Source organism: Microvirga vignae, assembly GCF_001017175.1.
Lineage (GTDB): Bacteria > Pseudomonadota > Alphaproteobacteria > Rhizobiales > Beijerinckiaceae > Microvirga > Microvirga vignae.
Map to the genome: position 1 here is coordinate 57,672 of NZ_LCYG01000045.1, position 46,953 is coordinate 104,624.

Consider the following 46,953-nt stretch of genomic DNA (forward strand, 5'->3'; position numbering starts at 1 on the left):
CGAACGAGCTTCGCTGTGCAATGTTCCCGAGTCTCGAAAAATTACAGCTAAGGTTGCGGGAGACATCTCCACAATGTGAAATGCTCAACGAGCATAGGTTCCACAAACCCTGCGACAAAATCGACACGCTCGGAGTAGCTAAAAATAATCAAAATTTTCGTGGAACTATTTTGCAGGAAGAGCGTTAGAACCGCGACCTGCTTTGGGCGCGAGGGGTCACCGGGGAGCGCGCCCTCGTGATAACATGTTGGAAATAATTCAACCGGAAGCTGGTGCGGCTTCCGCGACGATGGCACATGCTGAGCTGCATCATGATCGTCCGCCTTCGATTTCTGTAACGCGTAGACAATCCATTCTTTTCGTCACGTCCGAGATAGCCGACTACGTAAAGGCGGGTGGTCTCGGGGAAGTGTCAGCCGCTTTGCCACGGGCGCTGCGGCACCACTACGATGTCCGCATTCTGATACCAGGATACCGTCAGGTTCTCTCGCAAATCGGTTCGGTCGAGGAGATTGCGCGGCTGCCAGCCTCTTTCGGTATTCCGGCATGTGGCCTTGGCCGTGGGATGACGAAGGACGGGTTGACCGTCTATGTCCTCCTGTGCCCCGAATTGTATGAACGTGACGGTTCTCCCTATGTCGATCCTTTCGGTGTGGACTGGAGCGACAACGATATCCGGTTTGCGCGTCTTGGCCTGGCAGCTGCCGATATCGCTTGCGGCAACGGCGATCCTCTATGGCGCGCAGACCTTCTGCATCTCAACGATTGGCCATCTGGCTTAGGAGCTGCATACCTCGCTTGGCGCGGAGAGCATATCCCGACCATTCTCACTATTCACAATCTTGCCTATCAGGGTATCTTCGAGCGCGATCGGCTATCGAGCCTCGGCATTCCGGATGCCGCTTTTCACATTAATGGTGTGGAGTTTTATGGAAAACTGTCTTTCCTGAAGGCTGGAATTTTCTATGCGTCTCATATTACGACCGTGAGCTCGACCTACGCCCAGGAGATTACCCGACCTGAGTTCGGCTGCGGCCTCGATGGCCTCTTAAGAACGCGCGCGAGACAAGGTCGCCTTGATGGCATTATCAATGGTATCGATCCGAGCTGGGATCCCGCCAAGGATCCTTATCTGGTGAGTCGCTTCTCGGCAGAGAATTTCCGGGGCAAGCGCGCTAATGCCAACAATGTGCGCAGGAGCTTCGGGCTTGATCTCTCCAATGGCCCGCTTTTCGCTGTTGTCTCCCGTCTCGTTCATCAGAAGGGTGTGGATCTCGCGATTTCTGCGGCCGAAACCATCGTCTCACAAGGCGGTCAGATTGCCGTCATCGGTCAGGGCGAGCCCCGTTTCGAAGCAGAGCTCCACGCTCTCGCTCAACGCCATCCGGGCTCGGTGGGCGTGAAGATCGGTTATGACGAGGGTGATGCGCGCCGCATGTATGCAGGCAGCGATTTCCTTCTCATGCCGTCGCGGTTCGAGCCTTGCGGATTGAGCCAGATGTATGCTCAGCGTTTCGGATCGTTGCCGATTGCCCATAAAACGGGCGGCTTGGCTGACACCATTGAAGATGGCGTGAATGGGTTTCTTTTCGGAGCGCCCTGTGTCCATCGGTTCACGGATGCGATCAGGCGAGGACTTGAAACCTTCCGTTCACGGCAGCGCCTCTCAGCGATGCGTCGCGCTGCGATGAACAGACCTCATGGCTGGGACCGCTCCGCCTCTAAATATAGGCAAGTCTACGAGCGGGCCTGTCAAACGGCAGCATACGTCTAAGACCACTCCACAACGGACGACAAGGCGGGTGAATGGTTGCCGCTCACCCACTTTTTCCGCGCAGGCGAGCTGAAAGACAGTTGCAGCCTCATTGCTCGAACCTCTGCCGCTTTTTCAATCAGCGTGCTCAATCCTCGTCCTAGGGAAGGGGGCCTCGAACCCTTGAAAGGCCAGGCCCGCCTTAAAGCTCATATTGGCATGGTTATTGCCTGTGATCCCGTGCTGCACCTCAAACAGGGCAGGCGAGGGAGAGGACCATGTCGATGTTGAAGATGACACGTAGATGCCTGATCGCGCTGGCTTCGGCCGCATTGGTTTCAGGCGCGATGGCGGGGGCCGCACAGGCACAGGAAACGATCAAGGTTGGCATTCTTCATTCCTTGTCGGGCACCATGGCGATCAGCGAGACCACGCTGAAGGATGTCATGCTGATGCTCGTCGAAGAGCAGAACAAGAAAGGTGGCCTGTTGGGCAAGAAGCTCGAAGCCGTGGTGGTCGACCCTGCTTCCGACTGGCCCCTTTTCGCCGAGAAAGCCCGTCAGTTGATCAGCCAGGACAAGGTTGCCGCCGTTTTCGGCTGCTGGACTTCCGTGTCGCGCAAGTCCGTTCTGCCGGTCTTCAAGGAACTCAACAGCATTCTGTTCTATCCCGTTCAATATGAAGGCGAGGAGAGCGAACGCAACGTGTTCTACACTGGCGCTGCCCCGAACCAGCAGGCCATCCCGGCCGTTGATTACCTCGCCAAGGAAGAGAAGGTGGAGCGGTGGGTGCTCGCCGGTACCGACTATGTCTATCCACGAACCACGAATAAGATCCTTGAGGCTTATCTGAAGTCCAAAGGCGTCAAGTCTGAGGATATCCTGATCAACTACACGCCGTTCGGTCACTCCGACTGGCAGACGATCGTCGCGGACATCAAGAAGTTCGGCTCGGCAGGTAAGAAGACGGCCGTGGTTTCCACTATCAACGGCGATGCCAACGTGCCCTTCTATAAGGAACTCGCCAACCAGGGCATCAAGGCCACGGATATCCCCGTAGTTGCTTTCTCAGTCGGTGAGGAAGAGCTCGCCGGCATCGACGCGAAACCTCTCGTCGGCCACTTGGCCGCGTGGAATTACTTCCAGTCGGTCGATACGCCTGAGAACAAGGCCTTCATCGAGAAGTGGAGGGCCTTCACCAAGAACGAGAAGCGCGTCAGCAACGATCCCATGGAAGCTCATGTGATCGGCTTCAACATGTGGGTGAAGGCCGTTGAGAAGGCTGGCACGACCGATCCGGACAAGGTGATCGATGCTATCGTGGGCGTGCAGGTTCCGAACCTGACTGGCGGCGTATCCGAGATGCTGCCGAACCACCACGTCACGAAACCGGTTCTCATCGGCGAGATCAAGGAAGACGGACAGTTTGAAACCGTATCGCAGACGGATTCACTTGTGCCTGGAGAAGCTTGGTCGAAGTATCTCGAAGGATCGAGGGACCTGATCGCCGATTGGAAGACTCTCAAGTGCGGCAACTACAACACCGTCACCAAGAAGTGCGGCGCCTAACTACGTGAGCAGAGAGCGGCTGTATGGCCGCTCTCATTCCCTTCTCATTTTCAAAGTTCGCTTCATGCCCAGCTTGCGCATTGTTTTGCAGGTCTTTGTTCTGCTGATCGGTATGACTGCTAGTACCAAGGCTGGCCCCTATGAGGAGGCATTACCGAAATTTGCCGCTGATAGCTATGCGGATACGGAGACTGCCCTTTCAGCAATCGCAAACAGTGGCCACGCTCGGGCTCTAACCGTTGTCGAGGCGCTGCGGGATGGGCGTCTCCTGCTCGGGGCTGGGCAGGTCTACCTTAAAGAGGTTTCGGGCACCCTTATTGATGTGGCGACAGGACAGGCGGCAAATCCGACAGGAAACCTCAAGCCGATTCGGGTGAACAACCGCGTTCGGCGTGCCACCGAGGCGGCGTTGGGCAGCCTTACGCTGCTCAGCGCGGATCCGGCAACCCGTCTCAATGCAGCCCGCGCCGTCTTCCGCTCTCGTGATGTCGCCGCGTTATCGGCGCTTGAACGTGCCATCGCTCAGGAGAGCGATGTCCATGTGCGAGATGCGTTGGAGGGTGCACGCGCTGCGATCATCTTAAGCAAGCCCGATGCCTTGATTTCAGACAAGAAAGCAGCCATCGAGATCCTGGAGGCGCGCGGCGACCAGCAGGCGCTTGCTCTCCTCACCACCTTGCCCTCCGATGCACCGCCAGAACTGGTCAAAGCTGCAGGCGATGCGGCCGAGGGTATTCAGACGCGCTTGGCATTCTGGAATGCACTTCAGAATGTCTGGTACGGGATTTCTCTCGGATCAGTCCTGCTTCTGGCTGCCATCGGGCTTGCCATCACCTTCGGAACCATGGGCGTGATCAACATGGCCCATGGTGAAATGGTCATGATAGGGGCCTACACGACTTTCGTGGTGCAAGAAACTATCCGTGGCTATGCACCGGGCCTCTTCGATGCCTCGCTTTTCATCGCATTGCCGCTCGCCTTCCTGGCGGCCGGGACCGTGGGCATCATGATTGAGCGGGGGGTCATCCGATTTCTATATGGACGTCCACTCGAAACCCTGCTCGCGACATGGGGTTTATCGCTCATTCTGCAGCAGGGAGTGCGCACCATTTTCGGTCCGACCAACCGTGAAGTCGGTACGCCAGCCTGGATGAGCGGGGCCTTGGAGGTTAGTGGTTTGAGCCTAACCTACAACCGCATCGCTATCGTGATCTTCGCCTTCTCGGTCTTTGCCGTTCTTCTCCTCGTCATGCGCTATACATCGCTCGGCCTTTATGTCCGGGCCGTCACGCAGAACCGGCGCATGGCGGCATCCATGGGGATCCGAACCAACCGCATCGATGCGTTGGCCTTTGGGCTTGGCTCGGGCGTGGCCGGTATCGCCGGTGTTGCCCTGTCGCAGATCGACAATGTCAGCCCCAATCTGGGACAAGGATACATCATCGACAGCTTCATGGTTGTCGTGTTCGGCGGCGTCGGAAATCTCTGGGGCACTCTGGTCGGCGCGATGACTCTTGGTGCCGCGAACAAGATGCTAGAGCCTTATGCAGGCGCTGTCCTCGGCAAGATCGTGATCCTCATCGCAATCATCCTTTTCATCCAGAGACGACCGCGCGGATTGTTTGCGCTGAAGGGCAGGGCGGTGGAAGCATGACGACTCAATCCGTGCTCGATAAGCAGTCGATCGTCGTCTTGTCTCTCCTGGCTGCGGTGGCTGTTCTGGTGCCGGTCCTGAACGGATTGGCTGTCCCCGGGTCGGCTCTGCATCTCTCCGATCACCTTGTTCCCCTACTTGGAAAATATATCTGCTTTGCCCTTCTGGCGCTTTCTGTTGACCTGATCTGGGGCTATTGCGGTATACTTTCACTGGGGCACGGCGCCTTCTTCGCGCTCGGCGGATATGCCATGGGCATGTACCTCATGCGCCAGATCGGACCTCGCGGCGTTTATGCTCATCCTGTCCTGCCAGATTTCATGGTTTTCCTGAACTGGAAGGACCTTCCCTGGTTCTGGTACGGCTTTGACGTCTTTCCGTTCGCGATGCTCATGGTATTGCTGGTTCCTGGCATTCTCGCCTTCATCTTTGGCTGGCTCGCCTTCCGCTCTCGCGTAACAGGCGTCTATCTCTCCATCATCACGCAAGCAATGACCTATGCGCTGATGCTAGCCTTCTTCCGCAATAACATGGGTTTCGGCGGGAACAACGGCCTAACCGACTTCAAGGATATTCTGGGCTTCCCTCTGCAATCCGCCTCGACCCGTCGTGTCCTGTTTGTGCTGTCCGTCGCTGCACTTGGGGCAGGCTATCTGCTGTGCCGATGGCTCGTCGGCTCCAAATTCGGCAAGGTACTCGTGGCAGTCCGAGATGCTGAGAGCCGAACACGGTTCTTGGGCTACAGGGTTGAGCATTATAAGCTGGCCGTCTTCACGATCTCCGCGATGCTCGCGGGGGTAGCTGGCGCGCTCTACGTGCCACAAGTCGGCATCATCAACCCAAGCGAATTCGCTCCTGCGAACTCCATCGAACTCGTCATCTGGGTGGCGGTTGGCGGGCGTGGAACGCTAGCTGGCGCTATTCTGGGTGCACTGGTTGTGAACGCCGGCAAAACCTGGTTCACGGGGGCACTTCCAGAATTCTGGCTATTCGCTCTGGGCGGTCTCTTCATCTTCGTCACGCTGTTCACGCCTCGCGGCATTCTTGGTGCAGGGCAGGGATTGTGGGAGAGAGCAAAGCAGATGCTTGGATCAAAGCCTTCCCGAAGCAGTTTCTCAGGCGGCGGAGTAGTACCATGAGCGCCCCTGTTACGCCGACGCTTCTATATCTCGATGACATTACAGTCTCCTTCGATGGCTTTCGGGCGTTGAATTCACTTTCGCTCGCCATCGACCATGCTGAGATGCGCGCCATCATCGGCCCCAATGGGGCGGGCAAGACGACGATGATGGATGTGATTACGGGAAAGACCAGGCCCGACCAAGGAACCGCACTCTTCGAAGGGTCTCATGATCTGACGGTTCTGGATGAAGCGGCCATCGCTGAACTCGGCATTGGTCGTAAATTCCAGACGCCAACCGTGTTCGAGATGCATTCTGTCGAGGACAATCTTCTTCTCGCGATCAAAGACAAGCGCGGGCCTTTCTTGACCCTATTCTCACGACGCACCACGCTGGAGCGCGAGAGAATTGAGGTGCTCCTCGAACGCATTCGCCTGACCGCTCACCGTTATCGCAAGGCAGGCGAACTGTCCCACGGTCAGAAGCAGTGGCTTGAGATTGGGATGCTGCTGGCGCAGGAGCCTAAACTCCTGCTGATCGACGAGCCTGCCGCCGGCATGACCGATCAGGAGACCGCCGATACAGCCGAACTCTTGCGTGACATTGCCAAAACAAAAGCGGTCGTTGTGGTGGAACATGACATGACCTTCGTGCGCGATCTTAATGTAAAGGTCACATGTCTTCACGATGGCTCCGTGCTCGCAGAAGGTTCGCTCGATGCAGTCAGCGCAAATGAGCGCGTGGTTGAGGTGTACCTGGGCCGATGACGATGCTTTCAGTTGAAAATCTGTCCTTGTATTACGGTGCTGCTCAGGCCTTGCGCGGGGTGTCCGTTGACGCTGCTTTGGGTGAGGTCACCTGCATTCTTGGTCGTAACGGCGTAGGAAAGACATCTCTTCTGCGGGCCATCGCTGGTCATCGGCCGATTTCGGATGGGACGATCCGCTTCGATGGCAAGGATATCTCCCGTCTGCAGCCGTTCGAGCGCGCAGCCTTAGGCATTGCCTATGTTCCACAGGGGCGAGAGATTTTCCCACTGCTGACAGTTCGAGAGAACCTGGAAACAGGTTTTGCGCCACTGACGCGCCCGGAACGTCGGATCCCTGACGAGGTGTTTGAGCTCTTCCCCGTTCTCAGGTCGATGTTGCATCGGCGGGGCGGAGATCTCTCCGGTGGCCAGCAGCAGCAGCTTGCCATTGGCAGAGCGCTCGTGACACGGCCTCGGCTTCTCGTGCTTGATGAGCCGACAGAGGGAATTCAACCTTCCATCATCAAGGACATCGGGCGGGCGATTATCTATCTGCGCGGGCGGAAGGACATGGCCATTCTGCTGGTCGAGCAATATTTTGATTTTGCTCGCGACTTGGCTGACCGCTTTGTGGTCATGGAACGTGGTGAGATCGCCCAGGAGGGTGATCGTGATGCACTTGAGGGCGACGATGTACGTCAACGCTTGGCCATTTGACGGCGCATCGCGGTCGACTACTCCTCAGCGTCAGCGTGCCATCGGGTGCGTCGCATTCAGTGCGGCAGGTCTGAATGGATCCACGCGCCCGATGCGTATTGAGGAAAGCGGTTCCATGCGCATTAGGATACCAAAGGGTGAGGGAACTGGTCTCGATGCCATACTCGTGAACACCGCAGGTGGCATCGCATGCGGCGATCGCTTCACCGTTAGCATTGAGGCGCGTACGGGAGCGGCAATCACGATAGCGACCCCCGCAGCGGAGAAGGTCTACCGTTCTGATGGGCCTGTTGCAGAGCTGGCCGTATCGCTGAATGTGCATTCTGGAGCGCGCCTCGACTGGCTCCCGCAGGAGACCCTTCTGTTCGATGAAGCACGCTTAGCCCGCCGACTCGATGCGACAATCGAGGAGGATGCGCGCCTGACCGTATTTGAGGCGGTTGTGTTCGGGCGTGAAGCGCGTGCCGAGCATATGGCCAATGGTCTGTTCGAAGATCGCTGGCGTATCCGCCGCGGACGGCACCTGGTTTACGCCGATACGTTACGATTGGATGGACCCATCGCGGATCTGCTGAAAAGGCCGAGTGTCGGTAACGGCGCTCGTGCTTTCGCTACCTTGATTCATGTCTCGCCCGAGGCCGAGGCACGTCTCGAGTTCGCCCGCGAGAACCTTTCTTCTGGAAGTGGCTGTGATGCTGCCGCCAGCGCCTGGAATGGTCTGCTGGCTGTGCGATTCTGCGCCATGAGCATCGAAGTGCTTCGGGCAGCAGTCATCCCATTTCTCCTCGTATTCCGCGGCGAGCCCCTGCCTCGTGTCTGGCTCAGCTAGGGTAACCTCATGCAACTTACACCCCGTGAAAAAGACAAGCTCCTCATCGCCATGGCCGCCATGGTTGCGCGCCGACGCCTTGAGCGTGGCGTCAAGCTCAACCATCCGGAAGCCATCGCTCTCATTACCGACACGGTAGTAGAGGGGGCCCGTGATGGAAGATCCGTTGCGGAGCTGATGGAAGCAGGCGCCCATGTCATCACCGCCGATCAGGTCATGGAAGGTGTCGCTGAGATGATTCATGACGTGCAGGTCGAAGCCACATTCCCGGATGGAACGAAGCTCGTCACCGTCCATCATCCCATACGCGGTGCCGCTTCAGCGGATATACCGGGTGAGGTGAAGGCTCAAACCGGTGAGATCATGTTCAATGAAGGTGCCGAACGCATTGCATTGACAATCGCGAATACGGGTGATCGGCCCATTCAGGTTGGGAGCCACTATCATTTCTATGAAACGAACCCGGCTTTATCGTTTGACCGTGAGAAAGCACGCGGCATGCGCCTTGATATCGCACCAGGAACCGCAGTGCGCTTCGAGCCTGGAGCAACACGGGAGGTGGTGTTGGTGCCGCTTTCGGGCAAGCGGGAGGTCTATGGCTTCCGCCAAAGCGTAATGGGGGCACTCTGATGTCGAATGCGAGAAAGCCTCCCTCTCTCCCGCGTGCAGCCTATGCCGATATGTTCGGTCCAACCAGGGGCGACCGGATCCGTCTTGCCGATACCTCCCTCATGATCGAAGTGGAAAAGGATTTCACCATCTACGGCGAAGAGGTGAAATTCGGCGGCGGCAAAGTCATCCGCGACGGAATGGGCCAAGCGCAGACGACACGGGCTGCGGGAGCCGTCGATACGGTCATCACCAATGCAGTGATCCTTGATCACTGGGGCGTGGTGAAGGCCGATATCGGAATCAAAGATGGGCGCATTGCGGCGATCGGCAAGGCGGGCAATCCGGATGTGCAGCCCAATGTCGGTATCATTATCGGTCCTGGCACGGAGATTATTGCCGGCGAAGGCAAGATCATCACCGCAGGTGGCTTCGATTCCCACATTCACTTCATCTGCCCGCAGCAGATCGAAGAGGCCCTCATGTCGGGCATCACCACGATGCTCGGCGGCGGCACGGGGCCTGCGACAGGTACCTTCGCCACCACCTGTACGCCCGGTCCATGGCATATCGCACGCATGATCGAGGCGGCGGATGCCTTCCCCATGAACCTGGCTTTCACCGGCAAGGGCAATGCCTCGCGGCCTGGCGCTTTGGAGGAAATGATCCAGGCAGGTGCCTGCGCTCTCAAGCTGCACGAGGACTGGGGTACCACGCCCGCCGCCATCGATTGCTGTCTGTCGGTAGCCGATGCCTATGACGTGCAGGTGATGATCCACACGGATACCCTGAACGAGTCGGGGTTTGTCGAGGATACGATCGCGGCTTTCAAGGGACGCACGATCCATGCCTTTCACACGGAAGGTGCAGGCGGTGGACACGCGCCGGACATCATCAAGGTGGCAGGATTGCCCAATGTGCTGCCGTCCTCCACCAACCCGACGCGGCCCTATACGGTGAACACCATCGATGAGCATCTCGACATGCTCATGGTCTGCCATCACCTTTCACCCTCGATTCCGGAGGATTTGTCCTTTGCCGAGAGCCGCATCCGTAAGGAGACCATTGCGGCGGAGGATATTCTCCACGACATTGGTGCCCTCTCCATGATGTCATCCGACAGCCAGGCCATGGGCCGCGTCGGAGAAGTCATCATCCGCACGTGGCAAACGGCCCATAAGATGAAAGTGCAGCGCGGTGCACTACCGGGTGAGACGGGGAACAACGATAATTTTCGCGCGCGTCGCTACATCGCGAAATATACGATTAACCCGGCCATTGCGCATGGCGTCTCCAAGCACATTGGCTCAGTCGAAGTCGGTAAGCTCGCCGATCTCGTGATCTGGACACCCGCCTTTTTCGGCGTGAAGCCGGATCTCGTAGTAAAAGGCGGAGTGATTGCGGCTGCGCTCATGGGAGATCCCAATGCTTCTATCCCGACCCCGCAGCCCGTGCATTACCGGCCCATGTTCGGAGCCTATGGCCGGGCGCTCGCCACAACCTCTCTGACCTTCGTATCGAAAGCGGCCGTAGAGAATGGGCTGGCGTCTAAGCTCGGCGTTCAAAAGCAGCTTGTGGCGGTCGAGAACGTTCGCAGCGGCATTGGCAAGAAGGACATGGTGCTCAATGACGCCACACCCATGATCGAGGTCGATCCCGAAACCTACGACGTCCGTGCCGATGGCGATTTGCTGGTCTGCGAGCCCGCAACGATCCTTCCCATGGCCCAACGCTATTTCCTGTTCTAACATGATCCGCGCCACATCCATCATTCGCCACGTAAATGTTGACACCGACTGCATTGTCGATGTGATCACTCTCGACCATGGGGATCGCCACCGCCGACGCATCGTACTGAATGCCGATGGCGGCACCAGGTTTCTACTCGATCTCGACAAGGCAGACGTGCTGGAGGACGGCGATGCCATCTGCCTGGAAACGGGATGGCTCGTTGAGGTAAAAGCGGCTTGCGAGCGCCTCGTCGAGATCAAGACCGACGACCCTCTCGAACTCCTGACGCTGGCCTGGCACATCGGAAACCGGCACGTTCCTGCGGAGATCACACGGGACGCGATCTATATCGGCTATGATCATGTGCTGGTCGATATGCTGCGCGGCCTACGGGCTCAGGTCGATATCGTCGAGCGTCCCTTCCGCCCAGTGCGTGGGGCTTATCACCACCATGGCATTCATTCGGAGCACCATCATCACCATGGACATACCCATGGATGATTGCATGCCGCTTCAGATGATTGATCGTGACCCAATGGCGATCCTGCCGCTCTTTGTCTGGCTGTCGCCCTCCTATCCCGTTGGCTGCTATGCCTATTCCCATACCTTGGAATGGGCAGTGGAAGCAGGAGATGTCACGAGCGAGGAAACGCTCGTTGCCTGGCTTACCGATCTGTTGACTTTGGGGCTAGGGTGCAATGACGCCATTCTGCTCTGTCATGCCTATCGGGCGGTGAGGGCAGGCGATGCTGTTGCTCTCGAAGAGGTCAACGAACTCGCGCTTGCTCTCTCACCCTCGGCCGAGCTCTATCTCGAGACGAGCCAGCAGGGAAGGAGCTTTCTGGATGCGACGCTTGCAGCGTGGCCTTCTCCTCTGTTGATGTCGCTGGAAGGCGATGTCGCTTTTCCTGTCGCCATCGGTATGGCCGCGGCAGCCCATGAAGTCCCTTTAGCCACTACCGCAGCAGCTTATCTCTTTGGACTCGTTCAAACACTCATTTCCGCTGCCATCAGGCTTGCGCCGATTGGTCAGACCGCGGGCATTCGTGTGTGCGCGTCCCTGTCTGTCACCGTTCAGAATGTGTCGCGTCAAGCTCTAGATTTATCGCTCGATGATATTGGCGGCGCAACCTTCCGCGCTGATCTCGGCTCCTTCCATCATGAAAATCAATATACGAGGCTTTTCCGCTCATGAACTCTCAAACGGGACCCCTTCGCGTCGGCATCGGCGGGCCTGTCGGTTCCGGCAAGACGGCACTGATGGAAGCGCTCTGCAAGACTTTCCGCGAGCGCTACGATATTTGCGCCATCACCAATGACATCTACACCAAAGAGGATGCACGGCTTCTGACAGTCGCAGGTGCTCTTCCGGTCGAGCGCATCATGGGTGTCGAGACAGGCGGCTGCCCGCACACGGCTATCCGGGAGGATGCATCCATCAACTTGGCGGCCATCGCCACGATGCGAAAGCGCTTTCCGGCTCTCGATATCGTGCTGGTGGAGTCCGGGGGCGACAATCTCGCGGCGACCTTCTCACCTGAGCTCGCTGATCTCACGATCTATGTCATTGATGTGGCGGGTGGAGAGAAGATCCCGCGCAAAGGCGGTCCCGGCATTACCCGCTCGGATCTGCTCGTCGTCAACAAGATCGATCTGGCACCCCATGTCGGCGCAGATCTCACCATCATGGAGGAGGACACAAAGCGCATGCGCGGCCGGCGTCCTTATGTGTTCAGCAATATCCGTGAAGGCGTCGGGGTTGATGCCATCGCGAAGTTTATCGAGCAAGCCGGCGGCTTGGCTGCGGTTGCGTGAGAAGAGGGGGGATCTCGATGAGACTAATGCGTTCAATTCTTGCAATCAGTGTGGTGGCTAGCGCCACTCCGGCCTTGGCCCATAGGGGGCAGCACCTCATCTCCGGTTTCGCAGCCGGATTCGGACATCCGTTCACAGGTCCGGATCACGTGCTTGCTATGGTCAGCGTTGGCCTGTTCGCGGCCTTTCTCGGACGTAGAGCGACCTGGACTTTACCTGCAGGCTTCATTGCCATGATGCTCGTCGGCGGAGCGCTGGGCATGACGGGGATTGGCATTCCCGCTGTAGAGGCTGGCATTGCTGCCTCTATTATTATTCTTGGAATACTTATTGCATGGGGGCGCTCTTGGCATCCGGCAGCAGCGATGGCGCTTGCGAGTTCGTTTGCTCTCTTCCACGGCTATGCGCATGGCATGGAGATCCCCGAAGGAAGTGGCGTTCTCGCTTATAGCGTTGGCTTTGCTCTTGCGAGCCTTGCCCTGCACCTTTTTGGCCTCGCTACAGGGACTGGCCTAACGAAGCAGAGCCAGGCGTTGCACATTTCAGGCGTGGTCGTCACTTTGGCAGGCTTGTGGGTTGCATTTGGATGACCGTTGCCGCGCGGTCTTCAGGCCGCACGGCTCCTTCTGGTTTAGAAGATCTTGTGTTTGTGCAGGATAAATTGCAGGGCGCGCGCTTATTTTCCTGCTATTTGGCAGCTGTCGCCGCTACCGCAGTGCTCATTTTTTCTTTCCTGCAAAAGCTATATGCGCGTTGTCATATGTAATATTAATGCGCACTGTGCCAGTATCCCAGATTCGCTTATGATCTTGGAGAGGCTCATTGTTTTCCTGTCTATGTCGCTCCTGCTTAGAACGCAATGACAAGTGCTGCTCACACAGCTCCGTAGCCTGAAAATGTAATTACGTGTCGTTTATGCATTGTGCTTGAAACATTGCTGCGGGATGCGCACAAATCTTCAAGGAACAGCGTTGCCGTTCTTCATTTTATTACAACTGTATATCGTGTTGTTCTTCGGTTAAAAGTGCGGCAAGATGAACCGTGTAAACAATAAGAATTGACTTCTGTCCTATCCTTGCCGATCAGACATGTGCGTTGAAGGAGGAGAATAATAATGGGGGGGCGTGCGCGCATCGGCCTTATTGCCGATGATGATGCGTATTTCCGGATGGCCGTGGGTGCAATTCTTAATCGGCAATTTGGTTTCTCCGAGATCATCGAGGCTGGCTCTTTGGATGAGGCCTTGGAGCGACTGGGCGAGTATCCGAACATTGGGGTCGCGCTGTTCGACCTTTCCATGCCGGGCATGGGGACACCCACAAATCTGCGCACGGTTCGGGAATGCTTTCCTGATACACGGGTCGCCGTCATTTCAGCATCCAGCAATCGTCGCAATATCCTTCTGGCTCTTGAGGCTGGAGTACATGGTTACATGCTCAAGAGCCTGAGCATTACGGATCTTGCTGCTGCTCTTCAAACCATCTTCGATGGGGGGATCTATGTCCCTCCCTGCTTGGCGGATATCTCCGGCGCGCCTGTGGAAACGACTGAGGACGAACCGCAGAAGGCTGCAGAAAAGACGGAGCCACCAGCGCCTGAGCCAGAACCGGAGCATGGTGAGCCTGTCAGTCCTCTGACACCGCGCCAGCAAGACGTGCTCGATCTTCTGGTACAGGGCAAGACCAACAAGGAGATCGCCTTGGCTCTCGGGCTTGGAGAGGGGACGGTCAAGATCCATATGGCAGCGATCTTCCGCTATTTCGGCGTGAACAACCGCGCTGCAGCGGCTGTTGCCGGCGCGCGCCCTTATCCGAACCGCCGTCGCAGGCTGATGAGCGGCATGTAATTCAGTAGAAGTGCGTCGCGATGAGGCTCGACTACAAGGTCAGAATGATGCGAGCAGGGACAAAACTGCTCCGCCTGCACCGGGATAGTCTTCACTGGCGCTTCTTGCTGATTGGTGTCGCGGCTCTGGCACCGTTGACAGCCGCTCTCGTCCAATTCGCAGGCGATGAGCGAAAGCTCGCGATGAAGGCGACGCGGGAGCGCGCTGAAATTCTGATTTCCTACGCCATCGATAGCCAGAGCCATATCATTAGCGAGGCGAACACGGCGTTGCACTTCATGAGCGAGGCAGGGGCGCTCCAATCCGACAGGGGGATGTGTGGAGCAACTCTGCAACGTCATCTGAGCATGTACCGATGGATGAGCGCGGTGCGGGTCTCAGATCCGAGTGGCAATGAAATCTGCAGTACCCATGCCGGTGCCAAGGTGCCGAACTTCACAGAGCGTGAATTCTTCCGCCGTGTTCTCAATGGCGAGCGGTTTGCGTTGAGTGAGCTTGCCGTTGATCCGACCAACGGCGATCTCAGCATGACAGCGGCAGTGCCGATCCTCCGGAACGGTCAGATCTCGGGCGTGATCTCTGCTGATGTGCGGCCTGGCTTGTTGGATGAGCGCTCTCTAACCCGGTTTGATCCTGGTCTCGACATCAACATGCTCGTGATCGATCGTAACGGCACTCTTGTCGCTCATTATCCTTCCAAGAAAGAACTTGTTGGTAGGAACCTTCAGGGGTACGACGTCGTGCAGAAGGCCCTTGTGGCCCCACAAGGCAATGCGGAGGCAGCGGACCTTATGGGAGCCTCCCGGCTGTTCGTATTTCGAACCCTGCCAGGTACCGAGGCCATACTCGCGATTGGTTTGAATCGGGCATCGGTGATCGGCCCCATTGATGAGACGCTACGTTACAGAATTTTCCTGGTCATTGTGATTGTCAGTGGTTCGCTCCTCCTCGGCATGCTCGGTGTCGAAGGATTGATCCTAAGACCTTTGCGGAGCTTGGTTCAGACGGCAGAGGCACTCGAACATGGACACTTCAATGTGCGCTCACCGTATAAAGGGGCCGGCGAGGTTCGCATTCTCGAACGCGCCTTCAACAGGATGGCTCAGGCAGTTGCCGATCGAGAGAAGGAGCTAGTGGCGGCCAAAGATGTAGCGGAGAAAGCTCTCAGCCAAGCCAATATTGCCAGCCAGGCAAAAACAAACTTTTTGGCTTCGATGAGCCATGAGATCCGAACGCCCTTGAACGGCATCATCGGGTATACGGAGCAATTGCTTGATGAGAAGCTCAATGCCAAGCAAAGGCGTTATGCGGACCTCATCCAGGTGTCCGCTTCTGCCCTGCTGACGGTTGCTAACGATATTCTCGATTTCTCCAGCATTGAGACCGATCAGATCAAATTGCGGATCCAGCCGTTCTCGCTTGTCTCACTCGTCGACAACACGGTTTCGATTGTCAGCAGCGGCGCGGGCAAAAAAGGCGTGCCGATTAGGATCGAGTGGGATCCGAATATTCCAAAGATGGTTTTGGGCGATGAGGCGCGCCTGCGCCAGGTTTTACTCAATCTCCTGAACAACGCCGTGAAGTTCACGCGTGAAGGGCATATCACGACGCGCTTGGAGAGCAAAGGAACTTCCGAGGCGGGGGATGTGATCCGCATTTCCGTGATCGATACAGGAATCGGTATCGCACCAGAGCAGCATAGCCGTCTCTTCAAGCGCTTCTCTCAAGGCGACCCGTCCATTCGCCGCGAGTTCGGCGGCACGGGTCTGGGGCTTGCTATTTCTAAGCGCTTGGTCGAACTGATGGGCGGCCAGATCGGCGTTGACAGCGAGCAGGGCAAGGGATCGACCTTCTGGATCGAGCTGGCATTGCGTCACGCTGATATGGAACTGCCACTCTCGGCTGAAGCTGGCTTGCCGATGGCCACCAAACCTGCCCGTATCCTCATCGTCGAGGATGTCGATATCAACCGGGAACTGGTGCAGACCCTGCTTGAGTCCGCGGGACACGTCATCGACGCCGTCTCCAATGGGGAGGAGGCAGTCGCAGCTGTCCAGGCCACGTCCTACGATCTGGTGCTGATGGATATCCAGATGCCGGGAATGGATGGAATGACGGCTATCCGTGAGATCCGTCGCCTTGAGCATTCCTCCAGTCAGGTTTTCGTTGCTGCCATGACGGCGAATGTCCTGCCGCAGCAGGTGCGCGACTTCTTGGCTGCCGGTTTCAACGATCACTTAGGCAAGCCTATTCGGCGCGACGATCTTTTTAGAAAGATGAGGGAATGGCTTCCCGATACTACAGAAGGGGCGGATCCCCATCCCGATGCGCGCTTTGGACGGATGAACGTCTTTCAGGAAAGGCATTTTGCCGATTTCAAGAACACGATTGGTGCAGATCGGGTCCTTCAATGGCTCACGCGGCTTGACGAGCTGCTGGCGGCAACCTTCGCCCGCGATGAGTTCGTGGTGGCAGACCGTCGCCACATTGCCAAGGCAGCCCATGCCATAACCTCACAGGCGGCTCTCTTGGGTTTCTCGGAGCTGGCCGAGTTCTGCACGGCTCTCGAGCGAGAGTGTGGAGCAGGCAATGACATTTCCGTGTCTTTGAAAAACGTGTGCCATGCCGCCCAAATGGTTCGGAAAGTGATTGCCCGCATGACCTCTCTGTCGCCAGCATAGCGCAATCGGCCTAGGCCATTCAGTGGAATGGAGTGGGCCTTTGAAATGAGGCAAAGTTTCATATCCTAGACTAGGCGTGAGCGGCGTGCCTTCGGGCGCTCCCCTCGGAGATCAGAAGAATGACCCCAATCCATCGGCCGCAATTTCAAATGTCGGGCGTTCTGCCGCGTCTGAACAAGTTTTGGAAGAATGAGGGCGGGGCAGCAGCCGTTGCAGTGGGCATCATGTCTCCCGTCATTATCGGCGGAATGGCTTTAGGGGGAGAGACAGGATACTGGTATTATACTCAGCGCAAACTCCAGCATGCGGCCGACGTCGCGGCTCATGCGGCAGGCGTCCGCAAGCGAGCTGGGGAAAGCGGAGTGCCGCTTCGGACAGCGGCCACTCAAGTGGCTGCCGCATCGGGCTTTCTGCCCGTGATGGTGGATGCCGATCCCGACCCGGCCGTTACACAACCAGTCGCCACCAACCTGACCATCAACAATCCACCGCAGACCGGTAGCTTCATCGGCAATACCAAGACGGTCGAAGTTGTCCTCACCGAGACCAAGCCGCGCCTTCTGTCATCGATCTTCTCTAACGAGGCTGTCGAGATCAAAGCACGCGCCGTTGTAAGGCTCGATGGAGGCTCTCCTGCATGTGTCGTGGCACTGTCTGAGACAAAGCCGAAAGCCGTTGAGGTCTCCGGCAATACCAGCGTGACTCTCAACGATTGCAGCATCGCTGCCAATTCAGTGCAGCCTGATGCCTACTATATGCCAAATTCCACGGCTGATCTCACGGCAGATTGCATCAGCACAGTCGGCGGCTCTTCCATCAAAGATCCATCAAGTGGGCTATTGGAACTGAAGGTTTGCGAGAGCGTGCAGGAGAACGCGCCCCCGGTCGCGGATCCCTACGCCGACGTTCCCGAGCCGGTCATTACAGGCTGTGATGAATCTGACAAAGTTGTATCAGGTCTTGTCGAGACGGAGCGCACGGATCCCATCAATGGTCCAATAAAGATCTTTTGCTCGGGTATCGAGGTTGAAGCAAACACGACCGCCGAATTCAAACCCGGTCTTTATGTCATCACTGGTGGAGAGTTGAAGGTCAACAACAATGCCACATTGAAGGCGACTGGAGCGACGTTCTTCTTTGCTAACAATACGATAGCTTCAATATCAGGTTCAGCAGTCCTCGATTTGACTGCGCCAACGACGGGGATGTTCGCAGGCCTCGTATTCTATGGGGCGAGCTGTGAGGATGCTCCGACTGAATGTGGGGAGGTGTTCAAGATAACGGGCAACTCGTCCACCACCAGCATCAAAGGAGCGATCTATCTGCCCGGGTCGACGATCGAGTTCCTTGGAGGTACAAATGCATCGTCGAGCTGCCTTCAGATCATCGCCGATAAAGTGACCTTCACAGGCAATTCAGAGATCGAAATGGGAGCGGCGTGCGCGGGAACCGGGACAAAGACCGTCCTTATCGGGGAAGTCGTGAAGCTCGTCGAATAGAACTGGGCGAGGTTTATTCAGGTCCTCAAGAGCGCTCTTTACGAACCTGAGTCAGCATTGCAATCACTAGATGCTCATGATCTTGATCACGGCAGGCGTGATGATAACTGCGAAGAGAACGGGCAGGAAGAACAGGATCATCGGAACAGTGAGCTTGGGCGGAAGCGCCGCAGCCTTCTTCTCGGCCTCGCTCATGCGCATGTCTCGGTTTTCCTGAGCCAGAACCCTCAAGGATTGGGCAAGGGGAGTGCCGTATTTCTCCGACTGGATCAGACTCGTCACGACGCCCTTGACGCCGTCGAGGCCGGTGCGCTCGGCCAGGTTCTCGTAAGCTTTGCGGCGGTCCTGAAGATAGGACAACTCTGCCGTCGTCAGGCTGAGCTCCTCGGCGAGCTCGACACATTGGGAGCCGATCTCCTCCGACACCTTCCGCAAGGCGCTCTCGATGCTCATGCCGCACTCGACGCAGATCAGGAGGAGGTCCATCGCGTCGGGCCAGGACCGGCGGATCGCTTCCTGCCGCTTCGTGATCTTGTTCTTTACGTAAAGCTGAGGGGCGAAGTAGCCGAACCAGGCCGCTGCCACCGCAATACCCAGCTTGACGAAGAGGGGGTGCTGCAGACGCAGCACAACGAAGACATAAAAGATGGCGACGAGGAACATCACCAGAGGCGCAATCGCTCGGACAGCCAGAAATGTGATGACAGGGCTCTGTCCGCGGTAGCCCGCCATGCGCAGCTTCTGGCTAAGGTCTCCATCCTCCATGCGCTTTTCGAGGTCGAGCCAGTCCACAATCGTCTTAAACAGCTTTTTCGGCTCGCTTCGCAGAGACGGCTGCTTGTTCCTGTCATTGAGGCGGGTGCGTTCTCTCAGTCGAATGCGCTCCCGCTCACTGGCGACTTGTGCCATGCGAGTGGTGAATTCGTCGCGCGCGAAATAGGGCCACGACAGGACAAGAATGGCGCCGCCGACCGAAATCGCGGACGAGAAGGCAATGATGAAGTCAGTGTTCGTAAGGAGGGATCCGAGCATCACATGCCTCAGAAGTCGAAATTGATCATCTTACGCATAACGAGAATCCCGACCATCATCCAAAAACCAGATGCCGCAAGCGTAAAATGTCCTGTGGTCGTGGTGAAGAGAAGGCTGATGTAATCAGGCGAAGTCAGATAGATGAGAACGGCAACGACGACAGGCAGGCTGCCGATAATGCCCGCCGAGGCCTTGGCTTCGGAACTGACAGCCTTGATTTTCGCTTTCATCTTCTTGCGCTCACGCAGCACCTTCGAGAGGTTCGCGAGAGCCTCTGAGAGACTGCCACCCGTCCGGCTTTGCAGGGCAATGACAATGGCAAAGAAGTTTGATTCCGGGAGAGGGATACGTTCGGCAAATTTCTGGACCGCCTCGTCCATGGGCACGCCTAGGGTCTGATCCTCCAGAATGACGCGGAATTCGCTTCTGACAGGCTCCTGCGCTTCGAGAGAGATGATCCTCAAGCAATCCACAAGCGGCAAACCCGCTTTGACGCCACGGACGATCACATCGACGGCATTCGGGAATTCTTCCGAGAATTTCTTGAAGCGGCTGCCTCTCTTACCATTCACATAGAGATAAGGGAGGAGAAGTCCTCCTGCTATGCCGAAGCCAATGGAAGGGATGAGGCCGACACCGAAGACAGCCAGAGACGTCAGGAAAGAGATGGCACCGGCGATGAGGCAGATCACATTATATGTTCTGAGATTCCAGCCCAGGCCTGCCTGACGCATGCGGGCCGTCAATGTGAGCTTGGACGTCTTCTTGATCTTTTGCTTGTCTTCCAACTCGCGCAGAGTGGCTTCAACAGCCTTTCTTCTCCTGGACTCGTCATTGCCTGCGACACGGTCGGCCACCGGCCCTGCTGCGGCAATGGCTGCGAAGCGCTTGTAGCTCTCGGAACGGCGCTCGATATAGGAATAGAATAGGGCGATAACGATGCCGCCCGCGCAGAAGGTGACGAGCAGGGCAATGTAGACGGGAGTGAGCTCTTGCGTCAGCATGCTGGCAGCTCGCTAGGTGTTAGATTTTTCGGCGGCGTCGAGGGCAGCTGCGAGGCGCTTTTCCTCTCCATAGTAGCGCGCGCGATCCCAGAAGCGCGGGCGACCGACACCCGTCGAGCGGTGTTGTCCGATGATGTTTCCCTTGGCATCTTCGCCGAGGATTTCATAGGTGAAAAGATCCTGGGTGATGATGACATCGCCCTCGAGGCCGAGAACTTCGGTGATATGCGTAATGCGACGAGAACCGTCACGCAGGCGGGCTGCCTGAACAATCACGTCAACGGAAGAAACGATCATCTCACGGATCGTCTTTGAGGGCAGGCTGTATCCGCCCATCGTGATCATGGACTCGATACGGGACACCGCCTCTCGAGGGGAGTTGGCGTGAAGGGTTCCCATGGATCCATCGTGGCCTGTGTTCATCGCCTGAAGAAGATCGAATGCCTCGGGGCCGCGAACCTCGCCGACGATGATGCGCTCAGGGCGCATACGCAGACAGTTCTTCACGAGATCACGCATGGTGATCTGGCCTTCGCCTTCAATATTCGGCGGGCGTGTTTCCAGGCGCACGATGTGAGGCTGCTGCAATTGAAGCTCCGCGGCGTCCTCGCAGGTCACGATGCGCTCGCCGGGCTCAATATAGCGGGTGAGGCAGTTCAGCAGCGTCGTTTTGCCGGAGCCCGTACCTCCGGAAACAATCACATTGCAGCGGACACGTCCGATGATCTCAAGGATCTGCGCACCTTCGGGAGTGATCGAGCCAAACTTGACGAGCTGATCGAGAGTGAGCTTGTCCTTCTTGAATTTGCGGATTGTGAGGGTTGGTCCATCGATGGCGAGCGGCGGAGCAATCACGTTGACGCGTGAGCCATCCGGTAGGCGCGCGTCGCAGATGGGGCTGGATTCATCGACGCGGCGTCCAACCTGGCTGACGATACGCTGGCAGATATGCAGGAGCTGTGCATTGTCGCGGAACTGGATATCCGTCTTCTGAACCTTGCCGCCGACCTCGATGTAGACCGTATCAGCGCCGTTGACCATGATGTCGGCGATATCGTCCCGGGCCAGAAGGGGCTCGAGGGGGCCATAACCCAGAACGTCGTTGCAGATGTCCTGAAGCAGTTCATCCTGCTCGGCAATCGACATGACGAGCTTCTTGGCGGTCACGATGTCCTTGACGATCTCACCGATCGCCTCACGTGCGTCCCCGAGCTCCATCTTACCCAGCTGGGCGACATCGATGGCTTCGATCAGTGCCGCAAAAACCTGGGCTTTCAGGCCGTAATACTCGTCAGTCTTTCGGCTGCCTTGCGAGCGCGGCTCTGACCGTTCCAACAGATTTTGGGTCGGAGGAACTGTTGCGGATGAGATGCGAGAATGGGGCTGGGTCGGATGGGCCGGTTTGGATGTGCCGGGGGACATGACCTGGGACGGCCGGTCAGTCTGCAATCCGGGGGGGAGGGCATGGGGCTGTTTGATCCCCTCGTTCTGCAAACTTCTCCTGCCGAACATGCTGCAAGCCCCGCTTTGTTTTTGGGCCCTCCAACCTGCCCATCAGGTTGGCTGCCACAATTCGTTAGTGTTTATTAGAGCCTGGCTACCGTTAGGGTCTATTCAGCCTCATGGTCTAGGACTAGCCGAGACAGGCCCTCGGCCAAATGGTCTAATTGATTTACTGGCGCAGGAAATGGTTTGAAAAAAGGATGCCAGATGACCGGACATTCTTCATGCAACGCCGTTCTCTTCAATTGATTGCTACGGTTCTCCTGTTGGGGAGCTCTGCCTTTTCACAACAAGGCAAGGCGGATGAGGCGGTCGTCCAAGTGCCTCCGGGCTCATCTATCTCCCGCCTCAAGGTCACCCGGGATCAGACCACTCTTCCGATGGTTTTGGATTTCGCCAAGATCCTGACCTTCGACCAGCCCGCACGGACTATCATCATCGGCAATCCTGGGATCGTTGACGGTACCCTGAGCGATGAAACCAGTATCGTGCTCACCGGAAAGGCGGTGGGGTCCACGAACATGATCGTTCTGGGTGAGGGTGGTCGGGAGATCGCCAATTTACGCGTGAACGTGTCCACCAACGCGCGACAGGTGACCATGGTCGATCATGGCGGCGTACAACAGACTTATTCCTGCGCCGATACCTGCCGGCCGATCGGAAAGGCTGATCCTGCAAAATAAGGAATGATCTGCCTCTCAAAGCACAAGCGGGACCATCTTGGTCCACACTCATGCCTATCATTCACGCTGCTTTAGGGAAGCGACGGGTGAGCGACATAGTGAATGTGTCACTCACGAAAGCAGGCACAACGGGCCTGAAGATCACATCGGCTTTTACGGATCGAAAACCCGTATCCTCAGTAACCGTGACCTTCGGGATCTCATCCGGATACTGACTCGGGTCTGTGGTCACGAGCGTCGGGAAATCTTTCATGATCTCCGCGACCAGCTGCTCATTACTAGTGTTGAAAACCAAGCTTTTTCGGGCCGCCCGATCCATCGCATTCGACACCTTGTTGTAGAGATAGAATGCGCGGCCAAAGTCGATGGCTATCAAGGATCCTGCAATCAGGAGCAGACCGATGAATGCGAATTCGACGGCAACCGATCCCTTCTCGCAAGAGCCCAGACGTCTGAACGTGCGGGCGATCCTTCTCATCGAACCTGTACCCTGATCTGAGGTTCGAATGAGAAATCCAACAATAGCATGTTCGAGGACCTGCTCTGGGCCCGGAGCGAGTAGAAGGCGAGGGTTGGCTTAGAGCCTGTACATATTGTCGAACAGGCGACATGGGGGCCCTCGATCGCATTGGGGCATACGCAATAGCGAGAGGCGCCGACGATAAGGGGCGGCTTCTCTTTCACCGGAACTGTGCTGCCGACAGCAAAGTTTCCCGAGGCTGCCATGATGTTGAGGACATTGACGACCTCCTCGGCGGCAGGACTTGTGGATTTATCCAGCATGGCTTGCTGAGCGCCGGCTCTGAGAACTTGATCGATCGCCATGCGTTGGTGCGCGAGAACCGCCAGATCTGCGACGGAAAGAGAACCGAGCAGAATGATCGGCGCAAAAAGTGCGAACTCAAGCGCCGAGACTCCAGTCTGATCGCGCAGAAACCTGCTCCATGCAGCCCTGGACCGACAAAGGCCCAGTGCCGAGAGGGCTGTTCTGATTATCTTGAATGGGGCAAGATCCCGCTGCACGGCCGTGACCTCGCTTACTTCCTCACCGAGCCGGAGCCGCGCTTCATCATGCCGAGCAGAGATCCCAGGCGGAGCGCCTTCTTTTGCGAGCGCTTTGCATCCTTTCGACCGGTCAGGATATCAGCGATCTCCCCGAAAGACTTGGGTGCTGCTCCCTTGCTGGAGACTTCAGCGATCATCTGTCCTTTGTTGGCGGCCGTTCCAAACAGCTGGGCTTCGAAACCAATGCAGGTAATCGGCTCAAGCTGAACGGCTTTGGCGAATTCCTTAGGCTTGATCTCGGGCCTCTTCGGCATGCCGACTTGGTTCAGGACCAGCTTGGGTGGAGGATCATGAGGGCGCACTTGCCGTAGAACATTGATCATGTTCTTCGCGTTGCGCAGGTTGGCGAGATCCGGCGCGGCCGTGATGACGATCTCATCTGCTGCAACCAGCACATTCCTGGCCCAGGAGGTCCACATATGCGGCAGGTCCAGAACCGTGAAGGGAATGCTCGATTGTGCAACGTCGATCAGTGGCTCGATTGCGTTCTCGTGGAGATCATAGGGCTTCTCGAGATCCGTCGGAGCGGAGAGGAGATTCAAATGGTCGCCGCACTGGGTCAGAAGGCGGTCCAGAAGTACGTCGTCGAGGCGACCAGTGTCCTGGATCGCTTCCGAGATACCCGGTCCGGTATCAAGGTTGAAATCGAGGCTGGCGGTCCCGAAGGGGAGATCCAGATCGGCGATCATCACGTCGGAGCCGAGCTGGCGGGCGATTGTCCAGGCGACATTGTGAGCGAGGGTCGACGAGCCGACACCGCCCTTGGCGCCAACGAAGGCATAGGTCTGGCCGAGCTTGCTTGATCTGTTCTCGCCATAGATACTGGAGATCGATGCGATCAGCGAGACAGGATTCACCGGTGCAAGGAGATATTCGCTGACGCCTCGCTTGATGAGCTCACGGTAGAGCACGATGTCGTTGGCGTGGCCGATCGCCAGGACGCGTGTCCCCGGATCGCAGACTTCGGCAAGACGGTCGAGATCGGCAATATAAAGATTCCCTTCCGAACGGCTCTCGATGATGACGAGGTTCGGAGTTGACGTCTGGCGATAATGCTCGACGGCGGCGGACACGCCGCCCATATGCACATCTACGCGTGTGCGTGACATCAAGCGATCACGGGCTGCATTCTCGATAACGCTTGCCACATCCGGACTATCGCAAAACGCGTCGATGTTGATGCGTGGGATGCGCGCAGATTCGCGGGCGCGGGCAATGTCTTCCAAAGTGCTCGTTGACGGTGCCGTTTGGTCAAAATCCTGCCGGGTCGCCCTGCGGGGAAGGTCGTCTGCCATGTCGAAGGTCATGTCCGTCATCTGAATGAGCGATCCTGCTGTAGGTTCGCGTGTTAGAACTTCACGACTTCGCTTTGGCCCGCCCGCAGGATCCGCACGGACACGCTCTCCGAAGGAAGTAGAGGCTCGTCGTCATTATCGGCAGCCGAACGTAGCGAAAGGGAGAGAATGCCCGCCGCTTGGGCAGCCGCGATGGCTTCGGCCTGAGATGGGCCGAGCTCGAGGGTCGCCGTTTTGCCGACGGCAACAGGCTGTCCCTTGGCTTCCTCGATCTTCTGGTCGACCGCCAGAACGCGGATGTTGGTGAGGATCGTGCGGCTGAGATTGTCGGTTTGACCTTGTCCGGGACGCGCGACGGTTTGGATCACGTCCACACGGTCATTTGGCAGGATGAACCCACCTGCCGTGCTTTCCACTGAGATGCGAATGGCGACTGCGCGTTTGCCCGGTGCGAGGATGGAGGCGAGCAGGCTCGAGTTACGGGAGAGCTTCTCTTCGCGGATCGGCTCGCCGGAGACGAACTGGCTACGCACCATGATGCCCGTCAAAACCTTGATGGCCTCCGGTTGCGCGGGGCGGGTGATGAAACCGGAGCTGACCGCATCGGCAGGCCAGGGCTGCCACCGAAGGCTTTTGTCGTTCAGGTATTGCCCCTGACCCAGCTCGGCCGATGCAACCAGAACATCGATCATCGCGGCCTGAGGCGCGGGAGCGGGAGCCGTCGTGACGGCAACACCTGGTCTCATCGACAATGCAAGCCAGCCGGCAAGGCTGCCGGCTGTGATAGCGATGACGAGAATGACAATACGCAGCATGATCAAAGACCCTGACGAATGAGAAAGAGCGCTTTCAGGCCTGCCATGGTGATGACCCGTCTCATGACAGCACCGTCATCCAAGGCGTATTCGGAAACATGAAAAGAGCTGCTGCTGCGATCGCAATTCCATAGGGAACGCCAGACTCTCGCGAATGCAGCTGAACGATCCAGGGCACGCCCGTGCAGAAAGCCGGAAGCGGCAATGAACGAAATTTCAGGAGGAGCAGGCTCAGCACACCGCCAAAAACGGCTATGTAAAGGACATAAGGCAGAGCCTGCTCTGCGCCGAGCCACAGCACCATCACCGCGATGAGCTTGGCATCGCCGCCGCCGATCCATCCCAAGCCGAAGACAGCAAACATGCCGGCCAAGACGGCTAATGCAACCGCTGCACTCCACCCGATCTCGACCGCTCCAAAGCCGGCAAGCGGTGCCAAGGCAGCATAGATGGCGAGAAGGAAGAGAACCAGCTCATTGCGGATCTTCATCGTGGCCAGATCCATGAGGCCCGCCCAGATCGTCCCTGCAGCGAAGCAGATGCTTGCAGTGAGCGCTGCTACAGCGGAGATCGTCATTCCGGCCCCTTGGAAGTTCGTATCGCAATGAACGTGGAGAATTCAATGAAAGGAGCGGAGGGGGCTCCCCTCCGCTATGTTCAAGACGTGAGCTTGCCCAAGTCTACGACTTATGGGTTTGCGGTGTTGGCTGCCGTCAGCTTCGTCGCAATCTTATCGAAGCTGATATCCAGCTGGGTGCCAACCACGCTCACGGCTCCGATAATGACGACTGCGATCAGGGCGGCGATGAGGCCGTATTCGATAGCGGTGGCGCCGGACTCGTCCTTCAGGAAGCGCGTAACGAGAGACTTCATAGTTTTTGTTCCTCGGTTTGGTACACTGGTCTGTCGCATGCTTGATGCGACCCCCCACAAGCCCTCGCGGCTGTGTTAAAGATATTTAAGGAACTTTTTGTAGGCAGGTCTATTCAGCCTGATGGCCTAGAGCTTCCAAGAGCCTGAATTCGGCCAAACGGCCTAGTGAGGAGAGGCTGTTATGTCAGGATTGAAGAAGAGATCTTTTGGAGGTCCGTCAACAACACTCTGCCGGACGTCAGCGAGAGCTGCCTGGTGGCAGTAAGGTCTTTCTCGCGAGTTCCATTCGTCCAAATGGTCGAGGGCGACTGTGTTTTAGAAGCTGACCTCAGTGCCGGATCAGCGTTGTTTTGAGCGTGCGACGTTATCCCTCAGGAGGTCCAGGTTGTTGTTGATCGTGGCACTCGCGGGATCGAGTTCGTGGGCTTTGAGGAAATTGCTGCGGGCCTTCACAACATCGCCGCGTAAAAGATAGGAGTAGCCGATGTTGTTGTAATACTCGGCCCGGTCTCCGATCAGGCGGCCGGCCTCCCGATACGCTCTGTCGGCGAGGTCGAAACGACGCACCCGATCGTAAGAGGCGGCAAGGCCCAGCCAAGCCTCGCCGTTGTTCGGCTGAACCTCCACCGTGCGTTCATAATAGCGCGCGGCATGCCCATAATTCCCAGCTGCGAATTGGACCTTCGCAACCTTGAACACCTCGTTGTCAGGATATTCCTCGACGGAGGAGGGGAGCTCGAGCTCGGCGGTACTATTGCCGAAGCTCGAAAGGCCGGTGCTGTTGCAGGCGGCTAACAAGGGAAGTGCACACGCGAGCAGTGCTGATGCCAGCTTACGTTCGAGTGTCCCCATTGCAGCCCCCACGCATCTTTTCCCCGCACTGGATGTGCGATTCACTTAAGGGTGTAGCAATGGATCAGTGGCGCTCGCAAGCCCGGACGCATGGCTTATGCTCTCAGTGGGCATGCGCGATTAATCTGAGATTATGACTAGGCCAGACGGCCTAGACCGCCGGTTCTTTACGGCCCTTTAACCATGCATGCCTCCAAGTATTGGCGTTCTAGGCCATCTGATCGGCTGGACGTGTGGTCCAGAGGAGAATGAGAGCGGCAAAATAGAACAATGTATCGTTTACCAGGGGCGGTTTCAGTGATGCGAGCAACGTTTGATCCGGCGCGCTGCCGTGCTGCGCTGAGCAAGATCGCGCCTGTTCTCGCAATGGCCGCCCTCCTGTCTGCCTTTGTCGGAGTGCTGCCATCGGCTCAGGCCCAGGAGAGACTCCTGCGTTTCAACAAGGGACGCGCCATTGGCGATATCAATGTGGCCCAGGGCCAGTTCCTGACGGCCAGGACCGCTGCGGATGTCGGGCGCGTGGTCGTCGGCAATCCTGATATCGCAACGGCCGTTCCTCTCACCGCGCGCTCTTTCTACGTTCTGGGCAAGGCAGACGGGCGGACCAATGTCGCGGTTTACGGAGCCGACGACGAACTGTTGGGAACGGTCAATGTGGAAGTTGGCGCCGATACGCCTGATCTCGCTGCTACCATCCAGGAAACCATCCCCCAAGCCAACATCAGGACGGAAACCGTCAACGGGCGTCTTCGCCTGAGCGGCACGGTGCCGGACGGGATCGCACTGCGCAAGGCTCTGGAAATCGCAGAGCAATACGGCGGCTCGGACGGCATCATCAATGCTCTGCGTGTCACAGGCGGTCAGCAGGTCATGCTGGAAGTCCGCTTCATCGAGGCGAACCGTAGTGCCGGTCGCGAACTCGGCATCAGCTGGCATGTCCGTAGCGGGTCTCGCGACGTCAGGACGGGGGGCTTCAGGCCCCGCGGTAACGAGGAGATTGAGGATGGTATCGTCCGCTTCAACTCGCTCCTGCCTAGTGGCAGCACGCCCTTCGGTACGGTGCTAGCCAATGTCCTCGGAGGAGGCGTGAGCGCGGATGTTCTCGTGCAGGCTCTCGAAGAGAAGGGATTGGCACGTCGCCTCGCCGAGCCGAACCTGGTTGCTCTTTCCGGGGAGAAGGCGAGCTTCCTGGCTGGTGGCGAAATTCCCATTCCTGTTGCGTCCGACGATAACCAAGTGACCGTCACCTACAAGGAATTCGGTGTTCGCCTGAACTTCACACCCACTGTACTTGAGAATGGAATCATCAATCTCAAGCTGGAGCCTGAGGTTAGTCAGGTTGATGAAACGATCCGCGTCAGCACGGGCTCGATTTCCATTCCAGGTTTCATCACACGGCGTGCCAGCACCTCGATCGAGATCCGTGATGGCCAGAGCTTTGCGATGGCGGGCCTGCTGCAGAGTGTTCACTCGAAGAGCCGCGAGCAGATTCCGTGGCTCGGGCAATTACCCGTCATCGGTACGCTGTTCAGCTCTTCAGCCTTCGAAGAGCAGGAGACGGATCTCGTCATCATCGTGACTCCACGTCTCGTGAAGCCGGGCAAGCCAGGGCAACCGCTTCGCACACCACTCGATTCAGCAAAGCCCAGCAATGATCTCGAGTTCTTCCTTCTCGGCTCGCTCGAAGTCGATAGCGACATGCAGAAGCGCTTCGCTGAAGGAACGGGCGTGATCGGACCGTACGGACACATCGTCGAGCTGAAGCCAGGAAAGCGCAATGCCGTCAAAAAAGTCGTCAAGCAGTAAGGCTCGGCTCGCCATTTCAGCGGCCCTGGCTCTTTCAGCCATATCGCTTGGCGGTTGCGTGGATTACATGGAACGCCGCGATACGATCACTCTCTCTGCAGGCGAGGCACAGGCCTGGAACCGGACAGTGCACACTTCCGATCCTTGGCCACCTTACGTGATGAATACTCAGATTCCAGGTGATGGGCAGCGCACCGCTGTTGTCATGCGACGCTACAGCACCGGTAATGCAGAAACAGGGGGAGTTGCTCCTCCATCCAGTGCCCCGGCAACGCCACAATAACCTGCGCAGCAGGTGAAGGTCTTCCGCGAGTAAGAAATCCCCTGGCTCCGTTGAGGCCAGGGGTTTCTCACAAAAGACGTCAGGCAAGTTTAGCGGATCGTATCGTCCTTGCCGTTGGGACTGCCATCGCCACCGCCATTGCCATAGCCGTTATTGCCATGGCCGCCGCCGTTGTTGCCGTTACCATTGCCATTGGCATTGCCATTGCCATTGCCGGAATTACCCGATCCACCATTGTCGGTGTCGCCGCCGCTGGACGTGCCGCCACCAGCAGATCCGCCGTTACCACCTGTGTTGCCGCTACCAGAATTGGTGCCAGCGCCGCTGCCACCTGTGCCGCCATTATCTGCAACTGCGCCGCCGCTGCCGGATCTCGTCGTGCCGCCACCTGCCGCGCCATCCGCAGCGCCACTGCCGTTGGTTCCACCACTGAGAGATCCCCCACCAGCAGACGCGCCGGTGCTAAGGGTTCCTTCGCCAAACTGGCCACCCTGGAAGATCGTGCCACGGTTGATCGAGCCAGTGGTGATATCACCCTGGTCCTGATTGCGGACGCGATCCGTGCGGCGCAAGGCTTGAGGACGGACGGCGCAGCGGCACACTTCCTCCCCCGCAACAGTGCGAAGGCGGCAGTTGTGGTACATCGACGCATTCGCGACATCTGGCACGCATTGCATGCCTGAGCGAACGGTTTGAGCGAATGACGGAGAGGAAAGGACGGCGAGGAAGGCAGCGCCAGACAAAACGAGGGCGTGGGAACGCTTCATGATTCACCTACTGGAAAGATTTTACTCTACTTAAGTCGCCGCTTGACGACTTTCGTGGCTATATTACGCAAGCCTAGGAATATCGTTCCCGTAAGTTGTTGAAGAAATTACAGCTCAGTAGCTGGAACAATTTTCAAGTTGCAAACATAACTGCAATTCTTCTTTGCGTGCTTGGCCGCTAGATATGAAAAGTCATTCTGTGAGAATATTTACTCAACATGGCTGAAGGTTCTTTCATGCCAGTAGGTGTGAGGATCTAGAGGTCATAAGCCTCGGCCATGAGTGCAATCTCCGTCAGCTTAGCATTGAAGGCGGACCAGTCATCGGCGCGAGCGATAGGTTCCCAGATTGCCTCCACGTCCTCAATCAACATCGTACAAGGCGTTGTTCTCGCAAAGTAGGAGTGGTCGAGTCTAAGGTTTGGAAGGGTCTTGAAATCCTCAAGACTCTGGCGAAATGGCTGGAAGCTGGGATGAGCGTAAAACTCGTCCGATGGGCCCTGTGTCGCGCGTTCGAGGCTCTTCAAGCCGCCAAACCAGTCAAAGAAGGTCTGCTCGAAGGGAGCTCTCGTGCTGTGAAGGAATGTCCATAGGTTTTTGGCAAGCATGCCATCCTGCTCATAGCCTTCAGAGCGAAGACCAAGACGGCGGAGGATGGCAGCTGCGAATTCCTGATGAAGAGCAGGTTCGAAGGCAGCCAATGAGGGTTCAAGTTCGCTCTGCTCAGCAATCGGCAAAAAGCATTCAGCGAGCCTGAACAAGTTCCACAAAAGTGCATCAGGCTGACGCCCGAATGCATAAAGACCTGTCTCATCGAAATAGGCAGCCGTAAAGCCTGGTTCGTAAGAGGGGAGAAAACGCCAAGGGCCGTAATCAAAACTCTCACCTGTGACGTTGATGTTGTCGGTATTGAGAACACCATGAACGAAACCTGCAGCCATCCATTGAGCGCCCATGCGTGCAACGCGCCGACACACTTCTTCGACAAAGGCAGCCGCGCGCTCCATTTCGCTCTGACGCCAAATCTCAGGCATGTAGGTTGCTATCGTATAATCGAGCAGCTTCCTGATATTGTTCGTCTCATCGAGATAGAGCAGGCGCTGGAATGTGCCGACGCGAATATGCGAGTGACTCAGGCGCACGAGAACCGATGAGCGGGTGGGGGAAGGCTCGTCACTGCGCTCGAGTTCCTCACCGGTTTCGATCAGGCTGAATGATTTCGATGTGTTGACCCCCAGTGCATCGAGCATCTCGGTTGCCAGCACCTCCCGAACGCCACCTTTCAGCGTCAGGCGCCCATCGGCGTGGCGAGACCAGGGTGTCTGTCCACTTCCCTTGGTGCCGAGGTCGAGCAGCCTTCCATCCTCGATGTCGTGCAATTGCGCGAACAGAAAGCCGCGTCCGTCGCCGAGATAAGGATTATAGGTTCGGAACTGATGGCCGTGATAGCGCAGCGCTAGGGCCTGCCCGAAACTCCCAGGAAGCGGGGCGAAGAGGCCGAAGTGCCGGATCCATTCCTCATCCGTCAGATCAGCAAGGCCCGTCCGCTCAGCCCAGCGCTGATTACGATAGCGCAGAATGTGGATCGGAAATTCGGCAGGTACGACGACGTCAAAGAAATCCGAGCCCAGATCTTGGTGAGACGTCGAGGCACGGTATGCGGGAGAAAGGGGCATCGGCTCTTATTCCGGTTCGACAGGTTCAATCATGGTCCAGGCAAAATGTTCATAAGGGCTCTCGACGTGTTTTCATGTGACTTGAAACAACAGTGCATTACTCGCATTGAATGTGTAACAGAGTATATGAATGCATCACGCGTTAACCATGCTGTGGAAAAGTATTTTTCAGTAAGGTCAGGAGAAAAACTGTTTTTCGATCCACGGGTTGCATAGCGAGTTTTGATTGGCTCTGGGGTAGGCTTGCCCGAATTGTTGTGTCGTAGCTTGGCTGACTCAGCGGCGACTCCTATGCTTCTCTCAACGAAACAGCCCTGGGAGAGATGAATGGCGCTCAAGGATCTAGCGACCCTCTATGGGCGTGTTGCTTTGGTCGTGCTTGCATTTGCTTTCGTTGCAGGGATCATCGCCGGACCGGTGCTGCAGAAGGCTGGACTCCGCTCATCCGTGACAGCCGCCCAAGATCATGTACCTGCGCCGGAACCGATCCGCGCTAAAACTGCGCCTGCTTCAGGAGGGCAGGGCTAAGAGTCTCTTAGATTTCCTGAGGTATATCGGCCCTCATCCCGATAAGCGGGCTCAACCAGTCCTTTCGGATCCTAACGATGAGCGATGACAGCATTCTGCGGCAGGAGATCCGCCATTCCTTGAGCGGCGTGCGCGGCATGATCCGCTCTTATTCGGGACTGTATTCTAGCGAGGACCTCGCCCGGGATGTGCTGAAGATCTGTGATGACATGGCTCAGTCCTCTCAGTCGACGCCGCGACTGAAGGAGGCTCGCTCCCTCGTTCAGGAACGTTGCGTGAAGTTGGTGCGGGATGCGGACCGTTTCTCCGCGCGAGATCCAGCGGTGATCGCTGCATCCCGTGCACAGGCGGTCGCATCGATCGATGTGATGCAGGATGCGCTTTTCGAGATGCGCAAGGCAGAGATTGCAGCCCCACGGATCGGCGCTCTCCTGCGGAGGAGAAGTCTCTAATTCTGCAACTGCGAGGGACACTGGGCGTTGATGCTCTGTTCAGAGCGTCTTCCATCCAAAGGAACCCTATGCGCACCGAGCCCGCCGCTTCTCAGGACCTTGGGCATCGTGATTTATTCCTTGCGCCATTTGTCGGCTTGCATGCGGTGCGTCTAATCGCGTTGGCGCACCATGCTGGGGCGCAGGGTCTCATCCATCTGGCGCAAGGGCAACGCTGGGCTGAGCAGCTGGCAAGCGCTGTCAAAGGACTGTCGCCGGATCTGGAGGTCCATGTTCTACCACCTTGGGACTGTCTTCCTTATGACAGTGCGTCACCTTCGCGCGATGTCATGGGGCGGCGAATGTCTGTCCTCCGCCAAATGGCGGCACCCGCGAAAGGGCCACGTCTGCTGATTACCAGCCCGGCAGCCGTTGTCCAACGTGTGCCGCCGAGGGAGCTATGGGCGAGTGCGACTTTCTCTCTCAAAACAGGTGACGCATTTATCCAAGAAGCGCTTGAGAGCTTTTTGCATCGCTCGGGTTATGTGTTGGACGACAGAGTCGATGAAGCCGGAGAGGCGGCCATTCGCGGGCAGGTTATCGATCTCTTTCCCGCCAATCGTCCGCTGCCTTATCGCGCGGAGCATGATGGTTCTTCCATTCTTTCCATTCGTCGTTACGATCCTGTTTCTCAACGAACGGAAGAGGATGTTGACAGCATCACGCTGGAGCCGGCTTCGGAAGTCGTTCTGAGCGAGACGAGCGATGATGCTTCTTCCAGAGATCGTTACGTGGGAATGGAGCACCGCCTGCCGGAGTATTATAGACAGCTTGAGACTGTCTTCGACTACTGGCCTGATGCTGAAATGGTCATGGAAGAAAGGGCAGAAGAGCGCCGTCAAAATGCAATGGAACAGATTGCTGATGCCTATGAAAGTCGAAACAGCTTTCGCAGCGGCGCGGAGTATGCAGTCAAGCCAGAACGGCTCTTCATCCTTGATGACGAATGGCAACAGGTTCTGAATGCAATGCAATTGACCCTCATTCGGGATGCTCCGGAAACCGAAACAGGTGAGAGCAAGGTTCCGTTCTTCGCAAGTGCTTCCAAGCCGGCGCAGGCGTTGTCCAGCTTCATAAGTTCCCAAGAGAAATTGCAGCGGAGAATTGTGCTTATCGCGGCGGCCGAGCGCGATCTCAGTCGACTTCGACGCAGCGTACAGAACATTCAAGCAAAAATAGCTGCCGTAGATTGTTGGAATAAGGTGATCAATGGAGAACCTCGAGGATGGTTTTCCATCAAGGCAGATGTCAGGCGTGGCTTCATCGATGATGATGCTGGAGCCGCAGTCATCACGGCATACGATGTCCTCGGGAGCCGAGTCAGCACCGAGGTTGCGCCTGAGGCAACTTCGGTATGGTCTCTGCAGGCAGATGCAGGCTTTCACATTGGTGATACCGTCGTCCACATCGAACATGGCATCGGGAGCTTGGAAGGCATCGAAGCAATTTCGCTTGGAGATCAGAGCGGCGAAGATGCTATCCGTCTGGCTTATGCAGATGAGGCAAAGATCATGGTTCCCGCGACGGGAATGGACCAGATCTGGCGTTATGGTTCGGCATCCGACACTCTTAAATTGGATAGGCTGAATGGCGATGCATGGATTGCCCGCCGCAAGACGATTGAAGCCGAGATCCAGGACGTGTCCAAGCGATTGAGATCTCTGGTTGACGAGCGCAGAGCAGTCCAGATCGATCCGATCACTCCGCCAAACCGGGACTACGAACGCTTCGTCGCTCGCTTTGCGTTTACCGAAACGCCGGATCAGGCCCGTGCCATTGAGGAGGTGCTGCAGGATCTCGCCTCAGGGCATCCCATGGATCGCCTCGTCTGTGGCGATGTTGGGTTCGGCAAGACGGAAGTTGCCCTGCGTGCGGCTGCTGCTGTCGCCTTGTCCGGAAAACAGGTGGCCGTCGTCGCACCTACCACGGTCCTCGCCCGCCAGCATCTGCGGACATTCGAGCGGCGGTTTGCTGGGTTGGACATGGAAATTGCCCATCTCTCGCGTCTGGTCACTCCTGCAGAGGCGCGGGCCGTCAAGAGAGGCCTCGCCGATGGATCAATCAGGATCGTGGTGGGGACGCATGCGCTCGCCGGCAAAGGGATTAGGTTCAAGGATCTCGGCTTGGTGATCATCGACGAGGAGCAGCGCTTCGGGACGGCTCACAAAAGCAAGCTCAGACAATTAGGACGTGGTGGGCACGTGCTCACGCTGACTGCGACACCCATCCCGCGCACGCTGCAATCTTCTCTTGTTGGTCTGCAGGATATCAGCATCATCGCGACGCCGCCCGCGCGGCGCCAGCCGATCCGCACCTTCCTGAGTGCCTTCGACCCAGCCACGGTGCGCGAAGCTCTCATGCGCGAAAAGCGACGCGCGGGGCAGAGCTTCGTCGTGTGTTCGAGGATCGAAGATATCGAACCGATGAGGGGGCAGCTGACCAGGCTTGCTCCTGAACTCGAACTGATCGTGGCGCATGGCCAGATTCCGCCCGAGGAAACGGACGAGGCAATGGTCCGTTTCGCGGATGGAGAGGGAGATGTTCTGCTGACCACAAATATCATCGAGAGCGGCCTCGATGTTCCTCGCGCGAACACCATGCTGGTATGGCGGGCCGATCGTTTCGGTCTCGCGCAGCTTCATCAGCTGCGGGGACGTGTTGGACGAGGACGCATTCGGGGCACCGCCTATCTCTTGACAGAGCCCGATCAGGTGCTTCCCAAGGCAACCGAGAAGCGCTTGCGGACGCTTGTGGCGCTGGACCGCCTCGGCGCTGGGTTTGCCATCAGCGCGCAGGATCTTGATCAACGCGGAGCCGGCTCGATCCTCGGCGAGGAGCAGGCCGGTCATATTAAGCTCATCGGAACAGACCTCTACCAGCATATGCTGCGGCGGGCCTTGCATGGCGAGAGCATTGAGGATGCATGGTCGCCGGAGCTCAATATCGGTCTCATGGGCACTATCCCGGAAAGCTACATCAACGATCCGGAAACGCGGATCAATCTTTATGCGCGGATATCGCGGCTTGATTCACTAGAGAACGTGGAGGATCTCGAAGCTGAGATCGAGGACCGCTTTGGAGCCTTGCCGCAATCCTTGCAGAACCTCATCAACTTGGCGGAGCTGAAGCAGCTGTGTCTTCGTCTAGGGATCGCGCGCGTCGATGCCGGGCCACAGGCCATCGCCCTAACGTTCCGACCCGGAGCTGCCGACGCACTCCCACTGAACCAAGCGATTGAGGATTCCGGTGGCGAGCTTCACTGGAACGGTGAGCGGCTGGTCCTCGCGCGCTCCATAGAAGAGCCTGACGAGCGGTTGAAGTCTATTGTGGCGCTGTTGGGCAGGTTTTTTTGAGATCGGTCGTCCGGCCACTTGCTTGCAGGTCGCATGCGAACATATTCAGCCGAGCGGACTTATCCCTAGAACTGCTTGAGATGATGAGGAGCCCATGACTTCCGAGGAAATCAAGGAGCTGAATGCAGCGCGCGAGAGCCTTGTGAAACGCCGTCGAGAAATGGCACGGCAAATCGCGGAAGCGCCACTTCCCTCGGTGGAAATGGCGGAAGAGCTTTCGAAAATCCTGACCGCCATCGAGGCACTGGATCGAGCCCTCAATGAGGCGGGCCATCCTTACATGAGCCAGAGGGTGGCCGACGAGATGCGGGCGGATGCCTGAGGTCTTCCTTCTTGCCTCTAAAGCTTGATCCTGCCCACGAGATCGAAGCCTCCTGACGTCTTGGGCTTGAGCACGAGAATCTCCCCCTCGGCGGGAAAGGTCCCTGTCAGGACAGTGATGTTGACCTGATGCGTCACGAGCACCAGAACGCCAGGAGAACGCCATTCCTCGATGGTCCGGCGGACGGCTTGCGTCTGTCGATCTTGCTGTCCTCTGTCGGAGAAAAACGAATCCAGAGGTGGGAAAGGCTCGGCCATATCGCCGAATGCAAGGCGGGCCGTTTCAAGCGAGCGGCACCACCGGCTTGAGAGAACACGCTCGACCGATACTTTGCGCTCCCTGAAACGCCAGCCGATGTCCTGCGCTTGAGCGCGCCCGGCATCGGAGAGATTGCGTTGCGTCGCACAATCCCCCAGTCGGAAATTCTGAGGGTCGCCTGTGCCCGGTGCGCGGGCGTGGCGAAGGATCGCAACCGAGCCGCCCGCCTGCAATTGCTGCCAAGCAGCCTCTGATGCGGCTGCTATCTGCGTCGCCCCGAGCGCGATCAGCATTGCACAGGCCAAGGCGAAGATGCTGCTTAGCTTGCATCTCATCTCTTCCTCCCTCTTCACGAGGAAGGTACCATTCTGCTCGGCCGCAACAGGCAAGCTGCTCGATTTTGGCCTCAATACACCAGCTTACTCCCAAACAAGATTGAACAGGGCAGGGCTATAGACAAGGCTCCTGCAGCAAAAAGCACCTGGGGGCATTCCGATGATTTCGAGCCTTGCGCAGTGTGGTCGCTGCATGTTGGCTTGTCGTCGTGGTTTCACCGCTTCCCGCAGCCCTGGCAAAACCTGCGCGACAGGTTGCTCTGACACCGGGTAAATGGCTGAGCTGCAGCAGGTCAACATCATGTGAACTCCACCATCGTGGAAGTGGCTTACCTGGAACAGTACGGGCGTGGGGATGTCTGGACCCTTCCTATGAGTGGGAGAGGTGATTGCGAGGATCTCGCGCTTCTGAAGTGCAAGATGTTGATCGAGCGTGGCTGGCCGACGTCCGCCTTGTCCGTCACAGTTGGCGCAACCGTGCAAGGCGTGGCTCACGCGGTTCTCACGGTTTCTACCGTCCAGGGGCAACTCGTGCTCGACAACCTCAATTCATCCATCCTCCGGCCCTCTCAGACGGGACACCGCTATTTTGCTCGCCAATCCGATAGGGGCTGGATTTCGGCATCCGGAGAGAGAACCGCCGAGCCTATGGCAGACCTGCCGATGGCTCGGGTTGGCTTGCGCTGACGAAGAGACTGAGCCGCTCAAGAGCGGGATAATCGGGTAAAATCCCATGGCAATCATGATCGCTCCCCCAGGCTGAAAATGAAGCTAAGACAGGAAAAGTTTGTCTCTTGATCTAGTATTACATGGCATCTGCGGGCTGAATGGTCCAGATTTCGACGATCCCTCAGGCCTTCCATGCCCCATTCCAGCTCCAGCACTCTGCGCGTCTATGCTTCGGACGATCAACGAGACGACGCCCGCATGTTCGATTTGGCACCCGTATCTCTGTGGCTGGAAGATTACAGCGGCCTGAAGCAGCTTTTCCAGGAGTGGCGGGCCGACGGCGTGACTTCGCTGAGGGCGCATCTTGAGGCCGATCCCGAGCGCGTCCGCGCTTGTTCGAGCCGTATTCGCGTCATCAAGGTCAATCGCAAGACACTCAGTCTGTTCGAGGCCGAGAGTCTGACACATCTGGTTGACAATCTCTCTCAGATTTTCCGTGCCGACATGCTCAAGACCCATATCGATGAGCTGGTTCAGTTATGGGAGGGCAAGCTCGAGTTCGGCAGCAATACCGTCAACTACGCCCTTTCGGGAAAGCGCCTTGACATTCAGCTGAAGGGGACGATCCTGCCGGGACATGAGGACAGCTGGAACCGCGTTCTCGTTGCCATCGAGGATGTGACGGAAAGGGAAACAGCACGTCGCGAACTGGCGGTCAGCGAGTCCTACGCGCGCGGCCTCTTCGAACACTCTCCTGTGTCGCTGTGGGTTGAGGACTTCAGCGCAGTCAAGCAATTGCTTGAGGATGTACGGCGGCAGGGAATCAGCAACTTTCGTACCTTTACGGACGTTCATCCGGAATTCGTCTCCCGCTGCATGAGCGAGATCCGCGTCATCGACGTGAACCGGCACACACTCGAGCTCTTTGCTGCGCCTGATAAGAAGACCCTGCTGAGCAATCTCGGTGAGGTTTTCCGAGAGGAGATGCAGGAGCACTTCCGGGAGCAGCTCATCGATCTCTGGCATGGCAGAATTTTCCAGCAGCGGGAGGTGGTGAACTACTCCCTGGCCGGCGACGAACTTCACCTGCACCTGCAGTTTTCCGTTCTGCCCGGCTACGAACAGGATTGGTCGCTCGTCCAGGTTGCGCTGACGGATATCACGGCCCGCAAGCGCGCCGAGGCCTATCTGGAATATCTCGGTAAGCACGATGTCCTGACCAAGCTCTACAACCGTTCCTTCTTTGTCGATGAGCTCAATCGTCTTGAGCGCAAGGGGCCGTTTCCGTTGACAGTGGTCATCATCGATCTCAACGGATTAAAGACGGCGAACGATCAGCTGGGTCATGCAGCCGGTGATGCGTTGCTGCGCCGTGCGGGCGAGGTGCTCAACAAAGCGGTTGACAAGCCTTCGTGCGCGGCTCGCATCGGCGGCGATGAGTTCGCCCTGCTGCTGCCGGGAACGGAGGAGCGAGACGCCAAGGTGGTCCTGGAGAGCATTGAGAATCTGCTCGAGGTCAACAACCAGTTCTACACCGGTCTTCCGCTCAGTTTTTCCATGGGACTGGCGACCAGCGAGCCTGGCGAGCGGCTGGAATCCGTGGTGAAGCGCGCCGATCTGCGTATGTATGAGGCCAAACGTGCTTACTACGCCACTCTGCAGAGGAACGGTGGCGTTTGAAGCCGACTGATCTTCAGGCCGCTATTGTGATGATTTCGGCTTGCGTTAACCCTAAAGGAATGACGTCGCCGACCTCTTTTCCCATGAGGGCCTGGGCGAGTGGTGAGACATAGGAGATGGTTCCCTTCGCGGGATCGGCCTCGTCCTCACCTACGATCCGATAAGTCTGTTGCCGCCCATCCTCGCGCTCGATGGTCACGAGGGTGCCAAAACGGACGTGGGCCGTGTCGGTGGGAGGAGGCACGACTACGGCCGAAACGCGCCTGGCCGACCAATAGCGCAGATCGCGTGAGAGGCGCGCCATTTCGGCCTTGTCATCGGTGGCCTTCGCTTCCTCAAGGCGCTGTTCCAGGGTTCGGATCTCGGCATCCATCTGGGCAAGTCCCGATGGCGTGACGAGATGATGCGGGCTCAAGGTCCGATCAGGCAGATCCTCAAAAGCTTCGCCACCTTCAGACTCGCGAACAAAGGCACGACTCATAGGCGCTTCCTCCGCTCTTTCGAAGAAAACGCTGTAACTCGGCTAAGTTTCCGCGCCTCAGGTCTTTATTGCTCAGCCTGTCGCAAGCGTCCCACGATGCCGCCTGGGAACGCGTAGACGCTGATGACGAAGAGCGCACCGAGCCAGAGCAGCCACCGATCCGGGTGGATCAGGTTTGGCAGCACCGGCACCCCGGCGAGCGCCTTGCTTCCGGCCTCCATGAGAACCTGCAGGTAGCTCTGGGCGAGAACGAAGAGAGAGGCGCCGATCACAGAACCATACATCGTTCCCATGCCGCCGATGACGACCATGAGCAGAATGTCGATCATGATGGAGAAGGAGAGCGTGGTATCCGGACCATTGTAACGCAGCCACAGGGCCATGAGGGCACCGGCCACCGTGGCGATGAGAGCCGAGATGACGGAGGCTGTCGTACGATACGCCACCACACGATAGCCCAAAGCCTCGGCACGGAACTCGTTCTCGCGGATCGCCTGCAGCACGCGGCCGAACGGAGAATTCACGATGCGCAGAAGCAGAAGGAACATCAGGAGGGCGACGAAGAACAACATGTAAAAGGCAATGAGACGCCCATTGATGGCGACGCCAAGGATTGGCTCGGACAAAAGCCTGAAGGCTGGGCGCAACTCATTCGGCAACTGGAACGATAGGCCATCTTCGCCACCAGTGATGCCGGAAAGCTGGGAGGCGAGAACCGCCATAGCGGAGGCCACGGCCAGCGTAATCATCGAGAAAAAAATCGCACGCACACGCAGCGACAGGAGGCCAATCGCAACAGCCAACACAGCGGAGAGCACAAGAGCCGCAGCGAGGCCGATAGCAACAGAGGTCCAGGTGGGACCAAGACGCTCAAGCGCGATGGCAATGCCGTAGCCGCCGATGCCGAAGAACATCGTATGAGCGAAAGAGACAATCCCGGTATAGCCGAGCAACAGATCGTAGCTGGCAACGAGCACGATGAAGACGCAGATCTTGGCCGCCGTGCTCAATGGCTGGCTGCCGGAAAACAGGAACGGCGTTGCCGCCAACACCACCAGAATGGCGAGCAGGATAAAGGTCAGCACCTTCGAGCGCGGCATGTCCGAGGACAGGATGCCGCTCAAAGCACCGCCGCTCTTGCGGGTCTCATCAAAGGCGAGGGGCAGGGCAGGGGATGTGCTCATCGACGCGCTACCGGAAAGAGGCCCTGCGGACGCCAGATCAGCACGAGGGCCATGACGAGGATGTTGGAGATCAAGGCGAGCTTCGGCTCGAGGAAGCCGACATAGTTGGCCACCAGCGCGACCAGGATGGAACCGACAAAGCAGCCGCCAACAGAGCCGAGGCCGCCGATGATGATGACGATGAACACCAGCACCATCACCTCCATACCCATGCCGGCGGTGAGCGTCTGGCGATAGAAGGCCCACATGACACCGCCGAGGCCGGCAAGTGCTGAGCCTGCTACGAACACGCTGACAAAGAGGCGGCGGATGCGATAACCCAGCGCCTCGACCATCTCAGGATTCTCGACGCCCGCGCGGATCAGAAGGCCAATGCGAGTACGGTTGAGCAGCAGCTGCATGCCGATGAACACTACCAGGCCGATGCCCACTGCCACGACGCGATAACGCTCCATAACGATATCGCCGATGACGAAGGCGCCACGCAGGGTTTGCGGCAGTGGGAGCGGGATGGGCGAAGCGCCCCAGATGGCGTGAATCGCCTGCTCGGCCACGATCAGACCGCCCATGGTCACCAGGATCTGCTTGAGATGGCTGCCATAGACAGGACGCACGATGACGCGCTCGAAAATCGCGCCAACGACGCCAGTGACGCCCATGGCGGCGAGAATGCACAGGAGCAGCAGACCAAGATTCAGCCACACCGAGTCCGCTTGCCCCCAGCCAGCGAGCGGACCGAGGACGAGAAGAGTCGCATAGGCCCCAAGCGAGATGAAGACGCCGTGGCCGAAATTGATGATGTCCATGAGACCGAACACCAGCGTGAGACCGGACGCCATGAGAAAGATCATCATGCCCATCGCAAGGCCCGCGACGGTAAGCGTCACCCAGGTCGAGCCGCTGCCGACGAAGGGTAGAGCAAGGAGCGCGAGCGCGGGAACGAGCGCGAGCGGCAGCCAATCCGTTTTGTTGCGCGGAAGCGGCTCAGGCGATGCAGTAGGTTCAACAGCCATATCGATCATTGGTGAGCATCCAGGGAGAGGCCGAGCAGGCGCTGCTGCAGATTCTTGTCCGTCACCAGCTCGCTCATGGCGCCGGAATGCACGATGCGTCCATCATCCATCACGACGACATTGTCGCCGAGGGCGGAGGCCGCATAGAAATTCTGCTCCACGAGCAAGATCGTCTCGCCTGCCGCTTTAAGAGCCTTGAAGGCCTCGATCATGTTGCGCACCATCACGGGCGCGAGGCCCTTGGTGGGCTCGTCGATGAGCAGAAGGCGGCGCGCCTCGGCAATCGCGCGGGCAATGGCGAGCATCTGCTTCTGGCCGCCGGAGAGATTGCCCGCAGGAAGATTCCAGAACCGCTTGAGCGCCGGGAAGAGGCCGAGCATCCAATCGAGACGCGCAGAATCCACCGGGCCGCTACGGGCAGCGAGCACGATGTTCTCTCGCACGGTGAGATCCGTGAAGATGCCCATGGATTCCGGCACGTATCCAATTCCGGCACGTGCGATATCCGGCGTGCTGTTCTTCGTGATGTCCTTGCCGTCGAACCGGATGGCCCCGGACGATGCCTGCCACAGGCCCATGATCGTGCGCAGAGTCGTCGTCTTGCCGGCGCCATTGCGGCCGAGCAGCATGGTGAGCTGGCCTGCGGGAACGGCAAAGTCGACACCGTGCAGAATGTGATACGGCCCAATATGCGTGTGAACGCCGGATAGCTGCAGCAGAGGCTCAGCCATTCGCTACCTCCACGCCCAGATAAGCTTCCTGCACCACGGGCGAGGCGATGACCTCGGCTGGATCGCCATCAGCCACGAGAGTGCCGTTGTGCAGCACGATGATGCGATCGGCAAGCGAGCGGACTACGTCCATCTTGTGCTCCACGAGAAGTACGGTCGCGTCGCTACGCTGCTTGATGTTGTGAATGAGTTCGAGGACCGTCGGCACCTCATCGACGCTCATGCCGGCGGTGGGCTCATCGAACATGAAAACCTTGGGCTCCATCGCGATGAGCAGCGCGACTTCGAGCTTGCGCTGATCGCCATGTGAAAGCGCCTTCGGTGCGATGTGGCGCTTGTCGCTCAAGCGCACGCGCTCAAGGATCTCTTCCGCCTTCGCGATGAGATCGCGGCGACTGTTCCAGACCTTCAGCAGGGACCAACCCGCCTCGGCGCGGCTTTGCACGGCAAGGCGCACGTTCTCCAGCGCAGTCAGTTCCGGGAAGAGGTTGGTGAGCTGAAAGGCGCGGCCTAGGCCGCGCTTAGCGCGGGCAGACGGCGGTAGGAAGGTGATGTCCTCTCCCTCGACCAGAACCTGTCCCGACGTGGCGCACAACTGGCCGGAGATCAGGTTGAAATAGGTAGTCTTGCCAGCGCCGTTCGGGCCGACAATGGCTGTCAGTGTGCCAGGGGAGAACTGGCACGACACGTTGTTGACGGCCACATGGCCGCCGAAGCGAATGGTAAGCCCGCGCGTTTCAAGCGCGGGCGTTGTCGTGGCTGATGATGTCACAGTTGGCTTACGCATCGGACCCAAAAGTGCAAGCCCACTTTTGGGATCGATCCGATGCTCCCTTTTTACGCGGCGCATCGTTGGATGCGGAAAACCGGGCCTACTTTTCCGCACGATGCGCTAGCGCTTGTTGCGAACCGGAATGGGCATCTTGTCGGCAGGGATCGTGGCGACGAGATCGAGCAGGTCGTTCGCGTCCTTGCCGCTGGCCTTGACCTTGAAGTGATACATAGCCTGCAGCGCCTGGTGATCTTCCTTGCGGAAGCTCATGGTGCCCTTTGGCGTCTCGAAGCTCATGCCTTCCATGGCCTTGATCAGCTTCTCGGTGTCGGTGCCGCCGGCCTTCTCGATCGCGGTGACGACAGCGGAAGCAGCGGCGAAACCGCCTGCGGTGAAGAAGTCCGGCGGAGCGTTGAAGCGCTTCTGGTGCTCGGCGACGAGCCAGTCGTTCATCGCGTTCTTCGGGAAGGCATAGTAGTAGTACACGGCGCCTTCCATACCGGGATAGTTCTTGTAGATCTGCATGACGGGCAGGATGTTACCGCCGGGCGCGATCTCGATGCCGAAACGCTCAGGCTTCAGGTCGGCGATCTTCGGCAGTGGATGCTGACCGGCCCAGATGATGTTGATGATCTTTTTGCCCGGCTTGTCCTTCAGCGCGTCGAAGATGCGCTGAGCGGAGGCGGTAAAATCCGTGGCGTTCTGAGGTGTATATTCCTCGAACACGACCTTCGCGTTCGGGCGGATCTCGGCGAGCGCGTTCTTGAGAGCAGCTACGCCGTCCTTGCCGAAGGCGTAGTCCTGCGCGAGCGTCGCAATGGAAACATCGCCGCTGGCCGGAATGGCTGCCGCGGCGCCATAGGCATCCTGGGTGGAGTTGCGGGCCGTGCGGAAGATGAAGCGATTCCACTTCTCGCCGGTGATCGCATCAGCCACGGCGGGCTCGACGATCAGCACTTTGCCGTTCTCTTCTGCAACGGGAAGCATCGCGAGCGCCGCAGCGGAGGAGGTTGTGCCGACAGCGATGTCGACATTGTCGTCGTTATAAGCCTGCTCCAGCAGCGTCTTTGCGAGATCGGCCTTCAGCTGGTCGTCCTTCACGATCACGGAGATCTTGCGACCGTTCAGCGCCATGGTGCCCTTGGTGAGGTACTCAAGGCCCATCATGAAGCCGGCTTCGGTTTGCTTCGCGTAAGCCTCGAGCGGACCAGTTTTGCCGGCGATCAGAGCAATTTTGATATCCTGGGCAAAAGCCGCAGTGGCGAACAGAATTCCTGCCGTTGCGGCAGTGATTTTGAGCTTGAGGCGCATCGCACTCCCCATGTGTGTTTTTGTTGCACCATTGACGGTCCCGTGGCGGAAACTGTCAAGCGCGATTGTTGGGCAGTCTGTGGAGAGCGCGTTGGTCTTTGGGTTAAGCCTCCGGCAGCACGGGCTCCTCGATATCCTTAGGTACGCGCCCGCGGCGTGCGGCTTCACGTTCGAGAAGCAGCAGAGCCAGACCTGCCGTACAGATCACGGCTGCGCCCACCAGAGTCCAGAACTCGACGATGTCGCCGAAGGCGAGGTAACCCAGCACGATCGCCCAGATGATGAGCGTATACTGGTATGGCGCGACGACAGAGGCCGGAGCAATTTTCAGCGAGCGGTTGACGCAGGCGTGAGCCACCATCGACACGATCCCCAGCAGGAAGAGGCCAGCCAGATCGAGCCATCCTGGCGTGACCCATGCGAAAGGCGCGACGGCGATGCCGAAGATCAGGTTGCCGAGCATCTGGCCCAAGACCAGCGTGCCGTCGTCGGTGTCCCGCAGCTTGCGGGTGGTGATCATCAGTAGCGAATAGAACACGCTGCCGGCCAGAGCGATGGAGGCGGGCCACGAGATCGTCGCGGGCGAGGGACGTAGCGCAATCAGCACGCCGATGAAGCCGACGCCGATGGCGAGGATGCGAGGTTTGTCGATCTTCTCGCCGAGCCAAAACACCGCGAAGGCGGCCACGTAAATGGGGCCCGCGAGATAATAGGTCATCACGTCAGCCAGCGGCAGATAGGTGACGGCCCAGTAGAAGCATGCGACCTCGAAGGTCGAGAGCAGGATGCGGACGGCGTGGAGACCCGGTTGTGGCGGAACTTTAAGCGGAATATTCTGCCGGTGCATGAGCGGCAGAAGAATCGCCAACGCAGCAATGCTGCGCAATAGCAGAACCTGGCCGACGGAATAGGTGGCAACGAGCCATTTGCCCATTACATCATTGACGGAAAACATGAATGTGCCGAGCAGCATCAGGCCGATGCCGACGAGCGCGCCCGAACGCACCATTTTCGCGGATTGGGAGGCAGAGTGACTCATGGGCCGCATACATGGGGGAAGCCGGCGGAATTCACAAGAGGTTTGAAACCTGTCTTAATGCGTTCAGGGCTGGAGGCGATGTCATGAACGATCGAGCACCGGAGGATCCCGGTATCGAGGAGCGGGTGCGCGGGAGTTTCACAAAGCAGGGGCTCATGGAGACCCTGGGCGCGTCGATAGCTCACGTGTCTCCAGGGCTGGTGCAAATCGCAATGCCCACCTCGCCAAGTGTATCGCAGCAGCACGGCTTCGTGCACGCGGGTGCCGTGGCGAGTATTGCGGATTCCGCCGCGGGCTATGCGGCCCTGACCCTGATGCCTTCTGGCGCGGGCGTCCTCACGGTCGAGTTCAAGATCAATCTTCTCGCGCCCGCTATCGGTAGTCGGCTTGTGGCGCGTGGGCGGGTCGTCAAAGCGGGGCGGACAATCACGCTCGCACAAGCGGATGTCTTTGCCGAGAACGGAGGGCAAGAGAAGCTCATTGCTGTTCTAACCGCCACTTTGATGACGATTCAGGGGCGCGATGGTGTGGGCGATTAGAACGTCTTGGCGCCGTTCACCGG

45 protein-coding genes and 1 pseudogene are annotated in these 46,953 nt (G+C 57.9%); 26 read left to right on the top strand and 20 right to left on the bottom strand.

Annotated features, from left to right (window positions below):
• Positions 1–289 precede the first annotated feature (289 nt).
• From glgA to AA309_RS18190, 17 genes and pseudogenes are all read left to right on the top strand, one after another.
• Entirely contained in the window at positions 290–1,774 is a 1,485-nt protein-coding gene (glgA, locus tag AA309_RS18115) for a glycogen synthase GlgA (RefSeq protein ID WP_047190420.1), read from the top strand.
• A gap of 263 nt (positions 1,775–2,037) precedes the next feature.
• Entirely contained in the window at positions 2,038–3,321 is a 1,284-nt protein-coding gene (gene urtA / locus AA309_RS18120; RefSeq protein WP_047190458.1) for an urea ABC transporter substrate-binding protein, read from the top strand.
• 64 nt (positions 3,322–3,385) lie between these two features.
• Positions 3,386–4,975, top strand: a complete 1,590-nt coding sequence (gene urtB / locus AA309_RS18125; RefSeq protein WP_047190421.1) for an urea ABC transporter permease subunit UrtB — start codon at positions 3,386–3,388, stop codon at positions 4,973–4,975.
• Positions 4,972–6,114, top strand: coding sequence for an urea ABC transporter permease subunit UrtC (gene urtC / locus AA309_RS18130; RefSeq protein WP_047190422.1), 1,143 nt, complete (start codon positions 4,972–4,974; stop codon positions 6,112–6,114). Before urtB ends, urtC begins: the two co-directional genes overlap by 4 nt.
• On the top strand, positions 6,111–6,863 hold the full coding sequence (urtD, locus tag AA309_RS18135; protein WP_047190423.1) for an urea ABC transporter ATP-binding protein UrtD: 753 nt from the start codon (positions 6,111–6,113) through the stop codon (positions 6,861–6,863). The genes urtC and urtD overlap by 4 nt, the downstream gene beginning before the upstream one ends.
• Before the next feature lie 2 nt (positions 6,864–6,865).
• Positions 6,866–7,561, top strand: coding sequence for an urea ABC transporter ATP-binding subunit UrtE (gene urtE, locus AA309_RS18140; RefSeq protein WP_047190459.1), 696 nt, complete (start codon positions 6,866–6,868; stop codon positions 7,559–7,561).
• A 115-nt stretch (positions 7,562–7,676) separates the two neighbouring features.
• Positions 7,677–8,390, top strand: coding sequence for an urease accessory protein UreD (locus AA309_RS18145; protein WP_244470411.1), 714 nt, complete (start codon positions 7,677–7,679; stop codon positions 8,388–8,390).
• Positions 8,391–8,399: 9 nt separating this feature from the next.
• The gene (locus AA309_RS18150; protein WP_047190425.1) at positions 8,400–9,020 is read left to right on the top strand and encodes an urease subunit gamma; all 621 of its coding nucleotides are present in this window, start codon (positions 8,400–8,402) and stop codon (positions 9,018–9,020) included.
• A complete protein-coding gene (gene ureC / locus AA309_RS18155; protein ID WP_047190426.1) occupies positions 9,020–10,747 on the top strand; it encodes an urease subunit alpha in 1,728 nt (575 codons plus the stop codon). Before AA309_RS18150 ends, ureC begins: the two co-directional genes overlap by 1 nt.
• Before the next feature lies 1 nt (position 10,748).
• Positions 10,749–11,231 (top strand): urease accessory protein UreE, encoded by a 483-nt coding sequence (locus AA309_RS18160; RefSeq protein WP_047190427.1) that lies wholly within the window; start codon positions 10,749–10,751, stop codon positions 11,229–11,231.
• 4 nt (positions 11,232–11,235) lie between these two features.
• Positions 11,236–11,925 carry an urease accessory protein UreF gene (locus AA309_RS18165; RefSeq protein ID WP_244470412.1) on the top strand — a complete coding sequence of 230 codons (690 nt, stop codon included), beginning with the start codon at positions 11,236–11,238 and terminating at the stop codon, positions 11,923–11,925.
• The gene (gene ureG, locus AA309_RS18170) at positions 11,922–12,545 is read left to right on the top strand and encodes an urease accessory protein UreG (RefSeq protein ID WP_047190429.1); all 624 of its coding nucleotides are present in this window, start codon (positions 11,922–11,924) and stop codon (positions 12,543–12,545) included. Before AA309_RS18165 ends, ureG begins: the two co-directional genes overlap by 4 nt.
• Positions 12,546–12,571: 26 nt before the next feature.
• On the top strand, positions 12,572–13,135 hold the full coding sequence (locus tag AA309_RS18175; protein ID WP_052954809.1) for a HupE/UreJ family protein: 564 nt from the start codon (positions 12,572–12,574) through the stop codon (positions 13,133–13,135).
• A gap of 524 nt (positions 13,136–13,659) precedes the next feature.
• Positions 13,660–14,391 carry a response regulator transcription factor gene (locus AA309_RS18180; RefSeq protein ID WP_047190431.1) on the top strand — a complete coding sequence of 244 codons (732 nt, stop codon included), beginning with the start codon at positions 13,660–13,662 and terminating at the stop codon, positions 14,389–14,391.
• 182 nt (positions 14,392–14,573) lie between these two features.
• A complete protein-coding gene (locus AA309_RS32190) occupies positions 14,574–17,072 on the top strand; it encodes a hybrid sensor histidine kinase/response regulator (protein ID WP_160310490.1) in 2,499 nt (832 codons plus the stop codon).
• 149 nt (positions 17,073–17,221) lie between these two features.
• A pseudogene (locus AA309_RS37775) lies at positions 17,222–17,395 on the top strand (pilus assembly protein TadG-related protein); the annotation flags it as partial.
• A 93-nt stretch (positions 17,396–17,488) separates the two neighbouring features.
• Positions 17,489–18,571, top strand: a complete 1,083-nt coding sequence (locus AA309_RS18190; RefSeq protein ID WP_244470413.1) for a hypothetical protein — start codon at positions 17,489–17,491, stop codon at positions 18,569–18,571.
• Positions 18,572–18,637: 66 nt separating this feature from the next.
• Here AA309_RS18190 and AA309_RS18195 read toward each other — a convergent pair whose 3' ends face one another.
• From AA309_RS18195 to AA309_RS18205, 3 genes are read right to left on the bottom strand one after another with little or no spacing between them, the layout of a single operon-like run.
• Positions 18,638–19,606, bottom strand: coding sequence for a type II secretion system F family protein (locus AA309_RS18195; RefSeq protein WP_047190433.1), 969 nt, complete (start codon positions 19,604–19,606; stop codon positions 18,638–18,640).
• Between the two features lie 5 nt (positions 19,607–19,611).
• The gene (locus AA309_RS18200; protein WP_047190434.1) at positions 19,612–20,607 is read right to left on the bottom strand and encodes a type II secretion system F family protein; all 996 of its coding nucleotides are present in this window, start codon (positions 20,605–20,607) and stop codon (positions 19,612–19,614) included.
• Between the two features lie 12 nt (positions 20,608–20,619).
• On the bottom strand, positions 20,620–22,119 hold the full coding sequence (locus AA309_RS18205) for a TadA family conjugal transfer-associated ATPase (protein ID WP_047190435.1): 1,500 nt from the start codon (positions 22,117–22,119) through the stop codon (positions 20,620–20,622).
• A gap of 155 nt (positions 22,120–22,274) precedes the next feature.
• Between AA309_RS18205 and AA309_RS18210 the strand changes: the two genes are divergently transcribed.
• Positions 22,275–22,793 carry a pilus assembly protein N-terminal domain-containing protein gene (locus AA309_RS18210; RefSeq protein ID WP_150117627.1) on the top strand — a complete coding sequence of 173 codons (519 nt, stop codon included), beginning with the start codon at positions 22,275–22,277 and terminating at the stop codon, positions 22,791–22,793.
• A 61-nt stretch (positions 22,794–22,854) separates the two neighbouring features.
• On the opposite strand, the gene AA309_RS32195 is transcribed toward AA309_RS18210, so the two are convergent.
• From AA309_RS32195 to AA309_RS18245, 7 genes are all read right to left on the bottom strand, one after another.
• Positions 22,855–23,169, bottom strand: a complete 315-nt coding sequence (locus tag AA309_RS32195) for a TadE/TadG family type IV pilus assembly protein (protein WP_244470415.1) — start codon at positions 23,167–23,169, stop codon at positions 22,855–22,857.
• Between the two features lie 98 nt (positions 23,170–23,267).
• Positions 23,268–23,816: a TadE/TadG family type IV pilus assembly protein gene (locus AA309_RS37780; protein ID WP_047190436.1), complete on the bottom strand. Its 549-nt coding sequence runs from the start codon at positions 23,814–23,816 to the stop codon at positions 23,268–23,270.
• 14 nt (positions 23,817–23,830) lie between these two features.
• Complete coding sequence (locus AA309_RS18225) at positions 23,831–25,174, bottom strand: CpaE/TadZ family protein (protein WP_244470416.1); 1,344 nt, start codon at positions 25,172–25,174, stop codon at positions 23,831–23,833.
• Between the two features lie 32 nt (positions 25,175–25,206).
• The gene (cpaB, locus tag AA309_RS18230) at positions 25,207–25,968 is read right to left on the bottom strand and encodes a Flp pilus assembly protein CpaB (protein ID WP_047190437.1); all 762 of its coding nucleotides are present in this window, start codon (positions 25,966–25,968) and stop codon (positions 25,207–25,209) included.
• A gap of 61 nt (positions 25,969–26,029) precedes the next feature.
• Entirely contained in the window at positions 26,030–26,545 is a 516-nt protein-coding gene (locus AA309_RS18235) for an A24 family peptidase (RefSeq protein ID WP_047190438.1), read from the bottom strand.
• 110 nt (positions 26,546–26,655) lie between these two features.
• Positions 26,656–26,841, bottom strand: a complete 186-nt coding sequence (locus AA309_RS18240) for a Flp family type IVb pilin (protein ID WP_047190439.1) — start codon at positions 26,839–26,841, stop codon at positions 26,656–26,658.
• A gap of 339 nt (positions 26,842–27,180) precedes the next feature.
• Positions 27,181–27,693: a tetratricopeptide repeat protein gene (locus tag AA309_RS18245; protein WP_047190440.1), complete on the bottom strand. Its 513-nt coding sequence runs from the start codon at positions 27,691–27,693 to the stop codon at positions 27,181–27,183.
• A gap of 300 nt (positions 27,694–27,993) precedes the next feature.
• Here AA309_RS18245 and AA309_RS18250 point away from each other — a divergent pair, with 300 nt between their 5' ends.
• On the top strand, positions 27,994–29,499 hold the full coding sequence (locus AA309_RS18250; protein WP_047190441.1) for a type II and III secretion system protein family protein: 1,506 nt from the start codon (positions 27,994–27,996) through the stop codon (positions 29,497–29,499).
• A gap of 372 nt (positions 29,500–29,871) precedes the next feature.
• Here the strand turns inward: AA309_RS18250 and AA309_RS18255 are convergent, their stop codons facing one another.
• On the bottom strand, positions 29,872–30,549 hold the full coding sequence (locus AA309_RS18255; protein ID WP_084731374.1) for a hypothetical protein: 678 nt from the start codon (positions 30,547–30,549) through the stop codon (positions 29,872–29,874).
• A 256-nt stretch (positions 30,550–30,805) separates the two neighbouring features.
• On the bottom strand, positions 30,806–32,224 hold the full coding sequence (locus AA309_RS18260) for a protein adenylyltransferase SelO (RefSeq protein ID WP_047190442.1): 1,419 nt from the start codon (positions 32,222–32,224) through the stop codon (positions 30,806–30,808).
• Between the two features lie 327 nt (positions 32,225–32,551).
• Between AA309_RS18260 and AA309_RS18265 the strand changes: the two genes are divergently transcribed.
• The 4 genes from AA309_RS18265 to AA309_RS18280 all read left to right on the top strand — a co-directional run bounded on the left by AA309_RS18265 (position 32,552) and on the right by AA309_RS18280 (position 36,918).
• Positions 32,552–32,752: a hypothetical protein gene (locus AA309_RS18265; RefSeq protein WP_047190443.1), complete on the top strand. Its 201-nt coding sequence runs from the start codon at positions 32,552–32,554 to the stop codon at positions 32,750–32,752.
• Positions 32,753–32,829: 77 nt separating this feature from the next.
• Positions 32,830–33,204, top strand: a complete 375-nt coding sequence (locus AA309_RS18270; RefSeq protein ID WP_047190444.1) for a hypothetical protein — start codon at positions 32,830–32,832, stop codon at positions 33,202–33,204.
• 359 nt (positions 33,205–33,563) lie between these two features.
• Positions 33,564–36,596, top strand: coding sequence for a transcription-repair coupling factor (gene mfd / locus AA309_RS18275; protein ID WP_244470419.1), 3,033 nt, complete (start codon positions 33,564–33,566; stop codon positions 36,594–36,596).
• 94 nt (positions 36,597–36,690) lie between these two features.
• Complete coding sequence (locus tag AA309_RS18280) at positions 36,691–36,918, top strand: hypothetical protein (protein WP_047190446.1); 228 nt, start codon at positions 36,691–36,693, stop codon at positions 36,916–36,918.
• 17 nt (positions 36,919–36,935) lie between these two features.
• Here the strand turns inward: AA309_RS18280 and AA309_RS18285 are convergent, their stop codons facing one another.
• Positions 36,936–37,511 carry a histidine phosphatase family protein gene (locus AA309_RS18285; protein WP_052954817.1) on the bottom strand — a complete coding sequence of 192 codons (576 nt, stop codon included), beginning with the start codon at positions 37,509–37,511 and terminating at the stop codon, positions 36,936–36,938.
• Positions 37,512–37,814: 303 nt separating this feature from the next.
• Between AA309_RS18285 and AA309_RS18290 the strand changes: the two genes are divergently transcribed.
• Together AA309_RS18290 and AA309_RS18295 are read left to right on the top strand one after the other, a co-directional pair.
• The gene (locus AA309_RS18290; protein WP_052954815.1) at positions 37,815–38,198 is read left to right on the top strand and encodes a transglutaminase-like cysteine peptidase; all 384 of its coding nucleotides are present in this window, start codon (positions 37,815–37,817) and stop codon (positions 38,196–38,198) included.
• A gap of 174 nt (positions 38,199–38,372) precedes the next feature.
• Positions 38,373–39,860 (top strand): sensor domain-containing diguanylate cyclase, encoded by a 1,488-nt coding sequence (locus tag AA309_RS18295; protein WP_047190448.1) that lies wholly within the window; start codon positions 38,373–38,375, stop codon positions 39,858–39,860.
• A gap of 13 nt (positions 39,861–39,873) precedes the next feature.
• On the opposite strand, the gene greA is transcribed toward AA309_RS18295, so the two are convergent.
• From greA to AA309_RS18330, 7 genes are all read right to left on the bottom strand, one after another.
• Positions 39,874–40,341, bottom strand: coding sequence for a transcription elongation factor GreA (gene greA / locus AA309_RS18300; RefSeq protein WP_047190449.1), 468 nt, complete (start codon positions 40,339–40,341; stop codon positions 39,874–39,876).
• 65 nt (positions 40,342–40,406) lie between these two features.
• A complete protein-coding gene (locus AA309_RS18305; protein ID WP_047190466.1) occupies positions 40,407–41,441 on the bottom strand; it encodes a branched-chain amino acid ABC transporter permease in 1,035 nt (344 codons plus the stop codon).
• 80 nt (positions 41,442–41,521) lie between these two features.
• Positions 41,522–42,547 (bottom strand): branched-chain amino acid ABC transporter permease, encoded by a 1,026-nt coding sequence (locus AA309_RS18310; RefSeq protein WP_047190450.1) that lies wholly within the window; start codon positions 42,545–42,547, stop codon positions 41,522–41,524.
• Positions 42,544–43,269: an ABC transporter ATP-binding protein gene (locus tag AA309_RS18315; protein ID WP_047190451.1), complete on the bottom strand. Its 726-nt coding sequence runs from the start codon at positions 43,267–43,269 to the stop codon at positions 42,544–42,546. Before AA309_RS18315 ends, AA309_RS18310 begins: the two co-directional genes overlap by 4 nt.
• Entirely contained in the window at positions 43,262–44,041 is a 780-nt protein-coding gene (locus AA309_RS18320; protein ID WP_244470417.1) for an ABC transporter ATP-binding protein, read from the bottom strand. Before AA309_RS18320 ends, AA309_RS18315 begins: the two co-directional genes overlap by 8 nt.
• A 120-nt stretch (positions 44,042–44,161) precedes the next feature.
• Entirely contained in the window at positions 44,162–45,352 is a 1,191-nt protein-coding gene (locus tag AA309_RS18325; RefSeq protein ID WP_047190452.1) for a substrate-binding domain-containing protein, read from the bottom strand.
• 103 nt (positions 45,353–45,455) lie between these two features.
• Positions 45,456–46,391 carry a DMT family transporter gene (locus tag AA309_RS18330; RefSeq protein WP_047190468.1) on the bottom strand — a complete coding sequence of 312 codons (936 nt, stop codon included), beginning with the start codon at positions 46,389–46,391 and terminating at the stop codon, positions 45,456–45,458.
• Between the two features lie 83 nt (positions 46,392–46,474).
• On the opposite strand from AA309_RS18330, the gene AA309_RS18335 reads away from it, so the two are divergent.
• Positions 46,475–46,930: a PaaI family thioesterase gene (locus AA309_RS18335; RefSeq protein ID WP_047190469.1), complete on the top strand. Its 456-nt coding sequence runs from the start codon at positions 46,475–46,477 to the stop codon at positions 46,928–46,930.
• The last annotated feature ends 23 nt before the right edge of the window (positions 46,931–46,953 follow it).

Excerpts from the sequence above, each read along its gene's own strand:
- AA309_RS18200 (WP_047190434.1), bottom strand. The coding sequence starts at position 20,607 with ATGCTGACGCAAGAGCTCACTCCCGTCTACATTGCCCTGCTCGTCACC.
- AA309_RS18330 (WP_047190468.1), bottom strand. The coding sequence starts at position 46,391 with ATGAGTCACTCTGCCTCCCAATCCGCGAAAATGGTGCGTTCGGGCGCG.
- AA309_RS18295 (WP_047190448.1), top strand. The coding sequence starts at position 38,373 with ATGCCCCATTCCAGCTCCAGCACTCTGCGCGTCTATGCTTCGGACGAT.
- urtC (WP_047190422.1), top strand. The coding sequence starts at position 4,972 with ATGACGACTCAATCCGTGCTCGATAAGCAGTCGATCGTCGTCTTGTCT.
- AA309_RS18235 (WP_047190438.1), bottom strand. The coding sequence starts at position 26,545 with ATGACGATCTCCGCTGTAGCAGCGCTCACTGCAAGCATCTGCTTCGCT.
- AA309_RS18280 (WP_047190446.1), top strand. The coding sequence starts at position 36,691 with ATGACTTCCGAGGAAATCAAGGAGCTGAATGCAGCGCGCGAGAGCCTT.
- glgA (WP_047190420.1), top strand. The coding sequence starts at position 290 with ATGGCACATGCTGAGCTGCATCATGATCGTCCGCCTTCGATTTCTGTA.
- AA309_RS18265 (WP_047190443.1), top strand. The coding sequence starts at position 32,552 with ATGGCGCTCAAGGATCTAGCGACCCTCTATGGGCGTGTTGCTTTGGTC.
- AA309_RS18150 (WP_047190425.1), top strand. The coding sequence starts at position 8,400 with ATGCAACTTACACCCCGTGAAAAAGACAAGCTCCTCATCGCCATGGCC.
- ureG (WP_047190429.1), top strand. The coding sequence starts at position 11,922 with ATGAACTCTCAAACGGGACCCCTTCGCGTCGGCATCGGCGGGCCTGTC.
- AA309_RS18305 (WP_047190466.1), bottom strand. The coding sequence starts at position 41,441 with ATGCCGCGCTCGAAGGTGCTGACCTTTATCCTGCTCGCCATTCTGGTG.
- AA309_RS18285 (WP_052954817.1), bottom strand. The coding sequence starts at position 37,511 with ATGAGATGCAAGCTAAGCAGCATCTTCGCCTTGGCCTGTGCAATGCTG.
- AA309_RS18310 (WP_047190450.1), bottom strand. The coding sequence starts at position 42,547 with ATGATCGATATGGCTGTTGAACCTACTGCATCGCCTGAGCCGCTTCCG.
- AA309_RS32190 (WP_160310490.1), top strand. The coding sequence starts at position 14,574 with ATGAAGGCGACGCGGGAGCGCGCTGAAATTCTGATTTCCTACGCCATC.
- greA (WP_047190449.1), bottom strand. The coding sequence starts at position 40,341 with ATGAGTCGTGCCTTTGTTCGCGAGTCTGAAGGTGGCGAAGCTTTTGAG.
- AA309_RS18240 (WP_047190439.1), bottom strand. The coding sequence starts at position 26,841 with ATGAAGTCTCTCGTTACGCGCTTCCTGAAGGACGAGTCCGGCGCCACC.
- AA309_RS18145 (WP_244470411.1), top strand. The coding sequence starts at position 7,677 with ATGCGCATTAGGATACCAAAGGGTGAGGGAACTGGTCTCGATGCCATA.
- AA309_RS18255 (WP_084731374.1), bottom strand. The coding sequence starts at position 30,549 with ATGAAGCGTTCCCACGCCCTCGTTTTGTCTGGCGCTGCCTTCCTCGCC.
- urtE (WP_047190459.1), top strand. The coding sequence starts at position 6,866 with ATGCTTTCAGTTGAAAATCTGTCCTTGTATTACGGTGCTGCTCAGGCC.
- AA309_RS18315 (WP_047190451.1), bottom strand. The coding sequence starts at position 43,269 with ATGGCTGAGCCTCTGCTGCAGCTATCCGGCGTTCACACGCATATTGGG.
- urtB (WP_047190421.1), top strand. The coding sequence starts at position 3,386 with ATGCCCAGCTTGCGCATTGTTTTGCAGGTCTTTGTTCTGCTGATCGGT.
- AA309_RS18270 (WP_047190444.1), top strand. The coding sequence starts at position 32,830 with ATGAGCGATGACAGCATTCTGCGGCAGGAGATCCGCCATTCCTTGAGC.
- AA309_RS18325 (WP_047190452.1), bottom strand. The coding sequence starts at position 45,352 with ATGCGCCTCAAGCTCAAAATCACTGCCGCAACGGCAGGAATTCTGTTC.
- AA309_RS18335 (WP_047190469.1), top strand. The coding sequence starts at position 46,475 with ATGAACGATCGAGCACCGGAGGATCCCGGTATCGAGGAGCGGGTGCGC.
- urtD (WP_047190423.1), top strand. The coding sequence starts at position 6,111 with ATGAGCGCCCCTGTTACGCCGACGCTTCTATATCTCGATGACATTACA.
- AA309_RS18225 (WP_244470416.1), bottom strand. The coding sequence starts at position 25,174 with ATGACGGACATGACCTTCGACATGGCAGACGACCTTCCCCGCAGGGCG.
- AA309_RS18260 (WP_047190442.1), bottom strand. The coding sequence starts at position 32,224 with ATGCCCCTTTCTCCCGCATACCGTGCCTCGACGTCTCACCAAGATCTG.
- AA309_RS18175 (WP_052954809.1), top strand. The coding sequence starts at position 12,572 with ATGCGTTCAATTCTTGCAATCAGTGTGGTGGCTAGCGCCACTCCGGCC.
- AA309_RS18165 (WP_244470412.1), top strand. The coding sequence starts at position 11,236 with ATGCCGCTTCAGATGATTGATCGTGACCCAATGGCGATCCTGCCGCTC.
- urtA (WP_047190458.1), top strand. The coding sequence starts at position 2,038 with ATGTTGAAGATGACACGTAGATGCCTGATCGCGCTGGCTTCGGCCGCA.
- mfd (WP_244470419.1), top strand. The coding sequence starts at position 33,564 with ATGGCGGCACCCGCGAAAGGGCCACGTCTGCTGATTACCAGCCCGGCA.
- AA309_RS18245 (WP_047190440.1), bottom strand. The coding sequence starts at position 27,693 with ATGGGGACACTCGAACGTAAGCTGGCATCAGCACTGCTCGCGTGTGCA.
- AA309_RS18180 (WP_047190431.1), top strand. The coding sequence starts at position 13,660 with ATGGGGGGGCGTGCGCGCATCGGCCTTATTGCCGATGATGATGCGTAT.
- AA309_RS18205 (WP_047190435.1), bottom strand. The coding sequence starts at position 22,119 with ATGTTCGGCAGGAGAAGTTTGCAGAACGAGGGGATCAAACAGCCCCAT.
- AA309_RS18250 (WP_047190441.1), top strand. The coding sequence starts at position 27,994 with ATGCGAGCAACGTTTGATCCGGCGCGCTGCCGTGCTGCGCTGAGCAAG.
- cpaB (WP_047190437.1), bottom strand. The coding sequence starts at position 25,968 with ATGCTGCGTATTGTCATTCTCGTCATCGCTATCACAGCCGGCAGCCTT.
- AA309_RS18160 (WP_047190427.1), top strand. The coding sequence starts at position 10,749 with ATGATCCGCGCCACATCCATCATTCGCCACGTAAATGTTGACACCGAC.
- ureC (WP_047190426.1), top strand. The coding sequence starts at position 9,020 with ATGTCGAATGCGAGAAAGCCTCCCTCTCTCCCGCGTGCAGCCTATGCC.